This is a genomic window from Streptomyces sp. NPDC049813 (assembly GCF_044465085.1).
GTDB lineage: Bacteria > Actinomycetota > Actinomycetes > Streptomycetales > Streptomycetaceae > Streptomyces.
Genome location: NZ_JBITLI010000003.1, coordinates 494,936 through 552,606 on the forward strand (window position 1 = coordinate 494,936; position 57,671 = coordinate 552,606).

General features: G+C 71.0%; 48 protein-coding genes (2 of these 48 running past the window's edge). 12 read left to right on the forward strand and 36 right to left on the reverse strand.

Annotated features, from left to right (window positions below; all coding sequences use genetic code 11):
• From ACIBW6_RS09605 to ACIBW6_RS09615, 3 genes are all read left to right on the forward strand, one after another.
• Positions 1-695, forward strand: partial view of a creatininase family protein gene (locus ACIBW6_RS09605; protein ID WP_399058506.1) — the 3' portion only. 79 nt of this gene lie to the left of the window's left edge; 695 of the gene's 774 nt are visible here — the last part of the coding sequence; its start codon lies off the left edge, out of view; it ends in the stop codon at positions 693-695.
• A 73-nt stretch (positions 696-768) separates the two neighbouring features.
• Entirely contained in the window at positions 769-1,716 is a 948-nt protein-coding gene (locus ACIBW6_RS09610) for an alpha/beta hydrolase family esterase (protein ID WP_399058508.1), read from the forward strand.
• Between the two features lie 14 nt (positions 1,717-1,730).
• Complete coding sequence (locus ACIBW6_RS09615; RefSeq protein WP_399058510.1) at positions 1,731-3,284, forward strand: AbgT family transporter; 1,554 nt, start codon at positions 1,731-1,733, stop codon at positions 3,282-3,284.
• 58 nt (positions 3,285-3,342) lie between these two features.
• Here ACIBW6_RS09615 and ACIBW6_RS09620 read toward each other — a convergent pair whose 3' ends face one another.
• The 10 genes from ACIBW6_RS09620 to ACIBW6_RS09665 form a co-directional block, all read right to left on the reverse strand.
• Entirely contained in the window at positions 3,343-3,993 is a 651-nt protein-coding gene (locus ACIBW6_RS09620) for a potassium-transporting ATPase subunit C (RefSeq protein WP_399058804.1), read from the reverse strand.
• A gap of 24 nt (positions 3,994-4,017) precedes the next feature.
• Positions 4,018-6,123, reverse strand: a complete 2,106-nt coding sequence (kdpB, locus tag ACIBW6_RS09625) for a potassium-transporting ATPase subunit KdpB (RefSeq protein ID WP_399058512.1) — start codon at positions 6,121-6,123, stop codon at positions 4,018-4,020.
• A 41-nt stretch (positions 6,124-6,164) separates the two neighbouring features.
• Positions 6,165-7,826 (reverse strand): potassium-transporting ATPase subunit KdpA, encoded by a 1,662-nt coding sequence (kdpA, locus tag ACIBW6_RS09630; protein ID WP_399058514.1) that lies wholly within the window; start codon positions 7,824-7,826, stop codon positions 6,165-6,167.
• An 8-nt stretch (positions 7,827-7,834) separates the two neighbouring features.
• Positions 7,835-7,924 carry a K(+)-transporting ATPase subunit F gene (kdpF, locus tag ACIBW6_RS09635; RefSeq protein ID WP_399058516.1) on the reverse strand — a complete coding sequence of 30 codons (90 nt, stop codon included), beginning with the start codon at positions 7,922-7,924 and terminating at the stop codon, positions 7,835-7,837.
• Positions 7,921-8,097 carry a hypothetical protein gene (locus tag ACIBW6_RS09640; protein ID WP_399058518.1) on the reverse strand — a complete coding sequence of 59 codons (177 nt, stop codon included), beginning with the start codon at positions 8,095-8,097 and terminating at the stop codon, positions 7,921-7,923. Before ACIBW6_RS09640 ends, kdpF begins: the two co-directional genes overlap by 4 nt.
• 193 nt (positions 8,098-8,290) lie before the next feature.
• A complete protein-coding gene (locus ACIBW6_RS09645) occupies positions 8,291-10,678 on the reverse strand; it encodes an ATP-binding cassette domain-containing protein (RefSeq protein WP_399058520.1) in 2,388 nt (795 codons plus the stop codon).
• Between the two features lie 66 nt (positions 10,679-10,744).
• Entirely contained in the window at positions 10,745-11,155 is a 411-nt protein-coding gene (locus ACIBW6_RS09650; RefSeq protein WP_399058522.1) for a VOC family protein, read from the reverse strand.
• Positions 11,156-11,285: 130 nt separating this feature from the next.
• On the reverse strand, positions 11,286-11,627 hold the full coding sequence (locus tag ACIBW6_RS09655) for a DUF3140 domain-containing protein (protein WP_399058524.1): 342 nt from the start codon (positions 11,625-11,627) through the stop codon (positions 11,286-11,288).
• Complete coding sequence (locus ACIBW6_RS09660) at positions 11,624-11,854, reverse strand: DUF2945 domain-containing protein (protein WP_399058526.1); 231 nt, start codon at positions 11,852-11,854, stop codon at positions 11,624-11,626. The genes ACIBW6_RS09655 and ACIBW6_RS09660 overlap by 4 nt, the downstream gene beginning before the upstream one ends.
• A gap of 44 nt (positions 11,855-11,898) precedes the next feature.
• Positions 11,899-12,783, reverse strand: coding sequence for a LysR substrate-binding domain-containing protein (locus tag ACIBW6_RS09665; RefSeq protein WP_399058528.1), 885 nt, complete (start codon positions 12,781-12,783; stop codon positions 11,899-11,901).
• A gap of 106 nt (positions 12,784-12,889) precedes the next feature.
• On the opposite strand from ACIBW6_RS09665, the gene ACIBW6_RS09670 reads away from it, so the two are divergent.
• Positions 12,890-13,252, forward strand: coding sequence for a DoxX family protein (locus ACIBW6_RS09670; protein ID WP_399058530.1), 363 nt, complete (start codon positions 12,890-12,892; stop codon positions 13,250-13,252).
• Between the two features lie 21 nt (positions 13,253-13,273).
• Here the strand turns inward: ACIBW6_RS09670 and lysA are convergent, their stop codons facing one another.
• The 3 genes from lysA to ACIBW6_RS09685 form a co-directional block, all read right to left on the reverse strand.
• Complete coding sequence (lysA, locus tag ACIBW6_RS09675; RefSeq protein WP_399058532.1) at positions 13,274-14,620, reverse strand: diaminopimelate decarboxylase; 1,347 nt, start codon at positions 14,618-14,620, stop codon at positions 13,274-13,276.
• A gap of 17 nt (positions 14,621-14,637) precedes the next feature.
• Positions 14,638-15,045 carry an SAV_915 family protein gene (locus tag ACIBW6_RS09680; protein ID WP_399058534.1) on the reverse strand — a complete coding sequence of 136 codons (408 nt, stop codon included), beginning with the start codon at positions 15,043-15,045 and terminating at the stop codon, positions 14,638-14,640.
• A 317-nt stretch (positions 15,046-15,362) separates the two neighbouring features.
• A complete protein-coding gene (locus tag ACIBW6_RS09685; RefSeq protein ID WP_399058536.1) occupies positions 15,363-16,022 on the reverse strand; it encodes an MSMEG_1061 family FMN-dependent PPOX-type flavoprotein in 660 nt (219 codons plus the stop codon).
• 167 nt (positions 16,023-16,189) lie between these two features.
• On the opposite strand from ACIBW6_RS09685, the gene ACIBW6_RS09690 reads away from it, so the two are divergent.
• Positions 16,190-16,636 (forward strand): hypothetical protein, encoded by a 447-nt coding sequence (locus tag ACIBW6_RS09690; protein WP_399058538.1) that lies wholly within the window; start codon positions 16,190-16,192, stop codon positions 16,634-16,636.
• A 325-nt stretch (positions 16,637-16,961) separates the two neighbouring features.
• On the opposite strand, the gene ACIBW6_RS09695 is transcribed toward ACIBW6_RS09690, so the two are convergent.
• Positions 16,962-17,471 (reverse strand): DUF1772 domain-containing protein, encoded by a 510-nt coding sequence (locus ACIBW6_RS09695; protein ID WP_399058540.1) that lies wholly within the window; start codon positions 17,469-17,471, stop codon positions 16,962-16,964.
• A gap of 184 nt (positions 17,472-17,655) precedes the next feature.
• On the opposite strand from ACIBW6_RS09695, the gene ACIBW6_RS09700 reads away from it, so the two are divergent.
• The gene (locus ACIBW6_RS09700) at positions 17,656-18,570 is read left to right on the forward strand and encodes a LysR family transcriptional regulator (RefSeq protein ID WP_399058542.1); all 915 of its coding nucleotides are present in this window, start codon (positions 17,656-17,658) and stop codon (positions 18,568-18,570) included.
• Between the two features lie 40 nt (positions 18,571-18,610).
• Here the strand turns inward: ACIBW6_RS09700 and ACIBW6_RS09705 are convergent, their stop codons facing one another.
• The 6 genes from ACIBW6_RS09705 to ACIBW6_RS09730 all read right to left on the reverse strand — a co-directional run bounded on the left by ACIBW6_RS09705 (position 18,611) and on the right by ACIBW6_RS09730 (position 25,214).
• The gene (locus tag ACIBW6_RS09705; RefSeq protein ID WP_399058543.1) at positions 18,611-19,117 is read right to left on the reverse strand and encodes a DinB family protein; all 507 of its coding nucleotides are present in this window, start codon (positions 19,115-19,117) and stop codon (positions 18,611-18,613) included.
• Positions 19,114-19,515, reverse strand: a complete 402-nt coding sequence (locus ACIBW6_RS09710; protein ID WP_399058545.1) for a VOC family protein — start codon at positions 19,513-19,515, stop codon at positions 19,114-19,116. Before ACIBW6_RS09710 ends, ACIBW6_RS09705 begins: the two co-directional genes overlap by 4 nt.
• Entirely contained in the window at positions 19,499-21,085 is a 1,587-nt protein-coding gene (locus ACIBW6_RS09715) for a carboxylesterase/lipase family protein (RefSeq protein WP_399058547.1), read from the reverse strand. Before ACIBW6_RS09715 ends, ACIBW6_RS09710 begins: the two co-directional genes overlap by 17 nt.
• 63 nt (positions 21,086-21,148) lie before the next feature.
• Complete coding sequence (locus tag ACIBW6_RS09720; protein WP_399058549.1) at positions 21,149-22,240, reverse strand: 5'/3'-nucleotidase SurE; 1,092 nt, start codon at positions 22,238-22,240, stop codon at positions 21,149-21,151.
• Positions 22,241-22,409: 169 nt separating this feature from the next.
• Entirely contained in the window at positions 22,410-23,720 is a 1,311-nt protein-coding gene (locus ACIBW6_RS09725; protein WP_399058551.1) for an MFS transporter, read from the reverse strand.
• A gap of 462 nt (positions 23,721-24,182) precedes the next feature.
• On the reverse strand, positions 24,183-25,214 hold the full coding sequence (locus ACIBW6_RS09730) for a LacI family DNA-binding transcriptional regulator (RefSeq protein WP_399058553.1): 1,032 nt from the start codon (positions 25,212-25,214) through the stop codon (positions 24,183-24,185).
• 302 nt (positions 25,215-25,516) lie between these two features.
• On the opposite strand from ACIBW6_RS09730, the gene ACIBW6_RS09735 reads away from it, so the two are divergent.
• A complete protein-coding gene (locus tag ACIBW6_RS09735; protein ID WP_399058555.1) occupies positions 25,517-28,027 on the forward strand; it encodes a glycoside hydrolase family 3 protein in 2,511 nt (836 codons plus the stop codon).
• A gap of 281 nt (positions 28,028-28,308) precedes the next feature.
• On the opposite strand, the gene ACIBW6_RS09740 is transcribed toward ACIBW6_RS09735, so the two are convergent.
• From ACIBW6_RS09740 to ACIBW6_RS09755, 4 genes are read right to left on the reverse strand one after another with little or no spacing between them, the layout of a single operon-like run.
• The gene (locus ACIBW6_RS09740) at positions 28,309-31,077 is read right to left on the reverse strand and encodes a pPIWI_RE module domain-containing protein (RefSeq protein ID WP_399058557.1); all 2,769 of its coding nucleotides are present in this window, start codon (positions 31,075-31,077) and stop codon (positions 28,309-28,311) included.
• Positions 31,078-31,109: 32 nt separating this feature from the next.
• Positions 31,110-34,616 (reverse strand): hypothetical protein, encoded by a 3,507-nt coding sequence (locus ACIBW6_RS09745; protein WP_399058559.1) that lies wholly within the window; start codon positions 34,614-34,616, stop codon positions 31,110-31,112.
• Positions 34,609-35,694: a hypothetical protein gene (locus ACIBW6_RS09750; protein ID WP_399058561.1), complete on the reverse strand. Its 1,086-nt coding sequence runs from the start codon at positions 35,692-35,694 to the stop codon at positions 34,609-34,611. Before ACIBW6_RS09750 ends, ACIBW6_RS09745 begins: the two co-directional genes overlap by 8 nt.
• A 56-nt stretch (positions 35,695-35,750) precedes the next feature.
• The gene (locus ACIBW6_RS09755; RefSeq protein ID WP_399058806.1) at positions 35,751-37,016 is read right to left on the reverse strand and encodes a PD-(D/E)XK nuclease family protein; all 1,266 of its coding nucleotides are present in this window, start codon (positions 37,014-37,016) and stop codon (positions 35,751-35,753) included.
• Between the two features lie 335 nt (positions 37,017-37,351).
• Between ACIBW6_RS09755 and ACIBW6_RS09760 the strand changes: the two genes are divergently transcribed.
• The gene (locus ACIBW6_RS09760; protein WP_399058563.1) at positions 37,352-38,254 is read left to right on the forward strand and encodes a serine/threonine protein kinase; all 903 of its coding nucleotides are present in this window, start codon (positions 37,352-37,354) and stop codon (positions 38,252-38,254) included.
• A gap of 30 nt (positions 38,255-38,284) precedes the next feature.
• On the opposite strand, the gene ACIBW6_RS09765 is transcribed toward ACIBW6_RS09760, so the two are convergent.
• A complete protein-coding gene (locus ACIBW6_RS09765; protein WP_399058565.1) occupies positions 38,285-41,044 on the reverse strand; it encodes a tetratricopeptide repeat protein in 2,760 nt (919 codons plus the stop codon).
• A gap of 727 nt (positions 41,045-41,771) precedes the next feature.
• On the opposite strand from ACIBW6_RS09765, the gene ACIBW6_RS09770 reads away from it, so the two are divergent.
• Together ACIBW6_RS09770 and ACIBW6_RS09775 are read left to right on the forward strand one after the other, a co-directional pair.
• Positions 41,772-42,509, forward strand: coding sequence for a hypothetical protein (locus ACIBW6_RS09770; RefSeq protein ID WP_399058567.1), 738 nt, complete (start codon positions 41,772-41,774; stop codon positions 42,507-42,509).
• A gap of 35 nt (positions 42,510-42,544) precedes the next feature.
• Positions 42,545-42,787 carry a helix-turn-helix domain-containing protein gene (locus ACIBW6_RS09775; RefSeq protein WP_399058808.1) on the forward strand — a complete coding sequence of 81 codons (243 nt, stop codon included), beginning with the start codon at positions 42,545-42,547 and terminating at the stop codon, positions 42,785-42,787.
• A 1,115-nt stretch (positions 42,788-43,902) separates the two neighbouring features.
• On the opposite strand, the gene ACIBW6_RS09780 is transcribed toward ACIBW6_RS09775, so the two are convergent.
• The 4 genes from ACIBW6_RS09780 to ACIBW6_RS09795 form a co-directional block, all read right to left on the reverse strand.
• Positions 43,903-44,295 (reverse strand): type II toxin-antitoxin system death-on-curing family toxin, encoded by a 393-nt coding sequence (locus ACIBW6_RS09780; protein ID WP_399058569.1) that lies wholly within the window; start codon positions 44,293-44,295, stop codon positions 43,903-43,905.
• Positions 44,292-44,486 carry a ribbon-helix-helix protein, CopG family gene (locus tag ACIBW6_RS09785; RefSeq protein ID WP_272588068.1) on the reverse strand — a complete coding sequence of 65 codons (195 nt, stop codon included), beginning with the start codon at positions 44,484-44,486 and terminating at the stop codon, positions 44,292-44,294. Before ACIBW6_RS09785 ends, ACIBW6_RS09780 begins: the two co-directional genes overlap by 4 nt.
• A 291-nt stretch (positions 44,487-44,777) precedes the next feature.
• Entirely contained in the window at positions 44,778-46,106 is a 1,329-nt protein-coding gene (locus ACIBW6_RS09790; protein WP_399058571.1) for a class I SAM-dependent RNA methyltransferase, read from the reverse strand.
• 130 nt (positions 46,107-46,236) lie between these two features.
• Positions 46,237-48,282, reverse strand: coding sequence for an APC family permease (locus ACIBW6_RS09795; RefSeq protein ID WP_399058573.1), 2,046 nt, complete (start codon positions 48,280-48,282; stop codon positions 46,237-46,239).
• A 291-nt stretch (positions 48,283-48,573) separates the two neighbouring features.
• On the opposite strand from ACIBW6_RS09795, the gene ACIBW6_RS09800 reads away from it, so the two are divergent.
• Both ACIBW6_RS09800 and ACIBW6_RS09805 read left to right on the forward strand, forming a co-directional pair.
• A complete protein-coding gene (locus ACIBW6_RS09800) occupies positions 48,574-49,242 on the forward strand; it encodes a TrkA family potassium uptake protein (protein WP_324769180.1) in 669 nt (222 codons plus the stop codon).
• Positions 49,242-49,913 carry a TrkA family potassium uptake protein gene (locus ACIBW6_RS09805; protein WP_164558793.1) on the forward strand — a complete coding sequence of 224 codons (672 nt, stop codon included), beginning with the start codon at positions 49,242-49,244 and terminating at the stop codon, positions 49,911-49,913. Before ACIBW6_RS09800 ends, ACIBW6_RS09805 begins: the two co-directional genes overlap by 1 nt.
• Before the next feature lie 113 nt (positions 49,914-50,026).
• On the opposite strand, the gene ACIBW6_RS09810 is transcribed toward ACIBW6_RS09805, so the two are convergent.
• The 7 genes from ACIBW6_RS09810 to ACIBW6_RS09840 all read right to left on the reverse strand — a co-directional run.
• Positions 50,027-50,797, reverse strand: coding sequence for a DUF3159 domain-containing protein (locus tag ACIBW6_RS09810; RefSeq protein ID WP_399058575.1), 771 nt, complete (start codon positions 50,795-50,797; stop codon positions 50,027-50,029).
• Between the two features lie 3 nt (positions 50,798-50,800).
• Positions 50,801-51,211, reverse strand: coding sequence for an OB-fold nucleic acid binding domain-containing protein (locus ACIBW6_RS09815; RefSeq protein WP_324769177.1), 411 nt, complete (start codon positions 51,209-51,211; stop codon positions 50,801-50,803).
• A 65-nt stretch (positions 51,212-51,276) separates the two neighbouring features.
• Positions 51,277-51,960: a response regulator gene (locus tag ACIBW6_RS09820; RefSeq protein WP_399058577.1), complete on the reverse strand. Its 684-nt coding sequence runs from the start codon at positions 51,958-51,960 to the stop codon at positions 51,277-51,279.
• Entirely contained in the window at positions 51,957-54,620 is a 2,664-nt protein-coding gene (locus ACIBW6_RS09825; protein ID WP_399058579.1) for an ATP-binding protein, read from the reverse strand. The genes ACIBW6_RS09820 and ACIBW6_RS09825 overlap by 4 nt, the downstream gene beginning before the upstream one ends.
• Before the next feature lie 210 nt (positions 54,621-54,830).
• Entirely contained in the window at positions 54,831-55,556 is a 726-nt protein-coding gene (locus ACIBW6_RS09830) for an ABC transporter ATP-binding protein (protein WP_399058581.1), read from the reverse strand.
• Positions 55,557-55,638: 82 nt separating this feature from the next.
• Positions 55,639-56,859 (reverse strand): alginate lyase family protein, encoded by a 1,221-nt coding sequence (locus tag ACIBW6_RS09835; RefSeq protein ID WP_399058583.1) that lies wholly within the window; start codon positions 56,857-56,859, stop codon positions 55,639-55,641.
• 229 nt (positions 56,860-57,088) lie between these two features.
• Positions 57,089-57,671 carry the 3' portion of a DUF3710 domain-containing protein gene (locus ACIBW6_RS09840; RefSeq protein ID WP_399058585.1) on the reverse strand. The gene runs 200 nt beyond the window's last position, so only the last 583 of its 783 coding nucleotides appear in the window; its start codon lies beyond the right edge, outside the window; it ends in the stop codon at positions 57,089-57,091.

Sequence of the window (57,671 nt, forward strand, 5' to 3'; positions counted from 1 at the left end):
TCATCATCCCGGCGGGCGCGTACGAGCAGCACGGGCCCGCGCTGCCGATCGCCACCGACACCGTGCGGGCCGAGCGGATCGCGGCCCTGGTCGGGGCGCGGCTCGCCGGGCGGGTCGTCGTCGGGCCCTCGCTGCCCGTCGGGGTCTCGCCGCACCACATGGCGTTCGCCGGGACGGTGACACTCACGACGGCCACGTTCGCGGCCGTCGTGCGCGAGTACGTGGCGAGCCTGCGCCGGCACGGCTGGCGGCGGTTCCTGGTGATCACCGGGCACGGCGGGAACAACGCGGCGCTGACCACGGTCGCGCAGGACCTGCTGGTCGCCGACCCGGAGGTGCGGTTCGCCTGGACACCGGTCACCGCGCTGGCTGCCTCCGTGATCGCGGGGCTCGGCGTGAGCGAGGTGCACGGGCACAGCGGCGAGGCCGAGACCGCCCAGATGCTCGCCCTCGCGCCCGAGTCGGTGCGCCGGGACCGGCTCACCGCGGGCGCCGTCCGCCTCGACGCCCTCAAGCCGGAGGCCCGGCTCGCCCGCACCTTCCCCCAGCCGTCGCTGACCCTGCCCTATGACGAGCTGAGCGCGAACGGGGTCCTCGGCGACCCGACCACCGTGACCGCCGACGACGGACGGGCCATCGTGGACGCCGTCGTCGAGCGGCTGTGCGCCTTCGTCGAGGAATGGCTCGACCTGTAGCACCAGCCCGCAGAAGCCCGCTCCCCCGCGCACCTTCGTCCCCTTGCACACCCACCCCTCCAAGGAGCCGTACATGAAGGGTCTGCTCCGGCGTGCCTGCGTCCTGGCCGCCGCGCTCGTCGCTCTCCCGCTCGCCCCCGCCGTCGCGGCGGCGCCCGCCCCCGCCTCCGTCGGGTGCGGCGTCCCCGCTCCCCAGGCCCCCGGCTCCAGCGTCCTGCACACGCTGAGCAGCGGCGGCCGCGAGCGGACGTACCAGCTGCACCTGCCCGACGGCTACGACCCCGGGCGGAACTGGCCGCTCATCGTCGCCTACCACGGGCGGGGCAACACGGGCGCCGGGACCGAGGCGTTCTCCCGGCTGTCCACGCTGCCCGCCGTGGTCGCGTACCCGAACGGCGTGGTCGGGACCGGCGACGGCGAGCGCCAGGCGTGGCAGGGGGCGCCGTACGCGGCGGCCGGGGTGGACGACGTGCTCTTCACCGAGGACCTGCTCGACGAGATCGAGGCCCGGTTCTGCGTCGACACCACCCGCGTGTACGCGACGGGCAAGTCCAACGGGGCGGGGTTCACCGGGCTGCTGGCCTGCCGCTCGGCGAGCCGGTTCGCCGCCGTCGCACCGGTCGCCGGCGCCTTCTACCCGGACACCGGCAAGAATTGCAGGCCCTCGCGGCCCGTCCCGGTGCTCGACTTCCACGGCACCGGGGACACCACCATCCCCTACGCGGGCGACGCGGAGCGCGGCCTGCCGCCCGTCCAGAAGTGGGTCGGCGACTGGGCGCAGCGGGACCGCTGCACGACCCGGCGGCCCGACACGGTGACCGGGCCCGACATCACCACGCGGCGCTGGACCGGCTGCACGGGCGGCGCCGAGGTGACGCACGTCGCCGTGGCCGGCGGCGGGCACACCTGGCCGGGCGCCGACGGGTACAGCGGCGGCGGTCACACCACGCAGACCATCCAGGCCCACGCCGTGATGTGGGACTTCTTCCGGCACCACCACCTCACTCGTAGCGCGCGCTAGCGGGAGACGCCGACATGTCCGTACAGAGACAAGCACCGCCGCTCGACACGGCGCCGCGACTGCCCGTGGTGCTGCGCGCGCTCGCGGTCGTCGAGCGGGCGGGCAACGCCCTGCCGCACCCGTTCTGGCTGTTCTGGATCCTGTCCGCGGTGCTCGGCGTGGTCAGTGCCGTGCTGGCCGGGGCCGGCGTCTCGGTCGTCTCCCCCGCCGACCACGAGACGGTCGCCGTGCGGAACCTGTTCAGCGGGGACGGGCTCGCCATGGCGGTGTCGACGATGGTGTCGAACTTCGCCGCCTTCCCGCCGATGGCGACCATCGTCGTCGTCATCATGGGTGTCGCGGTCGCCGAGCGCAGCGGGTTCCTCGCCGCCGCGATGAAGGTCGGCGTGGCGCGGGTGCCCGCGTCCTGGGTGGTCTTCGCCGTCGCCTTCGCGGGGACGGTGTCGCACGTGGCGTCGGCCGCCGCGTACGTCATCCTGGTGCCCCTGGGCGGCCTCGCCTTCCGGGCCGTGGGGCGCTCGCCCGTCCTCGGCATCGTCGTGGCGTACACGTCGATCGCCTCCGGTTACGACGCGAGCCCGGTCCCGACTCCGAACGACGCGATCTTCGCGGGCATCACCACCGCGGCCGCGAAGATCACCGGCGGCGACGACGCGTACGTCTCGCCGCTGTCCAACTGGTTCTTCAACATCGCCTCCTCCCTGCTCCTGGCCGTGGTCATCACGCTCGTCACGCGGTACGTCCTCGCGCGCCGCCCCGGCCTCGACGCGGACGCCGACGCGGACCTGGAGGACCTGGCGTCGCTGCGGCTCAGCGACCGGGAGCGGGGCGCGCTGCACGCGGCGCTCGTCGCGCTCGGCGGCTGCCTGGTGCTCGTCGTGGCCGTGCTGCTGCCGGTCTCCTCGCCGCTGCGCGGGGATGGCGGCTCGATCGTCGACTCGCCGTTCCTGGACGGCATCGCGGCGGTCGTGGCCTGCCTGTTCGCGGTGACCGGCATCGTGTACGGGGTGCGTTCGGGGTCGATCGGCGGGCCCGGTGACGTGCCGAAGCTGATGGCCGAGGGCGTCAGGCAGATGGCGCCGGTGCTCGTGCTGTTCTTCGCCATCGCCCAGTTCCTCGCCTACTTCGACTGGACGCACATCGGGGACGTGCTCGCGGTGCGGGCGGCGGAGGCGCTGACGCACAGCGGCATGCCGATCGTCCTGGTCTTCCTGCTGATCCTGCTGCTGCTGACGCTCGTGAACGTGATGGTGACCAGCGGCAGCGCGATGTGGGCACTGGCGGCGCCGGTCCTGGTACCGATGCTCATGCTCGTGAAGGTGCCGGCCGAGACGACGCAGGCGCTGTTCCGGATCGCCGACTCGGGGTCCACGGCGATCACGCCGATGAGCCCGTACTTCGTGATGGCGCTCGGCTTCCTGCAGCGGTACCGCAAGAGCGCGGGCCTCGGGACGCTCGCCTCGTACACGCTGCCGCTGGCCGTCGCCATGACGGTGGCGTGGACGCTGCTGTTCCTGGCGTGGTGGGCGCTGGGGATCCCGCTCGGGCCGGGCGCGGCGGTGCGCTGAGCGGCGCCGCCGGGAGGGCGGACCGCGGCCCGCCCTCCCGTGCCCACCCCCGGGGCCGTCAGCTTGCGGAGGTCAACTGGCGCAGAGCGACGTCGAGTTCGAGCACGTTGACGGTCGGCTCGCCCATGAAGCCGAGGAGCCTGCCGTCCTTGTGGTCGTCGACGAGCCGCTGGACCCGGGCGGGCGACAAGTGGTTGCGCTGGGCGACGCGGTGCACCTGGAGGTCGGCGTAGCGCGGGGAGATCGCCGGGTCCAGGCCCGAGCCCGAGGAGGTGACGGCGTCGGCGGGGACGTCCGAGGGCCGCACGGTGTACGTCGCCGTGGAGTTGTCCTTGACCACGGCGGCCCGGGCGTCCCTGACCTGCTCGATCAGTTCCTTGTTGTCGCCGGAGAGGTTGGTGGCGCCGGAGAGGATCAGCCGGTACCGCGTGTTGACGCTGTTCTCGCCGAGGCCGTTCGACGGGCGGGGCTGGAACCACCGCAGGTCCGGCGCGCCGTCCTCGGTGAGGTAGGTCTGCCCGATGAGGGAGGAGCCGACGACCTTGCCGTCGGAGGTGAGTTCGGAGCCGTTCGCGTGGTGGGAGAAGGCCGCCTGGGCGACGCCGGTGACCGCGAGCGGGTAGAGGACACCGGTGACGACGGTCAGGACGATCAGGGCGCGCAGCCCCGCCCACAGCAGCCGGACCGTGGTTCCCGCGGAGGTGTTCATGGTGATCAGCACGCTTTCGAGGAGCTAGAGCCCGGGGACGAGGGAGAGGAGCAGGTCGATGGCCTTGATGCCGGCGAACGGGGCGATCAGGCCGCCGAGGCCGTAGATCCCGAGGTTGCGCCGCAGCAGCCGGTCCGCGCTCACCGGGCGGTAGCGGACGCCCTTGAGGGCGAGCGGGACCAGGGCGACGATGACGAGAGCGTTGAAGACGACGGCCGACAGGATCGCGGAGTCCGGCGAGGACAGCCGCATGATGTTGAGCTTGTCCAGGCCCGGGTAGACCGCCGCGAACAGCGCCGGGATGATGGCGAAGTACTTGGCGACGTCGTTGGCGATGGAGAACGTGGTCAACGCGCCCCGGGTGATGAGCAGTTGCTTGCCGATCTCGACGATCTCGATCAGCTTGGTCGGGTCCGAGTCGAGGTCGACCATGTTGCCGGCCTCCTTCGCGGCCGACGTGCCCGTGTTCATCGCGACGCCGACGTCCGCCTGGGCGAGGGCCGGGGCGTCGTTCGTGCCGTCCCCGGTCATCGCGACGAGCTTGCCGCCCGCCTGCTCGCGCTTGATGAGGGCCATCTTGTCCTCGGGCGTGGCCTCCGCGAGGAAGTCGTCGACGCCCGCCTCCTCGGCGATGGCCCGGGCCGTCAGCGGGTTGTCGCCCGTGATCATGACGGTCCTGATGCCCATCCGGCGCAGCTCGGTGAACCGCTCGCGCATGCCGTCCTTGACGACGTCCTTGAGGTGGATGACGCCCAGGACACGGGCGCCCCCGGTGTCCTCGGCGGCGACGAGCAGGGGTGTGCCGCCCGCCTCGGAGATCCGGTCCGTCAGCTCCCGCGTGTCGGGCGCGACGGCCCCGCCGCGCTCCTGGACCCAGGCGATCACCGAACCGGCGGCGCCCTTGCGGATCCTGCGCCCGTCGACGTCCACGCCCGACATGCGGGTCTGGGCGGTGAACTCGATCCAGGCGGCGCCGGTCAGCTCGCTCTGGTGCCGTTCGCGCAGGCCGTAGGCGTCCTTGGCGAGGACGACGACCGATCGGCCCTCGGGCGTCTCGTCCGCGAGCGAGGACAGCTGCGCCGCGTCGGCGAGCTGCGCCTCGGTGGTGCCGTGCACCGGTACGAAGGCGGCGGCCCGGCGGTTGCCGAGGGTGATGGTGCCGGTCTTGTCGAGCAGGAGCGTCGAGACGTCCCCGGCGGCCTCGACCGCCCGTCCCGACATGGCGAGGACGTTGCGCTGCACCAGGCGGTCCATGCCCGCGATGCCGATGGCGGACAGCAGGGCGCCGATGGTGGTCGGGATGAGGCAGACCAGCAGGGCGACCAGGACGACCATGCTCAGGTGCGTGCCCGCGTGGTCCGCGAACGGCGGCAGCGTGGCGACGGCGAGCAGGAAGACGATGGTGAGCGAGGCGAGCAGGATGTTGAGCGCCGTCTCGTTCGGTGTCTTCTGCCGGGCGGCGCCCTCGACCAGGTTGATCATGCGGTCGATGAACGTCTCGCCGGGCTTCGTCGTGATCTTGATGACGACGCGGTCGGAGAGCACCTTCGTGCCGCCGGTGACGGCGCTGCGGTCCCCGCCCGACTCGCGGATCACCGGGGCGGACTCGCCGGTGATGGCCGACTCGTCGACGGAGGCGACGCCCTCGACGACGTCGCCGTCGCCGGGGACGGTGTCGCCGGCCTCGCAGACGACGAGGTCGCCGACCTTCAGGTCGGTGCCGGGGACCCGCTCCTCGGCGGTGCCCGCGAGCCGGCGCGCGACGGTGTCGGTCTTCGCCTTGCGCAACGTGTCGGCCTGCGCCTTGCCGCGGCCCTCGGCGACGGCCTCCGCGAGGTTGGCGAAGACCACGGTCAGCCAGAGCCAGGCGCTGATCGTCCAGCCGAACCAGTCGGAGGGGTCCGCGAAGGAGAACACCGTCGTCAGGACGGAGCCGACGAGCACGACGAACATCACGGGCGACTTGACCATGACGCGCGGGTCGAGCTTGCGGCAGGCGTCCGGCAGCGACCGCAGGAGCTGGCGGGCGTCGAAGAGACCGGCGCCGACCCTGCCTTCGCCGTCCTGGCGGGCCTCGTGCCCGCTCGGCACGTCCGGGTGCGGCGCCCGCGTGGGAGTGGCTGTGGACATGGGGCCCTCTGGATTCTCGGTGTTCGTGGTGTCGGTGCGCATCACGCGAGGCCTTCCGCGAGCGGGCCCAGGGCGAGCGCCGGGAAATAGGTGAGGCCGGTGACGACGAGGACCGTGCCGGCCAGCAGGCCGGTGAAGAGCGGCTTGTTCGTGCGCAGCGTGCCCGCGGTGGCCGGGACCGGCCGCTGCCCGGCCAGCGAACCGGCCAGCGCGAGGACGAAGACCATCGGCAGGAACCGGCCGAGGAGCATCGCGAGGCCGACGGTGGTGTTGAACCACTGGGTGTCGGCGCTCAGGCCCGCGAAGGCGGACCCGTTGTTGTTGGCGCCGGAGGTGTACGCGTAGAGGATCTCGGAGAAGCCGTGCGCGCCGCCGTTGAGCATGGAGTCCTTCGGCGTCGGCAGGGCCATCGAGACGGACGTGAGGACGAGGACGAGGGCCGGGGTGATCAGGATGTAGCAGGCCGCGAAGGTGATCTCGCGGGTGCCGATCTTCTTGCCCAGGTACTCAGGGGTGCGGCCGACCATCAGACCGGCGAGGAACACCGCGATGACCGCCATGATCAGCATGCCGTAGAGGCCGGAGCCGGTGCCGCCGGGCGCGATCTCGCCGAGTTGCATGCCCAGCATCGTGATGCCGCCGCCGAGGCCGGTGTAGGAGGAGTGGAAGGAGTTCACCGCGCCGGTCGAGGTGAGCGTCGTGGCCACCGCGAAGATCGAGGAACCCGCGATGCCGAAACGATTCTCCTTGCCTTCCATGGCGCCGCCCGCCAGCTCGAACGCGGGCCCGTGGTGGGCGGACTCGGTCCACATCATCAGGCCGGTGAAGACGACCCAGATCGTCGCCATGGTGGCGAGGATCGCGTAGCCCTGCCGCAGCGAGCCGACCATGCGGCCGAAGGTGCGGGTCAGCGCGAACGGGATGACGAGGATCAGGAAGACCTCGAAGAGGTTGCTGAATCCGTTCGGGTTCTCGAAGGGGTGGGCCGAGTTGGCGTTGAAGTAGCCGCCGCCGTTGGTGCCCAGCTCCTTGATGGCTTCCTGGGAGGCGACCGCGCCGCCGTTCCACTGCTGCGTGCCGCCCGTGAACTGGCCGACGTCGTGGATGCCCGCGAAGTTCTGGATCGCGCCGCAGGCGACGAGGACCAGCGCGCCGAGCACCGCGATGGGCAGCAGGACGCGGACGACGCCGCGGACCAGGTCGGTCCAGAAGTTGCCCAGCTCACCGGTGCGGGACCGGGCGAAGCCGCGGACGAGCGCGACGGCCACGGCGATCCCGACGGCCGCCGAGACGAAGTTCTGCACGGCGAGGCCGCCGGTCTGCACGACGTGGCCCATGGCCTGTTCGCCGTAGTACGACTGCCAGTTGGTGTTGGCGACGAAGGACGCCGCCGTGTTGAACGCCTGGTCCGGGTCGATCGACCGGAAGCCGAGCGAGCCCGGCAGCGAGCCCTGGAGGCGTTGCAGCGCGTAGAGGAAGAGGACGCCGACGGCCGAGAAGGCGAGGACGCCGCGCAGGTAGGCGGGCCAGCGCATCGCGGTGTTCGGGTCGGCGCCGATGCCCCGGTAGATCCACTTCTCCACGCGCAGGTGCTTGTCGGAGGAGTAGACCCGGGCCATGTGGTCGCCGAGGGGACGGTAGGCCAGAGCCAGCGCCGCGCACAGGGCGAGGAACTGGAGCACTCCGGCGAGGACGGGGCTCATGTCAGCGCTCAGAACCTCTCCGGGTACAGGAGGGCGAGGACGAGATAACCCAGCAGGGCGACGGCCACGACGAGCCCGACGACGTGTTCGGCGGTCACAGCTTGGTCACCCCCTTGGCGACGAGGGCCACCAGCGCGAAGACCGCGATCGTGGTGGCGACGAAGGCCAGATCGGCCATCGTGAGCTCCCGGATGAGATGCGAAAGGGACAGGGACGGACGTGCGGCCCGCACACCGAGGCGTGCGAACCCTTCGAGGAAAACCCCGGTCACGACCGGTCCCGGTCCCTGTTGACGGCTCCCATACGGGGGCGTGTCCGCCTTTGACGCGTCTCTTACGGGCGGGGCTGGGGGGCGGGTGCGGTCCGGCCTCCGGCGGCCGGGGCCGTCACCCCGCGCGAAACGGCCCGCCCCCATGGGACGGGCCGCACGCGTGTGCCTGCTGCCGGGGCCGGGGCCGGCCGGCTCAGGCGCCGACGTACTGCGCGAGGTGCTCGCCGGTGAGGGTCTTGCGCTGGGCGACCAGCTCGGCCGGGGTGCCCTCGAAGACGACCTTGCCGCCGTCGTGGCCCGCGCCGGGACCGAGGTCGATGATCCAGTCGGCGTGCGCCATCACGGCCTGGTGGTGCTCGACGACGATCACCGACTTGCCGGCGTCGACGAGCCGGTCGAGCAGGCCGAGCAGCTGCTCGACGTCGGCGAGGTGCAGCCCGGCCGTCGGCTCGTCGAGGACGTACACGCCGCCCTTCTCCCCCATGTGCGTGGCCAGCTTCAGGCGCTGCCGCTCGCCGCCGGAGAGGGTGGTGAGCGGCTGGCCGAGGGTGAGGTAGCCGAGCCCGACGTCCTTGAGCCGTTCCAGGATCTTGTGCGCGGCCGGGGTGCGCGCGTCGCCCGCGCCGAAGAACTCCTCGGCCTCGGCCACCGACATGGCGAGCACCTCGCTGATGTCGCGGCCGCCGAGGCGGTACTCCAGCACCGAGGCGTCGAACCGCTTCCCGTCGCACTCCTCGCAGGTCGTCGCCACCCCCGCCATCATCGCCAGGTCGGTGTAGACGACGCCGACGCCCTTACAGGTGGGGCAGGCGCCCTCGGAGTTCGCACTGAACAGAGCGGGCTTCACACCGTTCGCCTTCGCGAACGCCTTGCGGACCGGTTCGAGCAGTCCTGTGTAGGTCGCCGGGTTGCTGCGCCGGGACCCGCGGATGCCCGTCTGGTCGACCGAGACGACACCCTCGCCGGCCGGGATCGACCCGTGCACCAGCGAGCTCTTGCCGGACCCGGCGACCCCGGTCACGACGGTCAGCACCCCGAGCGGAATGTCGACGTCGACGTCCTGGAGGTTGTGCGCCGAGGCGCCGCGGATCTCCAGCGCGCCGGTCGGCTCGCGCACCTCCTTCTTCAGCGAGGCCCGGTCGTCGAAGTGGCGCCCGGTGACGGTGTCGGCGGCCCGCAGCCCCTCGACGGTGCCCTCGAAGCAGACGCTGCCGCCGCCCGCTCCGGCTCCCGGGCCCAGGTCCACCACGTGGTCGGCGATCGCGATCATCTCGGGCTTGTGCTCGACGACGAGCACGGTGTTCCCCTTGTCCCGCAGCCGCAGCAGCAACTCGTTCATCCGCTGGATGTCGTGCGGGTGCAGGCCGGTGGTCGGCTCGTCGAAGACGTACGTGGTGTCGGTGAGGGACGATCCGAGGTGGCGGATCATCTTGACCCGCTGCGCCTCGCCGCCGGAGAGGGTGCCGGCCGGCCGGTCGAGCGAGAGGTAGCCGAGGCCGATCTCCACGAACGACTCCAGGGTCTGCCGCAGCGAGTCGAGCAGCGGCGCCACCGACGGCTCCGACAGCCCCCGCGCCCAGGCGGCCAGGTCCCGGATCTCCATCGCGCAGGCGTCCGCGATGGAGATCCGCCCGATCTTCGACGAGCGGGCGCCTTCGCTGAGCCGGGTGCCCGCGCACTCCGGGCAGACGCTGAAGGTGACGGCACGCTCCACGAACGCTCGGATGTGCGGCTGCAACGAGTCGACGTCCTTGGAGAGCATCGACTTCTGGAGCTTGGGGATCAGCCCCTCGTACGTGAGGTTGATGCCGTCGACCTTGATCTTCGTCGGCTCCTTGTACAGCAGGTCGTTCAGCTGCCGCTTGGTGAACCGGTTGATCGGTTTGTCCGGGTCGAAGAAGCCGCAGCCGCTGAAGATGCGCCCGTACCAGCCGTCCATGCTGTAGCCGGGGATGGTGAGCGCGCCCTCGTTGAGCGACTTGGAGTCGTCGTAGAGCGCGGTCAGGTCGATGTCGGTGACCGCGCCCCGGCCCTCGCAGCGGGGGCACATACCTCCGGTGATGCTGAAGCTGCGCCTCTCCTTCACGTCCTGGCCGCCGCGCTTGACGGTCACCGCGCCCGCGCCGCTGATCGAGGCGACGTTGAAGGAGAAGGCCTTGGGCGAGCCGATGTACGGCTTGCCGAGCCGGCTGAAGAGGATGCGCAGCATCGCGTTGGCGTCGGTCGCCGTGCCGACCGTGGAGCGCGGGTCGGAGCCGAGCCGCTGCTGGTCGACGGTGATCACGGTGGTCAGCCCGTCGAGCACGTCGACCTCGGGCCGGGCCAGCGTCGGCATGAAGCCCTGCACGAAGGCGCTGTACGTCTCGTTGATCAGCCGCTGCGACTCGGCGGCGATGGTGTGGAACACCAGGGAGCTCTTGCCCGACCCGGAGACCCCGGTGAAGACGGTGAGCCGCCGCTTGGGCAGCTCGACGCTCACGTCCTTGAGGTTGTTCTCGCGGGCGCCGTACACCCGGATCAGATCGTGGCTGTCGGCGATGTGCCGCTCCGCCGGTGTACCGGTCGTCCTGGCCTTGGTCATCATGTCTCCATACGTCGGGCACCCGGCTGCGAGCAGCAGTATCTCCGGCGGGACGGGCGTGCGGGGTCAGTTCAGCGCGGTGAAGCGGACCAGGTTGCCCGCGGGGTCGCGGAAGGCGCAGTCCCGCACGCCGTACGGCTGCTCGATCGGTTCCTGGACGACCTCGGCCCCGCCGGCCAGCACCCGCTCGAAGGTGGCGTCGAGGTCGGTGGTGCCGAGGGTGATCCGGGCGTAGGTGCCGTTGGCCATCATGCCGAGGACGGTGCGCCGCTCGTCCTCGCTCAGCCCGGGTTCCATGGCCGGCGGCTCCAGCACGACGGCCGTCTGCGGCTGCCCGGCCGGCCCGACGGTGAGCCAGCGCTTGCCGCCGTGGCCGACGTCGTCGCGCACCTCGAAGCCGAGGATGTCGCGGTAGAAGGCCAGGGAGGCCTCCGGGTCGTCGTGCGGGAGGAAGGTGAAGTGAATGGTGAGGTCCATGCCTTCACGCTAGGGCGGGGCGGGGCCGGACGGCTTCTCCGTTCCTGACCGGTCCGGGAGGAGGGGGCGGCCGGGTCGCTCCTGCCGGGTCACTCCCGCTGGGTCAGTCCCGCCACTCACTCCCGCCGGGTTACTTCTTCGGGTCGTGGCCCCAGTTCATCAGCGAGTACCGCCACGGGGTCTCCGTGACGTCGCCGGACGGCCGCTGCTTGAGGTGGCGGTGGACGTAGCCGACGACCTTGCGCATGTGGGCGACGTCGTCGTCGGTGAGTTCGCCCTTCTTCTTCTCCAGGAGGGTGACGATGCGGCGGCCGGACGCGTGGCCGACGCTCTCGCCGTCCCCGTCCGACTGGCCGACGCTCTTGGAGTCGTCCGTGGCCAGCCACTTCTTGAGGGCGGCGGGCGTCATGTTCACGACCTCGCCGAACTCGTCGACGGTCTCCTGCCGGTCCGCGTCGCTCCGCCCGCTCATGAGCCGCCGTTCTTCTTCTTGCGCAGGGACTCGGGCTTGTGCACGGCGTTGCGGCCGGACTTGTCGCTCTCGACCTCGTACTGCGGTTCGTCCTTCGAGGCGTCGACCGTGCGGCCCGCCACCTCGGCACGGCCCGTGATCTTCTTCTTCACGGTTCCGGGCACGGTCTGCCCGTGACTGCTCCAGGAGACCTTGTCACCCTTGCTGAGCTTCTTGCCCTTCGCCACGACCCGCACGCTCCTTCGCTTCCGACCCCCTGTTGGACGACGTCTCACTGTCCCGCCCTTCGGGCCGCGGCGCATTCCGACGATCCGTACGTCGCCACGGCTGCGGCGGCGAAGGAACGGACCAGCGGGTCGTTCTCCCCGCGCCGCCACGCGACCACCGCACGGCTGGGCTCCATGTCGGCCACCGGCACCACGGCCAGCCCGGACCCCGGAGCGTGGGTCAGGAGCGTCATGCCGACCGTCCCGTTCCAGAGCACGGCCTGCCGGCACTCCTGCACCGCGCGCACCACCGGCCCCTCCCGGCGCAGCCCGCCGCTCCAGTACGCCCGCCAGAGCGGATCGGTGCCTTCCGGGAAGACGAACCAGCGCCGCCCGGCCAGCTCCGCGAGGCGAACGGAGTCGCGGCCCGCCAACGGGTCGTCGGCGCGCAGCAGAGCCCCGACCCGGTCCGCGCGCACCTCCCGTACGACCAGGCCCGTCTCGTCGAAGGGCGCGCGGGTCAGCGCGACGTCGACGAGACCGGCGTGCAGTCCGCAGGTGGGATCGTCGAGGCCGGTCTCGCGGATGCGCACCTCGACGTGCGGATGCCGCGCCCGGTAGGCGTCGGCCACCCGGCGCACGTCGGCGTCCGTGCTGTCGCCCAGCAGGCCGGCCCTGAGGGATCCGGCACCGGCCGCGGCGGCGACCCGTCCGCGCAGCCGGCCGGCCCGGTCGAGCAGGCCGCGCGCCTCGTCGAGGAGCGCCTCCCCCGCAGCGGTGAGCGAGACGCCGGCGGGCGTCCGCTCGAACAGAACGGCGCCGAGGTCCGTCTCCAGCCGCCGGATCGCCCGGCTCAGCGGCGGCTGCGTCATGTGCAGCCGGGTGGCGGCCCGGCCGAAGTGCAGTTCCTCGGCGACGGCCACGAAGTAGCGCAGGGTCCGCAGCTCCATGCTGCGACGATACCCGTTCGGTATCGGCCTGCCGGGACGGGTCTTGGACACGGTGCCGGCCGAGGCCGTGCAATCGAGGCGAACCCCTCTCCCCCGAAGGAACCCCATGCACCTCGCCTACTGGGTCGTCGCCACCCTGCTCGCCCTCTTCTACTTCTACGGAGGCGCGCTGAAGCTGGCCCGCAGCCGGGATCAGCTGCGGCCGATGATGGCCTGGGTGGACGCCCTGCCGATGGCGGCCGTCAGGGCGATCGGCGCACTCGAAGTGCTCGGCGCCCTCGGCCTCCTCCTGCCTCCCCTGACCGGCACCGCCCCCTGGCTGGCCTGCGCGGCGGCGCTCGGCTTCACGCTCCTGCAATGCGGTGCGACCGCTGTCCACTTGCGCATGGGCGACCGCCAGGTCGCCCTGAACATCGCCCTTCTCGTGACCGCGGCCGTGTCCACCTGGCTGGCCGCCACCTGGTGGTGAGCGGCGACAGAAGAACCGTGCTCAGAGGCCCACATCACGGCTGCGCACATCGTCCAGGGACTCGCGGCGCACGAGGAGACGAGCGCCGCCGTCCCGAACCGCGACCACCGGCGGGCGGCCGACCAGGTTGTACCCGGACGCCATCGACAGGTGGTAGGCCCCCGCCACGGGAACGGCGAGCAGGTCACCCGCGCGGACGTCGTCCGGCAGCGGCACATCGGCCGCGACGACGTCCCCGGCCTCGCAGTGCCGGCCGACCACCGTGACCGGCGCGTGTGCCGCGCTGCCGCGCCGGCCGACCAGGCGGGGCGCGTACCGCACCCCGTACAGCGCGGGCCTCGGGTTGTCGCTCATGCCGCCGTCGACGGCGACGAACGTACGGCCTCCGGTGCGCTTCACGGACACCACGTGGTACAGCGCGATCCCGGCGGGCCCGGCGACGGCCCGGCCCGGCTCGATGACCAGACGCGGTACGGGGAGCCCGGCCGCGGCGCACGCACCGGTCAGTTCGGCGCGGACCTCGCGGGCCAGCCGGGGCACGTCCATGGCCGGCTCACCGGGCCGGTAGGCGACACCATGGCCACCGCCCAGGTCCAACTCCCGCAACGTGACGCCGTGTTGCTCGTGGAGCCGCGCCATCAGACCCACCAGCCGCCGCACGGCCGTCAGGTAGGGCTTGACGTCGGTTATCTGCGAGCCCAAGTGGCAGTGCAGGCCGGTCAGTTCGAGTTGCGGCTGGTCCAGGATGCGGGCGATGGCGTGCTGGGCGTAGCCGTCGGAGACGGACAGGCCGAACTTCTGGTCCTCGGTTCCGGTACGGATCTTCGCGTGGCCGCCCGCGCTGATGCCGGGCACCACGCGGACCATCACCCGCTGACGGCCACCGGTGCCGACCGCCGCGGCGATCCGGGCCGTCTCGGACGGGCTGTCGATGACGATCCGGCCGACGCCGTACCCCAGGGCCTTCCTCAGGTCGTCCGGCGTCTTGGCGTTGCCGTGCAGGACGATCCGCCCGGCCGGGAACCCGGCCGCGACCGCGAGTTCCAGTTCACCGGCCGAGCAGACGTCGAGCCCGAGCCCCTCCTCCTCGACCCAGCGGGCCACGGCCCGGCACAGGAACGCCTTGGCGGCATAGTGGACTTCGGCCTCCGGAAAGGCCTTCCGGTAGAGCCGGCACCGGCGGCGCACCTCGCCCTCGTCGAGGACGTACACCGGGGTGCCGTAGCGGCCCGCGATCTCGGCGAGCGCGACTCCGCCGACCTTCAGGTCACCCGGGCGGAGCTCGGCCGCGGAGGCGGGCCACACCGCCAACTCCTCGGTGACGTCGGGGGTGGCGGTGGTGGCAGCGGGTTCGTGAACGGTGGTCATGGTGACGTCGCCCCTTCTCAGCCGATCCAGTACGACAGGACGGAGACGAGCGCAGCAGCCCCGGTTACGTGCAGCGCACCGACCGCCCGCGGATCCCGGCCGCCGCGCCGCGCTGCCGGTGCGGGCGCACCGACCACGGTCACCGGCGCGGTCAGTTGCGGGTCCACCGTGACGGTGGTGACACCGAGGGGCCGGGTCATGGCCCGCAGAGCGGGCTCGGCGAGCCGGATCCACGGCTGCTCAGGGCCGAGGGTGGCGGCGAGCGCGCGCTCGGAGGTGAAGGCGGCGGCCGTGCGGCCGCCGAGGGGTGTGCGGAACAGGCGGGCGGTGTGCCAGAAAGGACCCGACCGGACCGGAACGTACAGGGGTCCGGCCGGGAACCGTTCGGAGGGTTCCGGGTCTTCACCGCTCAGAAGCTCTGCCATGGGGATGCCTCCTGGAGGAGCCGGGCCCGTGGGCACTGCCCGGACGACGCACCGCGCCGCCCGGCGAGCCCGGCCCGGGGTTCGGGATACCGGGCCCCGGCTGCGGACGGCCGACCGGGACCCACCGAGGACGCTAGACCCGCCCTCACCCGGTCGCGCCCGGCCCTGACGGGATGCTGACGGGGGAGGCGGTGATGCTGACGCGGGGGTGACGCGGGGGGGGCGCCGATGCGGGGGTGCCGCGGGCGGAGCTGTTGCGGGTGACGCGGGGGCGCCGATACGGCGGTGACGCGGGCGACGACAGGGGGCGGGGACGTCTACTCGTACCGGTACTTCAAAGACTCCGCCTCCGTCCGCTCGATGTCGGCGATCGTCAGCTCCGGCCGCCGCAGCTGGGCCAGCGTCACCTCGGCCGAGGTCGGCTGCGCGTCGGCGGGCAGCCACTGCTCCGGCTTCCACGCCCCGCTGCGCATCAGCGACTTGGGGCAGTGCGGGTAGACCTCCTCGATCCCCACCACGAGCGCGCTGGCCGGCGGCTTGCCCACCGCGGTCAGCTGGGACAGCAGCTCCGGGCGGGTGGAGACGCAGGCCCGGCCGTTCACGCGGAGCGTCGTCATGCGGCCCGGGACGATGAACAGCAGCCCGGCCCGCCCGGTGGCGATGACGTTCTGCAGGGTGTCCAGGCGCTTGTTGCCGGTGGCGTCCGGTATCGCCACGGTCCGGGAGTCCAGCACGGCGACGAACCCGGCGGGGCCGCCGCGCGGGGAGACGTCACAGTTGCCCTCGACGTCCGCGCTGGCGACGAGCACCAGCGAGGAACAGGCAATCAACTGCTGCGTCTGCTCCGTCAGTTCACTCATCTGCTTGCGCACGGCGGCGTCACCGGGCAGGGCGTAGGCCTGCCGCAGCTCCTCCTGATCGCGCACGGCGTCGACGGTCAGCGAGTCGAAGGCACTTCTGACAAGGGATGTGGTCATGGCAGCGACCCTAACGGGACGGTCCTGAGAGACACCCGGGCCCGCCCCGAACCGCCCCCGCCCCCTGCCGGGCAGAGGACGCAAGAACACGACCCGCGGCTGCGCGCGGCGGAGAACACCTGCCCCGGCGAGCCGCCGTCGCTGCGCAGGCGCGCGGCGAACTGCTGTTGACGCAGGGGACGGGGCTGCTGCGGGACGCCCGCTCGGTACGGATGCGGGCCTCGGACGGCCAGGCCGGGCGGACGGTGCGCAGTGACGTGCGGATCGACCGGACGGGAAACTGCGTCGGCACGTTCGACGGCGGGACCGGAAACCGGGGCGACATGATCGTGCTGGCGGCGGAGACCGACCAGGCCGAGGCGTACATACGGTTCAGCGACGCCTCCCTCGCCGAACTGCGTTCCCTGACCGCCCGGATGAGCCCGGAAGTGGCCGCGCGGATCCGGGAACGCACGCTGCTGGCCCAGGGCAAGTACGTGCGGATGCCCGCCGGACCGAAGGCCGCGGGGCCCTCGCGCGCCAGTGCGGGATCGGCCGTGAGCTGGGCTCGCAGACGGACGACGTGGCGGGGACCCGGGCGCTGCCCGCCGTACGGCGGGACGGCCACCGGCTGATCCCGCTCGTCCCCCCGGCCGGCGCGACGGAGGCGGGCGGCTCGACCACCTCGAAGACGCGGACGACTCAGGGGACCGTGTACGTCGAGGCCTCCGGGAAGCCGTACCTGCGGTCCTTGAATATGACTTCGGGCGGCATGAGCATCGACGTCGCGTTCTCCGAGTACGACGCCCCGCTCACGGTCCGTCGTCCGCCCTCCGCACAGATCACCGAACTACCGGCGCCCGACGGCTCACTCTTCGCGCTCTGACCGCCGCCGTCCGGCCCGGACCCGGGGCCCTGGTGACAGACGTGCACGAGACCTGGACGACGGTTCGGGCGCCGCTACATTTCGTGCGCCCGGTGGGCGCCGAAGACGACCAGCGCCCACAACAGGCAGCCGAAGGCGGCGGTGTGGAGCACGGCGCGGACGATGTTCCAGGCGACCCAGGTGCTCTCGAAGTCCGCGCGCAGGGCCGGGAGGTCCTTGACGCGGCCGGGGTCGCCCGCCTTGGCGAGTCGGTCGTTGAGCGGGACGTTGAGACCGCTGGTGACCATGAAGGCGAGCAGGTAGAGCACTGCCGCGGCGATCAGCCACGGCAGCGCGGCCCGTCCGTGGCCGCGCCAGGCCAGGACCACCGCGAGTCCGAGGAGGGGGATCGAGGCCATGAAGGGGACCATGAAGACCGGGTTGAGGATCGCTTTGTTGATGTTCTGCATCGCCTCGACGAAAGTACGGTCGGAGGAGCGTGCCAGGCCCGGCATGACGGAGTAGGCGAAGGCCGCGAAGAGGCCGGCCATCAGCCCGGTGGCCAGGGTGGTCAGTATCAGGGTGGCCTGCTGGAGACTTCTCACGGGTGTCGCCTCTCGTTCCGGATGCGCGGCGGCGGGCGCGGTCGGCGACGTCACGCGGGAGACGTGCCCGGGCCCGCTCCCAGCCTCGGGCCATTCCGGGCGCTGACCAACTCCCTTTCTGCGCACCATCGTTAAGCTGAGGGTTCACGAACGCGGCAGGTCCTCGCCGCGGAGGGGGCGGGGCATGGAGCGGCGCGACATCGAGATCTTCCTGACGGTCGCCGAAGAACTGCACTTCGGCCGCACCGCCGAACGGTTGCGCGTCTCCACCGCCCGGGTCAGTCAGTCCATCAGGCAACTGGAGCGCCGCCTGGGCGTGTCGCTGTTCGAGCGGACCAGTCGCAGGGTCGCCCTGACCCCGGTCGGACAGCGCCTGTACGAGGACGTCCGCCCCGGGTACGACCGGATCGTGGCGGGCGTACGTCGCGCCGAGACCGCCGGCCGCACCGTGGGCGGCGTCCTGCGCGCGGGGTTCGTCGGAGCGCCGGGCGGCCCGTTCATCCTGGCGGTGGCGCAGTTGCTGCGCGGCCGGCACCCCGAGGTCGAGGTCCGTATCCGCGAGGTGCAGTTCAGCGAGGCCCACACGCCGTTGCGCAGCGGCGAGATCGACGTCCTGCTGTGCTCCCGGCCCGTCGAGGAACCGGACCTGACCGCGGGACCGGTCCTCATCCGCGAGCCGCACGCCCTCGCCGTCTCGGCCCGCCATCCCTTCGCCCGCCGTCCGTCCGTCCGCCTCGACGACCTCGCCCGCGACACCGTGCTGCGCTCGCCCCGCTCGGTCCCCGCCTACTGGGACGAGCACCATGTACCGGCACGGACCCCCGCCGGCCGTCCGGTCGAACGCGGCGGAAGCGCCGAGACGATCCAGGAGCTGATCGCCCTCGTCGGTGCGGGCCGGGGCGTCTATCCCGTACCGGCCCACGCCGCCGCCTACTACGCACGCCCGGACGTGGCCTACGTCCCGGTCAGTGACGCGCCGCCCTACGAATGGGGCTTCGTCTGGCGTCCCGCGACGGAAACCGCCCGGCTCCGGGCCTTCCACCAGGCCGCACGCGCCTACGCCGACCGCGGAGCCGACGGCGGCTGGGGGATGACCTGACACCGCCGGGCCGCGCTCCTTGCCTGCGGCGCACCGCACCCTAGGTCAGCACCAACCACCGCTTACCGTCCAGGAGTTCACGCGCCGCATCGAGGTGACCGGCGTGGCAGGCCGTCTCGGTGATCACATGCAGCAGGACGTCCCGCAGGGTGTGCAGGTGCGGCTCGCCGAACAGGTGGTGGGGCCACCAGGCAAGGGGAGCGTCCGCAGGGGTGGCGCCGATGACGGCGTCCGCGTGGTCGCACTCCGTGCGGTACCGGTCGAGGACCTCGGCAACGGGGACCTCCGTCCCCACCTGCCATGCGTCACCGCCCTCCCCCAGGGACTCCACGACACCGTCATCGCCGTCGACGACCGCGCGGAACCAGAACCGCTCGACGTCCAGGGCGAGATGCTGGACGAGGCCGAGGCAGTTCCACCCCGAGGGCAGAACAGGCTGACGTAGGGCATCGGCGTCGAGGCCGTCGAGAATGCCGAGGACATGGCGGCGCTGGCCGTGCAGGAAGGACAGCAGGGCCTGGATCTCGGCGTCCGGGGCGACGGTCATTGAGCGATCTCCCAGACATGCCCGCCGGGATCGCGGAAGCTGGCGGTCCGGATCCCCCAGGGCCGGTCCACGGGGCCGTTGAGCAGCGTGACGCCGCGCGCCACCAGTTCTTTGCACATCGCGTCCACGTCCTCCACGGGCAGAGTGAACTGGAGCCGGGCGCCCGCGTCGGGCGGGGCGACGCGCCCGGGTGCGATGAGCTCCGGCGCCGCCGTGACGTCGAGCAGATTGATGAGGGTGTCGCCGAACTCGAAGACAGCCGAGTTGTCGTTCTCGAAGGCCACCGGCAACCCGAAGACCTCCCGGTAGAAGCGTTTCGTGGCGTCGAGATCCTCGGTGAAGAGGGTTATCGCGCTGATGCCCTTGGGCCATGAGGAGGTGCTAGCCGTCTCTGTCACATCGGAAGGATGTCCGAGAGCCGACGCCACGTACAGAGGCGGGAGCGACCGGCGGCAAGGATGACGCGGCCGGGGCCTCGGCCGCAGTCAAGAGGGCACGTACGTCGGCGTAGCCGTCGGGCTGGTTCGAGCAGGGGGCGTCGAAGACGCGGGTGGCCGGGGAGCCGGCGGTCCAGGGGGCCCAGCCCGGCTCGCCTGTACGGACGAAGGCGACGGCCGCGCCGTGGACCTCGGCGGCAAGCGCCGGCGGCGGCGCGGCCCCGGCGACGGCGGCGACCCCTGCACTGTCCAGGCAGTCGAAGTGGAACGGGACGTCGAGGCAGTGGGCGGCCAGGCCGAGCACGGGCGAGCGCCAGGCGAAGCGGTACAACCAGGTGGGTGCGGTGCCGCGCGCCTGCGCGACGCGCGCGACGGCGGTGCGGAACAGGTGGTCCGTGACGTACTGGCCGACGAGGTCTGCCGTGCTCAGCCCGGAGTGACCGGCGACGTAGGCGGCGGCGACGCTCGCGTCCACGCCGAGCCCGGTGAGGACCGGGACCGGCGCCGCGGCGTCGAGGCGGTCGCGCACGGGGTGCAGCACCATGTTGAACTCGTGGTCGGTGGCCCCGAGGACGAGTTCCTTGCCGGCGCCCACGCCCCGGGCAATCGCGTCCAGCGGGGCTTCCGGCACGAGGTCGCCGTCGATCACGGGGGCGAACGGGAGGCTGTGCGAAAGGAGGCCGGCGAGCGCGGCCAGGGCGTCGTCCGGGCCCGGATCCGCTCCGCCGGCCCCGGCCAGGGGGGCCACCTGATGCTGCAGCTGGAGGACCCGTTCCTCGCTGAGCCAGGACAGACCGGCGCGGGTCGGTGGCACACCGCCCCGTTCGGCCAGCGCCCGGCCCACGCGTTCCGCCTCCGCCATCGGCACCTGCGGAACCGGGCCGGACAAGCAGTGCACGCGGTGGAAGAGGTGCTGCGCGGCCGGCATGCCCAGCAGCGTCAGGACGGCGGCACCGCCTGCCGACTGACCGGCGACCGTGACCCTGCCGGGGTCGCCGCCGAACCGCCCGATGTTCTGTTGCACCCATTCCAGCGCCGTCAGCCAGTCACGGACGGCACGGTTGTGCGGGGCGTCGGAGATCCAGCCGAAGCCGTCGAAGCCGAGGCGGTAGCCGATCGAGACGACGACCACGCCGTCGCGGTTGAAGGCCGCGCCGTCGTACCAGGGGCTTGCCTGGCTCCCGGCCAGGAACCCTCCCCCGTGGATCCACACCATCACCGGCAGGCCGGCGTCCGGTGCGAGGTCGGGCGTGAAGACGTTGAGATTGAGCGTCGCCTCCCCCGGAATGCTCGGCTCGGGGATGAAGGTGACCTCGGCCAGTGCGCGGCGCTGCGCGGTCGGTCCGTGGGCGGTCGCGTCCAGCGGCTCGGACCACGGTACGGGCGGCACGGGGGCGGCGAAGCGCAGCTCGCCCACCGGGGCCTGTGCGTAGGGGATGCCGAGGAACCGCACGCCGGTGTCCCGGCGCTCACCACGGACCGGACCGTGGGTGGTGCGGACGGTGGGCCGGTCGGCGGGGCGGGTGGTCATGTCATCGCTCCTGATGTGTCGGAAGGGGCTGCCGTCGCGGGTGGCAGGCCGGGGGTGTGCGGCTCACGGGCGCGGTGCGGCCCGCTCGACGTAGTGCTTCAGCGCGCGCAGCTCCTTCCTGGCGTCGGCCGGTGCGCCGTAGGTGCGGTCCGCGGTGACGGGCGCGACGGCGATGTGGCCGCCGAGCAGGGCGGTGGAGTCGGCCGGCCGGACCGTCTCCGTGCAGGGGTCGCCGGGCCTGTTCGCGCAGATGCCGAAGGTGATGTCGAAGGTCTTGTCGCTGCCGGGGCGCGCGGCGTAGTCGTGCCGGACGACCTTGCCGTGGCCGATACCGGTCCAGCGCGGGACCTTGGCCGGACGGCCCGCGCTGACGTCGGGGTAGTCGACCTTGACGGCGAACTCGGCGGTGAACAAGGACCGTTCGCGCATCCCGGCGAGGAGGCGGGTGCCGAACTCCGCGTTGGCCCGGTAGTTGACGCGCGGGAAGTACGTCAGGGTGCGGTCGGCGGAGGACGAGAAGGCGACGGCGGGGACACCGTCCTCGATCGCGGCGACGGCGGCGCCCACCGTGCCGGAGTCGTTGACCTGGGCGCTGACGTTGGGCCCGGAGTTGATGCCGGTCACCACCAGGTCGGGCCGGCCGGACCAGCCGACCTTCGCGGCCAGGCCCGTACGGAGGGCGAACTTGACGGTGTCGGCGGGCGTGGCGCTCGCCGTGCCGGCTCCGCACGCGTCGCCGGAGAGGCAGACCCCGTACACGGGGGAACCGGACGGTGTGCCCGCGCAGTCGCCCTCGTAGCCTGCGGGCATCCGGACGCGGTGCGCCAGGGTGAGCGCGCCGCCGTTGGAGACGGCCGTGCCCTTCCCGGACTGCACCTGCCACGGTGCCATCACGACGACGTCGGCGCCCGCCGCGCACAGCGCCTTGCGCATCTCGTACAGGCCCAGCCCGTCGGAGTGGGACGCCTCGGCGGCCCGCATGGAGTCGTCGTTGGTCAGCAGGACCCGCAGCCCCGCCAGCGGCTTGGTGGGGTGCGAGGGGTGGGTGGTGGTGCGTTCGGTATCCGCGGGCAGAGCGTGGGCGGCCGTGGTGAGGCCGGCGATCACGGCTCCGACGGCGGTGGTGGCGACCAGGAAGCGGGTGGCGGTGGGCATGGTGGGGTCTCCTGTGTGAGTACGTCGGGGGGCGGCCGAGCCGGGTCGCCGACACTTTCTCGGGGCCGATGGGACTTTCTCGGGGCCGGTGGGGCCGGTGGGGCCGGTGGGGCCGATGGGGCCGATGGGGCCCCAGGCGGTGCTGCCGGGCGCGGTCAGGGCCGGAGGGTCAGCGGACGCCGCGGACCCGGAGCACCCCCAGCGCACCCACGAGCGAGACGACCGCGGCCACGGGGAACAGGGCCTCGTAGCCGCCGGCGGTGACGATCCAGCCGGCGACGGTCGGGGCGAGGATCTGCGGTCCGGCGTTGGCGATGTTGATGACGCCCATGTCCTTGCCCACGTCGGCCGCGCGGGGCAGGACCTTGGTGATCAGGGCCATGTCGACGGCCATGTAGGTGCCGAACGCCATGCCGCCCACGATGTTGTACGCGAGCATGCCGCTCTGGGTGGGCCACAGCATCGGGATCGACAGCGCCAGCGCGGCCACGACGCCGGAGGTGCACACGAACGGCTTCACCCTGCCGACGCGGTCGGCGAGGGGGCCGATGAGGACGGTGGCGGCGACCGTGCACAGCGCGTTGACGATCATCAGGAAGCCGACCGTCGGCAGCAGGTCCGCGGGCGCGACCTCGATGTAGTCGGCGAGCAGGTACAGGTTGTAGGTGAGGACGATGAAGTAGCCGAGCAGGACCCCGAGCCGGGAGACGAAGGCCCAGCCGAAGTCCGGGTGCCGGCGAGGGCTCACCCAGAAGCCGCCGAGGAACGCCCGCAGCGAGAACGGCTCACGTGGCAGCTCCCGCGCGTCACGGTCCGGGGAGACGGTGACGAAGAACAACGCGGCGACGACCACGACGGCCGCTATGAGGTAGTAGCCGTCCGCGCCGGCGAACCGTCCGCCGAAACCGCCGATGATGCCGTCGAGCCCGAACTTCGTGCCGGGCACCCCGCCGATGACCAGCGCGGCGGCGATCGTGCCGAGGGGAACTCCCACACCGACGAGCGCGGAGAAGGTCCCGTACCTGGAGGCGGGCACGCGGTCGGGCATCGCGGCGGTCAGGGCCGCCTGGTAGCCGTTCATGATGAACTGCACGACGCCCCAGCTCAGACCGAGCGTCGCGATGCTCGCCGCGTGGGCCTGGGCGACCAGGGCCACGGCTCCGAGCAGCGCGCACAGCAGGATCCACGGCGCCCGGCGGCCGAACCGGGACCGGGTGCGGTCGGACAACTGCCCGAACACCGGATTGCCGATCGTCGCGAGGACCGCCCCCGTGGTACTGGCCGTGGAGAGGGCGGAGGTGTCGTTCGTGCCGGTGATCTGCGCGACCTGGAGCGGCAGCAGGAAGCTGCCCACGCCGAGCCACAGCAGGTAGAGGGCGATGTTGGCAGCCGGCAGCGTGACGTAGAGCCGGGCGAGGCGCTGCGGAGCCGCCGGCACGGCGGTCCCGGTGACGGCACCCGCCGGAGTGGCTGCGGCCATTTTTTCAGGAAGTGAATGACTCATGCTGAGGGCCCCTTGGAGAGCGATGCCGAAGAAGCTGACGCGGTGGGGCGCGCGTTGGGAAGGAGAGTAGGTGACACGTGTCAGCATGAGAAGGGGGCGGGAGTCACGGGATGAATTCGTGACCTGCGTGGGGTCGCACCTGTGTTGAACCTTTGAAACCGCGGCGCCTGGGGGCGGGCAATCGCGGCTGCACCTTGAGGCGGGCTACCGCGCGACGCCCGTGCCGCCGGGCGGGCTTGGGGCGCCAGGCAGGCTCGGGGCGCCAGGCAGGCTTGAGGCGCCAGGCGGGCTTGGGGCGCCGGGCGGGCGTGGTGCGCCGGGCGGGCGTGGGGCGCCGGCCCGGCCGCCGGTTCAGGTGGTGGCCCGGACCACCAGACGCGTGGCGAGGAACGATCGGATCTCGGCGGGCGAGCCGGGGGCGCTGGCCCGGCCGCCGGTTCAGGTGGTGGCCCGGACCACCAGACGCGTGGCGAGGAACGATCGGATCTCGGCGGGCGAGCCGGGGGCTCCGATCAGCCGGTCCAGCATCGCCGCGATCTCGCGGGCGGGCGTGAAGTCCATGCGGACGGTGGTCAGTCGAGGACGCAGCAGCCTGCCGATGAGCACGTCGTCCGCGCCCACCACCGCCACGTCCCGCGGAACCCGCGCCCCCGCGTCGCGCAGCGCGCGGACCGCCAGGGACGCGTACTCGTCGTTGTACGCGAACAGCCCGTCGCAGCCCGCCTCGATGAACACCCCGGCCCACCGGGCGGCCGCCTCCTCGTCGAGAGCGAGTTCCTGCCGGACGACGGTGACCGACCCGTGCGCCCGAGCCGCCGCCCGAGCCGTCGCCCGAGCACCGTCGAACCTCGGCTCGGCGAACCCCTTCAGAGACGCGTCGGCGGGCACGAGCACGCCGATGGTCCTGCGCCCGGTGGCCACGAGATGCTCCACGGCCGTCCTGCCGACCTGTTCCTGGTCCGCCACCAGCGCGTGCGCGCCGGGCACCGGCGTCGGCCCGGCACCCACCACGACGCCCACCCCGGCCCGGTGCAGTACGGCGACGGCCTGTTCGTCCAGGGTGTCGTCCATCAGCGACAGCACCGCGTCGGGCCGCAACTCGGCCCACCGGCGAGCGGCCTCCGCGCCCCGGCGACCGGTCGGACCGTAGAGCACGGCCGTGTAGCCCAACTCCGATAGCGCCAAATGCAGTTCGCTGAAGTACTGCGCGAACAACGGCCCCGCGGCCACCGCCGGAGCGGTCAGCAGGACGATCCCGGTGCGCCCCGCGCGCAGGGCCCGGGCCACGGCGTGCGGGACGTACCCCAGCTGGCGGGCGGCTTCCCGCACCCGCTCCCTCGTCGCCTCGCTGACGCGTCCGCCCTGGGTGCCGTTCAGGACGTAGGAGACCGTCGCCCGCGACACTCCCGCGGCGCGCGCCACGTCTCCGCTGGTGGGCGGGGTGCCGGCGGCGCGGGGCGGAGGGCTCATGACCGCTCATGATCGCAGACGGGGCCGACCGGCATTTTCATAACGCATAGATAACGAAACCTACCGTTCAACAGGTAGGTGGAGCACGATGTCGGCGCGGCAGGAGCACCGCCCAGGACATCGGGCACCCACGCTCATGCAGTCATACAGCGGTGCGCCGGTACACAGGCGCGCCCATGCGGACGTACGGACGTACGGACGTATGGACGTACGGACGTACGGACGTACGGACGTACGGACCGCCGCGAACTGCCCCGAACTGCCGCGAACCGCCCACCGATCCGAACCCAGGAGGCACCGCCATGCCCGAACGTGAGACAACCGGGTCAGAGCCGACCGAGCTGTCCGAGCTGTCCGAAGACACCGCCGCCGCAGCGGACCGGGCGCGCGAAGCAGCCGTGGACGCGGCGCTCGGGAAGCTCGACCTGGACACCAAGACGCGGCTGCTCGCCGGTCAGGACATGTGGTCACTGCCGGAGGTCGCGCACATCGGACTGGGTTCGGTGGTGATGTCCGACGGCCCCATCGGCGTGCGCGGAGTCCGGTGGACCGCCGAGGACCCCTCCGTGGCCCTGCCCTCCCCGACCGCTCTGGCCGCCACCTGGGATCCGGGGCTGGCCCGCCGCGCGGGGGCCCTGCTCGCGCAGGAGGCGCGGCGCAAAGGCGTGCACGTGGTGCTCGCCCCGACGGTCAACCTCCACCGGTCGCCCCTGGGCGGCCGCCACTTCGAGGCCTACAGCGAGGACCCCTGCCTGACGGGTGAGATCGGCACCGGGTACGTGCGAGGCGTGCAGTCCGGCGGTGTCGGCACCACCGTCAAACACTTCGTCGCCAACGACGCCGAGACCGACCGCTTCACCGTCGACAACATCATCTCCGACCGCGCTCTGCGCGAGATCTATCTCGCCCCCTTCGAAGCGATCGTCACCAAGGCCCGCCCCTGGGGCATCATGACCGCCTACAACCGCGTCAACGGCGCCACCATGACCGAGCACCACCACCTCGTGAACGAGGTGCTGCGCGACGCGTGGGGCTTCGACGGCTGCAACGTCTCCGACTGGATGGCGGCCCGCTCCACGACCGGGGACATCCTGGGCGGCCTCGACGTGGCCATGCCCGGACCGGACACCGTCTACGGCCCCGCCCTCGCCGAGGCCGTCCGGGCGGGCGAGGTGGAGGAGGCCGTGGTCGACACGGCGGTGCGCAACGTCCTGCGCCTGGCCGCGCGCGTCGGCCTGCTGGAGGGCGCGCCACCGGTGGTGACGGACCCGGGCGCGCCGATCGACGGCGAAGCGCTGGCCCGGGAGATCGCCCGCCGCGGCTTCGTCCTCCTGCGCAACGAGACCGTCCGCGGCGCCGACCGCGCCCTGCCGCTGCACCCTGCGGTGCGCGGAGTCGCGCTGCTCGGCGCGGCCGCGCGGGACGCGCGGATCTCCGGCGGCGGTTCCGCCACCGTCTTCCCCGCGCACGTCGTCTCCCCGCTCGACGGGCTGACGGCCGCCCTGCCCGAGGGGGTCCTGCGTTACGCCGTCGGCGCCGACCCGAGCGACGAACTCCTGCCCGCCGGCCCGGGGTTCACGCTGCGGGCCGTGTGCCGCGACGCCGCCGGGAGGGTGCTCGGCGAAGGCAGCCTTCCCAACGGCCAGTTGCAGTGGATCGGCGACGACCTGCCCGAGGGCGTCACCCGGGACGCGTTGCACAGCATCGAGATCGTCGGGACCTTCCGGCCGCGGGAGAGCGGCGAGCACTCCTTCGGCACCCGCGGCATCGGCGGTCACCGGCTCACCGTCGACGGCCGGACGCTGTTCGACGGCGTCAAGCAGCTCGACCCGGACGCCGACCCTTTCGAGGCGTTCTTCGGCGCCCCGGTCGAGCGCGGCACGGTGGCGCTCACCGCGGGTGAGACGGTGGACGTCTCGCTGCTGCACACCCTGCCCGGGGGACCGGAGGCGCCGGTCTTCGGTGTGATGTTCTCCCTGATGCACCTGGGGCCCCGGAGCGACCCGGACGAGCTGATCGCCGAAGCGGTGGCAACGGCTCGGGACGCGGACACCGCGATCGTGGTCGTCTCCACCACCGAACGCGTGGAGTCGGAGGGCTTCGACCGGCAGGACCTGCGGCTGCCCGGCCGCCAGGACGACCTGGTCCGGGCGGTGGCCGCGGTGAACCCGCACACGATCGTGGTCGTCAACTCCGGTTCCCCCGTGGAACTGCCCTGGCGGCACGAGGTCGCGGCGGTCCTGCTGAGCTGGTTCCCCGGCCAGGAGGGCGGCGCCGCCCTCGCCGACGTACTCCTCGGCACCGAGGAACCCGGTGGACGGCTGCCCACCACCTGGGGCGACCTGGACCGGGCCCCGGTCACCGGGGTCACTCCCACCGACGGCGAACTGCACTACGAGGAGGGCGTCTTCGTCGGCTACAGTGCCTGGGAGCGGGCCGGACGGACACCGTCGTACCCCTTCGGTCACGGTCTCGGCTACACGGACTGGACGTACGAGACGATCGAGACCGACGGCACCTCGGCCACCGTCACCGTCCGCAACAGCGGCCCGCGGCCCGGCAGCGAGGTCGTCCAGGTCTACGTCTCCCCCGTCGCCGACAGCCACGACCGCCCCGCGCGATGGCTGGCGGGCTTCGCCCACGTGACAGCAGCGCTGGGCGAGACCGTGTCCGTCACCGTCGACCTGCCGGACCGCGCGTTCGAGATCTGGGACGACGACGGCTGGCTTCGCGTCACCGGCGACTACAAGATCAAGGCGGGCCGGTCGGTCACCGACCTCCGCCTGACAGCCCCGCTCACCATCGGCACCTGACGAGCGGCGGCCACGGCTCCGGAGCGACACCTGACGGCCGCTCCGGAGCCTTGCCGCGCCGCGGGTCCGGGCGAGTCAGGCGCCCTTCTCGGCAGGCTCGATGACATCGAGGTATTCAGTATGAAGGGTCGTAGGGAGCATGTGACCCGGGTGAAATCAGTGAAAGCTGCAGGTCAGGTCATTCTCTCGTTTCGTATTGGGGCCACCAAGCGTTGAGCGCGTCAGACGGCGTCACAGCGGGACTGCCAGTGAACCGACGCCCCACGCGGGCAACGCCTCGCTCAGGGAGCGGATGACGTACTCCCGGCTTGCTTCGATTCGGCTAGCGGAAGCACGTACTCACCGGCGAGACGCGCCCAGTGCAGCGGGAGAGGCCGAGCGAGCGGCGGGTAGTCGTCGTGGTAACGCAACTGGTGCGTGAGCGTCGCCCACTCCGCAGGCCGGTCGGGCGGATCACCCGCACGCCCCGAGTCCGTCAGCGCCTTCTCCGACAGACAGCCGAGCACGGTGATCTCCAGTTGCCCGGGGTTCCACGCGGTCTTCCCGGGCGCTGTCCGGCCCTGTGCCGTGGGCACCAGCTTCATGAGCCCCTTCGGCAGTTTCGCCACCGTGTGTGGCTTCGAGGCCGTGCTCGCGAAGACACGGCCCTCCGTATCCGGTGTCCCCCACACACCCTCGGCGAAGCCGACCCCGTCCCCGGTGTCGTGGGCGTACCACTCCGCCACTTCACCCCGGGCGTTGGCGTCCCGTACGAGCAGCACCCGCAAGTTGTGGCCGTAGAGCGTGTGCCGCTGGGCGGGTTCGACCCCGAAGCCGAGCATGTCGCGGTCCAGCGCGCCGTTGCGCAAGCCAGGCCAGCACTGACGCAGATTGGCGGCGTCCGCTAGCAGCAGCGTCGGGCGGTCGCGAAGCTGGAAGAGCAGTGCCCGGATCTGCCGCTCGGTCTCCCGCTGCCTGTCCTGCTCCACGCCTGGGCGGTCAGCGAACCGTGATGCTCCCGAAGCTGCCGAGCGATCAACGCGCTTCCCCGTGCCGGTCTTCTTCCTGCTGCTCGCCGCCGGTTCCCGTGCCTGCGAGAGCAGCAGCAACAGCTTCGCATACGGCACCCATTCGGCTCGTTCTGCGTCCCACCCCTCGATGACGCCCGGTCCGTCCGCGGGGCGCACCCGCACTGCCACGAGACGGTGGACGGGGCATCGCGTGGGCCCCTTCCTGGTGTGGCGTACGAGCCAGAGCGCCGCGTACTGCAGGTCGCCCGGAATGCCTGCTCCCACCCGATGGGCGGGCAGGATGATCGCACCCAGCTGCCGGAAAGCGTCCAGCCAGGTCCACCTGGCCCGGTGTTCCAGAGCACTGTCGGTGTCGTCGGGCGAGTTCAAGAACTGGGTCAGCCGTCCCTGCCGTGCCCAGGCGATGCGCAGCGCGTGCTTGGGGTCTGAGTCCGGGACGGCGGTGAAGCGCTCCTTGCCGGCGATCTCCATGATCACGACTCCGGCCCCGCCGAGAAGCGGGTACGCCCGGTCCGCCACGAGCCCGCAGCGCCCTTCGATGGCCTCGGCCAGCCGGACGGCCCTGAGGCGTCCGCGGGCTCGGGTGGTCGGCAGGGCGTCGGCCAAGGGTCCCGCGGGCCGGGCCCGAACGCGGATGTCGACCCCCTCGCACTGCCACTGCCAGGTCTCCCCGTCGGCCGACGGCACTTGCTGCCCGGTGGGAAGACCAATGAGCTTGGGCAGCTCGGCGAGCAGCGCCGCACGGGTTTCCGGGGACTGCCAGAAGACATCGATCTCCAGAGGCCGGCCGTTCAGCGCGCGTGTCAGTGCCGCCCGCCGTTGCAGAGCCAGCTGGGCGTCGCGAACACCTGGGACGCGTCCGGAGCCGGAACGGGGCAGTAGAGAGGGCGTGTTGCTCCGGGAGACGCGCGTGAGGTCGGGGACCCGGGTCAGCAGGGGGCGCAGCCCTTCCTCGACCCAGGCGTCCAGATCCGCCCGCTCCCGTGGCATCAGCCCGGGCCCGACCTCGTGCGGGCCGATCGACGGGTGGTAGACGATGCCAGCGGCCACGTCCCCGGAACCGATGATCCAGCGTTCGGGGTCGGAGAAGAGCGCTTCCGGACGGGGATAGTTCCGCACGATGTCCAGCTCGGGAAGGAGCGGTGCGGGGCTGTGCCGGCGCCAGGCCACTTCCTTCGACCGTCTGTCGTACCCCAGCGTGTTCACCATCAGCCGGTGGCTCCGATCCGGCCCTCCCGGCCACGGCAGTGGAACGTCCAGCAGGACGGTCGTCCCGCCGAGCTGGTGGGGCCGTACGTCCAGTCGGGTGGCCCACCGGCGTACCTGGGTGGACACGTGGACGCGGAATCGCTGGGCGAACGGCACGGTGTGGACGGTGATGGTGAGGCATGCAGAGTAGTACCAGGTCTGCCTTCGGCGCTCGTACCGCTGAGGCGGCCAGGAAATAAGTCGCGCGCCGTCACCCGAACTCTCGACGCGGAAGTGGAGTGTGGTGCCGCCCGTGCGAAACGTCCGGGCGGCCAGCCGGAAGGCGATCCACTCGGGAAGCAAGCTGTAGAGCCGCGCGACGGGTTCAGCGGTTCCGCCCGCCGAGAGCACGCTTTCGGTGAGATCGACCGATTCCGTCTCCCAGTGGGGCAGACGTACCGTCTCGGTCGGGTCTTCGGAGCGGAGCCTCTCCTCGAGATCGGCGCCCTCCGAGTCGTCGTCCTCCCGATGCGCGCTCGCCGCCCAAGCTCCTACCACTGGTGCCAGCACGTCCGGCGGGACGGCTTCCCGCGCGTAGAGCCACGGCAGACGGCCATCCGTCCCAGCGTTGCGGCCGGTCGCGATGACGCCTGGCGCCATCGCCTGGAGCAGGGAGTTGAGCCTGCGCACGGGGAGCCTGTGGGGGTGGACGGCGCTCTTGTCCGCCTCGGCATGCATCTGGGTGAGTTCGGCGTACAGGTCCTCGCCGAGCCGCAGCACCTTCATCTCCTCCCGCCAGGGCCCGTGAAGCGGGTCGGGTTCGTAGGCCGCGACGCGAATGTGGTGATACACGCGAATTACCTCCTGAGATAGTGTTTCGGCGCTTACGGGCGGGCGGGTACGGCGGCGAGCAGGCGGGTGAGCATGCTGCGCAGTGGCGCGTACAGGGCGCGGACGATGAATTGCTCCTCTGCAGTCGTCGTGCCGCCGTCGAAATACGGACCCAGGACGGCGAGGACGCTGTGCAGCAGACTGGATTCAGGGGTGTCCGGCCGCGCCGGCACGGCGCCGCGGTTGGGAGCGAAGGCGGCGTCGACGAAGACCACTCGGGCCGGTACCCCACCGCGTACCAGTCGCCCGATCACCTGCCACAACAGGACCAGCATGTCCCAGGTGACCTGTTCCCGTACATCGTCGTCGAGATGGCTCCACGCCATCGAACGGGCGAGTACCTGGTACCAGTACGAACGGGCGAGGCGGCGGAACTCCTCCGCTCCTTCCTCCACGGTGGGTTTCCCCTGTACCAGAGTGGCGAAGTCGCCGCCGGTGACGGCGCGGACGACCCAGTCATTGACGGCGTTGACAGCCAGGTGGAGGTCCTCTGGGTGCGGATGGGGCCGTGCCAGGAAGTAGACCGTGCCGATGGCCGCCTCATCGTCCTCGTTGAGGATGTTGTGGCCGCGTTCCAGCGCGAGCAGGGGCGCCACCAGGATGTCCGCCTCGAGGTCCTTCAGGTGCTCGACGTCGCCCCGGCGCAGTGATCGGGCGTGGTAGGCGGACGGTGCCTCGTCCTCCGCTGTGATCTCCTCGTCGTCCGATACCAGGCACAGCACCTTGTTGTGCCAGCGGACGTTGAGGTTGTGCAGTGTGTCGGCAACCACACGTGCCTCGGTGTAGCTGCCGACCAGCAGAAGGATCTGGTCGCGCCCTGGAGGAAGTGAGAGCAACTCCTGCTGGAGCGGACCGCCTTCAGTGACCTCGTACTCGTCTCCGCCCTCACCTAGATGGCGCGCGATGCGGCGCAACTTTTCCGGGCGGTCGTCCGGATGGGTTCCCGACATGCGCAGCTTCTCGTCGCCGTCGTCGATGAACTCGAAGCGCATGAAGCTCTCGTCGGCGATGCGCTCGGTCACTTCGGCCGGTGGTTCGATGACCACACCGACCGGGACGCAGACGTGGTAGCGGCTGGACGCGCCCGCCCAGCTGCTGCCCGACATGAGCAGCAAGTGGGCACCGGGCCTGCCGTCGACGGAGGTGAGATCGGGGATGGCGCGCAGCAGCTCACGTCCGACGCCACTGCACCGGAAGAAGGTCAGTTCGCCACTGCGGACTCCGCCCTCGTCCTCACCCGGGACCCGGAACTGGAAGCCGAGCACATTGCCCATCGGGGCTTCGGGCACCATCGGGCCGTAGTCGAGCGGCCGACGGTACATCGTGTTGAAGCCGAGGTTGAGGGCGGCCTCGACGCGAGGCCACATAGCGTTGATCATGGCGAGCCGTGGTTCAAGGGCGCTGAGCAACAATGTGAACTCGAAGCGCTCCGCGAGTTGCCTCCGCCATTCCTCGGGAGTCTGGGGCGGAGGCTTAAGCTTCTGGCGGCGTCCGCGTTTCTTCTCCTGCTCCTCCTCGCGCCGCCACTCGTCGTACGCCTCTTGGTACTTACGCTGCCGGGCAGCCATGTACGTCGGGTCGATGGCGAAGACCTCGTCCATGACCTCGGTGAGGCGGCGCCGGGTGTTCTCCGGGTTGCCAGTGTGGAGCAGTTCGTTGAGGAGGGCGGTCAGCCGGCTGAAGTCCTCTTCCGTCCTACGGTGACGGTCACCGAAAGGGTTGTCCCGGAACGCGTCGAGCAGTTTCCCGAGAGCCTCGCGGGGGGCGTGATGAGGGTGGTCCCGACTGCTGTCGCCGGGGAGTTCGTAGCGTTCGTCGAGAAGCCCCAGCTGGAGTGTCCAGGCGCTGAAGTAGCCCGTCCTCACCCACTTGCGCAGCTCGTACCCGGCGACGAGCATCGCGTACAGCCGGTCGGTGGCCGCGCCTGCGGTGTTGAGGGCGGCGGCGAAGGTCTCGACGTCTCGTTCGGATAGCTGGGTGCGTCCGCCGGCCGCGAGTTCCCGGATCTTGTGTCGGCTCAGCTGGTCGATGAGGCCCTTGTCCTCGTCGCTGGCGAGGACCACGGCGGGTGCGAAAGTCCGGTCGAGCTGCATCTGGACACGGTCGGCCTCGTCGATGATCACGAGGTCACTTCGGCGGCAGGCGAGTTCCAGGAAACGGATGCGCTCGCCGTTCTGAGGGCGGGGCGGCGAGGAGTCGATCAGCCCGGCCGGCGTGGCCACCCAGATCAGGGCGCCGACCAGGGTACGAGCTCCGTGGTGACGGGGACAGGCGGACCAGTACGGGCAACTCGTCACCCTCTTCTGCCACGCGGAGTGCGGTCCGTCGCTCGGGTCACGCCGCAGGGCCGACGGGGGCCGGAGCCGGGAACAGGGTGCCTCGCCGTAGGCGAGTGGTTCGGTCGTCGACGAAGCACCCTGCCGTCTGACGTTAAGCAGGCAGGACGTCCCGAGGTAGGCGAAGGCGGGGTCGTCGTGAGCGAGCAGTCGGTGCTCGCCCCGGCCCGCCAGCCGGCGGTGCAGCCGCTGGGCGTGCCGCTCGCGGCCCGAGGAGCCGAGTACGGGTGCGGAAGCGCCGTCGGTGTAGAGATCGTAGAGCCGGACGAGCTTCAGCACTTCCGCAACATCGGTGACGACGATGGTGGTGCGCTTGCCCAGCTTGGCGAGATGGACGGCGATGATGTCGCGCAGTGTGCTCTTGCCGGCGCCGACGATGCCGAGCAGGTGCTGGATGCCGTCGACCGTGAAGGCGAAGTCTTCGTCCTTCCTCGCCTTGCGGAAGGTTCCGTTCGCCTTGGTGGACAGGTCGAACGACCGTAGCCGCTCCAGCCACCGTGGTGCCCGGCCCTTGCCGGAGCGAGCGTGCTGGGCGTCCATCTCCGCCGCCGTGCGCTCCAGGTTCTCCCTGGTGAAGATCAGGGGCTTGCCGCCGCCGGCCGGTTCCAGGTCCATGTCGTGGGCGACGAGGGGAATGGGGGGCACGGGCGGCAGGTCGACGACGGCCAGGGTGCGACTGACGGGGAAGGTGTGCAGACCCTGACCCGCGACCGGCAGCCGCTTGCCCGCCAGCGGCGGTGCGGCACACAGCAGTTGTTCGTAGACGGAGAAGCGGTCGCCGGCGACGGAGAGGTCACGGCGGGCAGCAGGTGTCTCGGCGTCCGGTACATCGTAGGCGCGCACCCTGGCGTCGTACCTCTGGTAGGTGTCCAGCGCCTCGAGCCAGGTACGGCTCCGGCGCAGCGTCCACAGCGAGTACCTGGCGATACGCAGGGTCTTCGCCGCATCGGATGGCAGCGGTGCTCGGTGCGCCTCGGCGAACCCGTACCCGCTGAACAGCACCCAGGCGCTGCCCGCGGGGCTTCCCGGCATCATCTTCTGCTGGAGATACAGGCCGAGTTCGACCTGACAGAGGGCTTCCAGCGCAGGCTGGGGCACGGAGGACCCCAGAAATGCTTTGAGCGCGTTGAACACGTCGGTCAAGGGCGGGGTGATACTACGCATCGTCCTTCTCCTCTCGGCGGGCCTGTCCCAGGTCGGGCACGAGGTCCGTGGGGGTGGTGAGCACCAGCCGGCCCTGCAGGAGCGCGGGAAGGGCGTCGGTGAATGCCTGCCGGTAGCTGTCCCGTCCGGCGAGCGCGTCGGAAACCACGACGAGGGTGAGGTCCGCGAGGGGTGTGTGGTCGGTGAGATGAGCTGCGAGGAGCGCCGGCTGCTCGCGGTCATACACCTGGATGTCCACGATGCGAGGGCCGGCGTCCCGGATCCGGTAGGCGGGCAGAAGACCGGGCAGGGTCTCGTACGCGACGCCGGAGCGCTCCAGTGCCTCCCGGGCGGCTTCGTCGGTGCGGTGCGGCAGGACGAGGTACCACCGCAGCGAGCGTTGCAGGATCCACGCCTGGTCCGGCTCACGAATGCGCCGCGGAGGGGCGTCACGCGGGCAGTCCTCCCCCTCGCACCAGACTTCGGCGCCGGAGCCGGACGGTCCGGGTACGGGCACGGCACTGTCCCCGGGCAGCGCCGGGAGCCTGCACGAGGGGCAGTACAGGAAGTCTCCGTCGACGAGCAGGAACTCGGGCAACGGACCGTAGAGGCTCTTGACACGGCTCCAGACCGCCCGGTTCCAACCCGGCGCGAAGCGGTCCTGCTGGTGGACGACCGGGTGACGCGCCAGGAACGCCCGGCATTGCCGGTAACGCTCCTCCGATCCACTCCGCGCGTGCAGGTCCCCGAGGAGCGCACGGGCGTGTCCCGCCACGCCTTCGTCCGGCCCATGCGAGGCCACCTCGAGACACGACCGGGTCGGCATCCGGCCGACCCGGTGCACCAGCCTGGTGCCCGGCGCGACCAGGGCGGAGGGGACCGCGAGGAGTGGGTCGTCGGACGGCCTGGTCCGGCACCACTCCCACAGCTCCGGAAGACTCCTCGGCGGCGCCTCTCCCGCATCGAGGCAGCGCATCACCGTGTGATCCAGCGCCCGCTGGGCGAGACCGGGATAGGGCAGGGCGAAGGAGCGGAGCCCTTGGACCTCGGATAGAGCCGCCACCATGCGGGCGAGTTCGCCGAAAAGGTCGCTGCCCACGCCCTCGGGCGCCTCATTGGCGGCCAGCCGATCGGCCCGGCCGGCCGGGTGCGCCCTCATGCCGCGGTCTCGCTGACGGAGGACGCCGTGCACCAGCGGGCCACTTCGCATCGCTCGCAGGAACGGCCGGGCCGGGCCGCGTACTGGTCGTCCCCGTGCCAGTCGGCCACCATCGCCCGTAGTACCTTCTCGGCGATGACCCGATTGGCCGGGGCGAAGGGATCGATGATCTCCAGGTCGGCGCCGCCGGGGCGCAGCACCTCCAGCTCGACCCGCGCGCGGAACGGATCACCGCCCAGGTCACCGCGGGCGATGAGCACGACGGCCAGGGCCAACTGCGGATAACGCTCCAACAGGGGGCGGTCGGACCGCCAATCGGTGACGGAGGTCTTGGTCTCGCGCCACACCCACGACCCGGCATCTCGATAAAGCAGGTCGGGCGCGGCCAGGACCACCACGTCGGCGGCTGTGTCATGCCGCACCACCCGGGGCTCGGTCCGCACATCCGTACCGTCCCCGACGTACCGCAGCGGGCAGACCGCAGCGTGCCGTCGCAACAGCAGGGTGCCGAGTGCGCGTTCGTGTGGGGGCAACTCGAATCCTGCCGGTACCCACTCCTCGGGGACCTCGACCGTGCAGGGCCGAGGCGATCCGTGGGCGTGCCGTTCGGCGAGGTAGGCGTGCAGCGCCCGGCCGCGCTCGGCCGACGCCTCGCGTTCGACGGAATCCGCCGTGGGCAGGTGCAGTCGACGCATGTGGTCACGCGCCGGGCAGGCTCGGTAAGCCCGCCCGTTGGTGACAGACCAGGTGCGGCGGGGCCGGTCATGGGCCTCGGTGCCCAACAGTCCGGGCGCTCTGCGCAGGGCTGGGCACACCGACAGGTAGGGGCATCCGGCACAGGCGGATCCCGGGCGGTACTCTCGCCCGTCCAATACGCCGGCCAGGGCGGCGGGGCCGTGTGCTCGGTACCGGGCGCGCGCCTCGTCCCGGCTGCCTGCGAAGAGTTCCCGCGTACCACCGTCGAAGAGCGCGAACTCCACGATCCGTACGTGCTCCGGCGGGGGCCCGGGGGTTCCCTCGGCGAGCACCAGGGTGACGGCCGCGGTGAACCCCTCGGGCGGCAGGTCCCGCAGGCGGTGCACGGGCAGACGAAGTTCGCGGTAGGCACCGTCCGCGGAGGACAGGCAGCGGCCCCACACGGTGAGGCGGTACTCCTGGGCGTCGCGCGGGTCGGGACCGGACGGCCGGTAGCGATACGTCCACGGCTCGGACACCTCGTGCAGGGGGCGTTGCGGGTCGAGGGGGAAAGCCGCCTCGTACATCTTCACCCCGTGCTCCGACCAGGTCCGCAGACCGTCGTGCAGAGGCCCGGTACGTGTCCGGGGCGGGCGGTCGTCGGACCCCGAACGGTTGTCGCAGGCAGCCATGAAGGGACCCAGGGTGAAGTGCTCCAGCCGCTCGCGGCGGCGCGGTACGGGGTCGGTCGTGTGGTAACCGCGGGTCTTGAGAGCGTCAGCGGCGGGGCATCGGAACTCGCCCCCCTTGAACATTCCAGCGGATACCGTGATGACTTCGGATGTGCGGGTCACCCCGTCGGGGGGCAGCCATGGCTGTGACATTTCACGCTCCATTTCCGTACGGGGAAAGGTAGATGGCCGTGAGGGAGATCGAGGAAATCGGCGATGTGGAGAGGCGCTACGAAGTGCTGGACATGGTCGGCGACGGCGGCCAAGGCGATCTTTTCCTCGGGCGTGACCGCAAGAGCGGGCAGAAGGTGGCATTGAAGCTTCAGAAAGCCCGGGACCTCGGTCCCCAGAGCGATTTCCACTGGGCCGGCGATGAACTCCTCAAAGAGGGATCACGCATGATGATGCTGACGGGAATCCAGACAATTCCCGAAGTCATCGCCACGGGTACACACCGGCGACGCCGGTGCCTGATCATGGAATTTGTCGAAGGGCACCAACTGCAGAAGGTCCTGTCGGCGGCCCTGCCCGTCAAGGATCCTGGGACCGTTGCGGCCGTCATCGGCCAACTGTGCGAAATTCTGGCAGAAGTCCACGACCGAAATCTGGTGCACTGCGATCTCAAGCCCGAGAACGTCATCGTGCAGCCGGACGGCCGTCTCCGGCTCATTGACATGGGCCACGCGGTTCTGGCGGATCAGGAGACGAAATACGCACGCGGCACGCGCGGCTGGGCCTCCCCCGAGCAGTCCGACGCGTGCCCATCAGGTTTGACAAGGCAAACGGATATCTTCGCACTCGGCTGTATCCTGCTGGAGATGACCGTGATGCGGTTGCCCTACGGTGGACAGGACGAGCGGGCTGAAGAGGGAACCCCGGCCCTGCCTGTCGACAAACTCGCCGACCTGCCCCCGGAGTTCGCCTCCCTGGCGTTGTGGATGGTCCGGTGGGAGGCGGCGGAGCGCCCGACGGATGTCCGTGAGGTGTTCGACCGGCTCCGGCCGTATCTTCCCCAGCTCGGCTCGCGACGGCCACCGAAACGCCTGCGTCCGGACCCGACCGAGTACTACCGCACGCATCCGCCACAGCTCTGACGGTAAGCCGATGGCCACCGACCGGGCGGGTCACCTCAGCCCTTCCAGCCGCTCCCGGACCTCCCGCACCCCCTCACCGTCCATCAACTCACGCAGCACGATGACTCTCTCCAGCTCCCGCACCGCCGCGTCGGTGGCGCCGGCGGACACCAGAACATCAGCGAAGAGTATCCGTGCCTTGTCCTCGTTGGGCCAGTTCTCCTGTTCGCAGTAAATGTCGGAGGCCTGCCGGTACAGGGCGATGGCCTCGTCCCGTTCGGAACGGGCCAGGTGAACCTTGGCCAGGGTGAACAGCACATCGGCCAGGCCGCTGCGCTCCGTCGTGCGCTCCACCACGCCCAAGGCGTCGGCGCACCGACGGAGCGCCTGCTCGGGCTCCCCCCGGTCGAGGTCGATCGCCCCGAGGACATTCAGAACAGCCGCCTCCCCGACCCGGTCCGACACCTCCCGGCACAACTCCAGTGCTCGACCGAGCGCCTCCTCCGCTCCCGTCCGGTCGCCCTGCTTGCGCAGGGTGAGTCCGAGCCGGTGCAGCGTACGGCCCAGACTCAGCCGGCCTTCCGCGCTGCGGTCCTCCTCGCTGAACCGGACGGCCCTGCGAAGGGCGCCCACAGCTAAGTGATACTCACCGAGCCGCCAGTGGGTCCCTGCCAGCGACCGGTAGACCATGGCTCGATCGACCGGGTCGGCGACGGTATCCGCCGCCTCGGCGGCGTACAGAAGGTTCTGTCGCGCATCATCGAGCAGGCGACGGCGCCACTGGTAGATGACCAGGGCCATTGGAAGCAGCCACACGTACCGGTCGATATGTCGATTGATCGCTAAGCGAATGCCTCGCTGAACGGCAGGGTATTCCTCGTCCAGAAACGCCATCGCCTCCGTGATGTCCGCGGGGTCGGTGACCCTGACCGCTCCGGGCTCGCCCGTGGGCAGGGTGCGTTCGCGGTCGAGCACGCGGTCGCAGGCTCGGACGTTGTGCAACTGGTGTTCCAGCACCTGCCATACAGTCGCCCGCTCCATCTCCGCGTTCTCTCCGTCTGGCACCGGCCGCACGTGCCGAAGGGCGAAGGCACGCACGAGGTCGTGCAGCCCATAGCGGTCGCCGTGATGTTCCACGAGGTTCGCCGCCACGAGGTCCACCAGGGCCCGGTCGGTACGCGTCCCTTCGCCCACTACCCGTTCCAGATCCATCACCGCCTCCCAGGAAGCGCTGGGCCCAGGGTGGACGGCGAGCTGCCACAGCAGCAGTCGGGCTTCCTCATTCAACACGCGCACGGAGCAGTTGAGCGCGGCGCGGACCGACAGTTCGTGCTCGGGCAGGTCCAGAGTGTCCAGCTTCGCCCGCTCCAACTCCGCCTCCATCTCCCGCACCAGGGCAGGGAGGGTGTGCAACGGACGCGCTCCGACCTCCAGAAGCCGGGCCACCACCACGAGGGCCAACGGCAGCCGACCGCAGAGGTGGACCAGCTTGCTGAAGGGCACGGCGCGCTTGGCCCGGTCCTCGGCCGACACCTTCTCCGTGAGTACCTCCAAGGCGTCCGCTTCTTGCAGCGGCTCCATCTTGCGGAACAGCACCTTTCTCTCGGACTGCAGCTTCAAGAGGTCGTTACGACTGGTGACGATCACGGCGCAGGTCCCGTCTCCGGGAAGCAGCGGCAGCACCTGCTGGGCGCTGAGCGCGTCGTCGAGGACGATGAGCACCGTTCGGTGGGCCAGCGCCGACCGCAGCGCGTTGCTCTTGCTCTCCGTTCCGGTCACCGTGGTGTAGGGCGGCAGCTCGGCCAGAAAGCCGTCCAGGACCTCGTCCGGTTCGGCGGGCCGCACGTCTCCATCGGCGAATCCGTTCAGTTCACGGTGCAGCACCCCGTCGGGAAACCGCTCCCGCAGCCGACCGGCGAGATTCTCGGCCACCGTGGTCTTCCCGACGCCCGCCATGCCGCTGATCAGGACCAGCGCCAGATTGCCGGCGTCCTGTTCCTCGCACACGGCCTCGAAGAGGTCACCGATCAGCTCGTCCTGCCCGATCGGCTTGCGCCTGCCGCCGGGCAACTGGTCGGGAACGGGGGGCAGGAGCACCCCGCCCGGCCGACGGCCCTCTCCTCTGACCTGGTCAATGGCGCTCTGTACATCGATATCCGGTTTTCCGTTGCGCTTCTCCCACTTCTTGATGAGCCGCTCACGTTGGGACTCCTGCAGGTCTGCGTGGGCGAGCAGGTAGAACCGGAAGATCTTGGGCAAGTCCGGTGCGCGCTCGAACCATTTCTCCGTCTCCTCGCGCAGCCATTTGACCTCCCAGGACTTGTGAGCTGCGTCCAGCCGCGCGTACACGGCGGCCATCAACTCGGCCCGTAACTCCTCCCGACGCAAGTGGAAGCCGGTCTCGGACAGTCCGTGCAGCGGTTCGTCCTCGCCGTCCCACTCGTCCAAGGCCGCGCCGAGCAGCTCGAACTGCGCTTTGCAGTTCAGTCCCTCAGCCTGCTTCACCTTCTCGCGAAAACGGAGCAGATCGACGTCTCCCGCCGGCACGCGGAGCGTGCAGTAACCCGACTTGCCGCTATGGGGCACGGACTCCCGGCCCAGCCGCTTCCGCAGGTCGGCGACGACGCGGTCCACCAGATCGCCGACGTCTTCGACGCCCTCCCACAGGACTTCGGCGATGTCCTTCCTCTTACATCGACAGTCTGGCGAGGTCACCAGGAGCGCGAACAGGGCCGCCACTTTCGACCCTTCGACCACCCTCCTGCCGCCGTCCCCTTCGGCTCGCACCGGGCCCAGCACGTACCCCTCCATCGCCCTCCCCCTCACCGCGCCGCAGTCAGTGATCCGGCCCCTCTTCGGCGCTCCTTCATCTGTGCGCCGCGCCGCGCCGCTTCACACGCGCTTGCTTCTTCACGCCCCCAAGGACTCAGTTATCCCTCAGTTTTCGCCCTGCGGCACCACTTCACCGCCCGGCACGATGGCACCAGCCGCTCGCAGAAGCACGAAACGGCGGCTTGACCATCCATCGACTCATCAGAGAGGAACCGCGAACTCGATGAACAGCCGTCAGCGCAACCGCCGGACAGCCCGTCTGCGCCAGTCCCCCGACTGGCCGCCGAGCCGCCGCCGGCGGGCGGCCGTCCGGACCGAGGACACCACCCCGGCGACCCCGCCCATTGAGGCGCCGGACACCTCGTCCTCCGAGACTGCCTGAGCGCAACAGTTCGTGGGTGCCCGTTCTGTACGGGCACCCACCAGCCTCGCGAACTTCGTCACCGGCGAACTCGCGGCCTGCCGTGCTTGTTACACCTTCGTGGTCAAAGGCGGCGTTACCTGGTCGAGAAGACCACTACCGCATGCTCACGCATCTAAGTGAGGCTGGTGGGGCTGATATCCGTTTGGCGCTTATATGAGGCAGTACGCCCCCGCAAGGGACCCATCTCGCCCGGCATCTCCAGCACCTCCGGACCCAGGTTTTCGCAGTCCGAAGAGAGGATATTTCTTGATGTATCAACCGCACAGCAGTGCGTTCACCTCAGTGAGGCGACACTTCGATGATCCCCGGATCAGTGACACGGTCTTCGTGCTCGTCCCCACGGAGTCCGACGAGGCTGACCCGGTCCGGCTGACCGCTGCCGAGACGCACGAGGCCTTGTACGGCCCCGGCTCCGACCCGCAGTTCGCCACCGCGGTCTGGCAGGAGGTCATCCGCACGGCGCAGAGCGACCTGACTCCAGGCAGCACGGGGAAACTCCTGGCGATCTGGCTGACCCTGCCCCGGTTGACCGGGACGGTCCACCGGGTCTGCACACGTCTGCGGGCCGACCGGTCGGACGTGGAGGCCGAAATGGTCCTGGCTCTCCTGGAGAAGCTGGCGGAACGGGACGGCGCGAGCTGTCTCACTGACTCCTCTCTGCTGCACGCGGCGCGCGCCAGGGCGTGGCATCTCGCCCGGGAGGGGCTGCGGGAGCTTCCCTCCACCCAGGTCGAACGCATCACCGAGGAGCACGCTCTCACTGCGTTCGACGAGGAGGCGGACACTCCGGCGGCGGAGAGCCTGGACGTACGGGTCGACCGTCCGGACGGTCCCGACGGGCTGTGTGCACCGCTGCGTTTCCGGGTGCGCCCGGAGCATTTGCGTCGACAGGGAATCTTCATCGACACCGACGACGGGTCGCAGGACCGCTCGGCGAGTCACAGCCGCCCCGGGAAGAGGCGACGGCCCAGGCGGCGCGTGGACACCCGACCGGTCCGACCTGCGGGGAGGCGAGGGTGACGGACCCGGCGGAGGGCCGCCTCAGTTTCACGGAGATGTTCGACCTGCCCGTCGCAGTGGACCTGCGTACGGCGGCCCGAGCACTCGGAATCGGGCCGACGACCGCGTACCGGCTGATCCGCGAGCACGAGTTCCCTTGCCCCGTCCTCCGCATCGGACGTAGGTACAGGATTCCGACCAACGAGCTGATGCGCGCCCTGGGGATCGAGGACCGCCCGCTGTACAGCGTGGACCCGGAAGAGGACACGGACGATCCGAGAGTCGGCTTCCGACGGTGACCACCCGTGCGGCTCCGTGGCATCGGCCACGGAGCCGCACGGCCCTGCCTCCCACGACGGGCCGTGCTCCGCCGACGTGCACCGCACGGTTCTCCACAGCTCCTCAGCAATCGGAGGGCGAAGGGAGGTTCTCCTTCTCTGCCGAGCGGTTCGGCGGCCGACAGCCCGCGTGCGTCGGCCAGTTCGTGAAGCCGCCGGCAATTACCAACCCGAGCTACGGCGAGCAGGCCCCTCAACTCTTAACCTGCCGGTGAGCCACCGACGCAGGCTTCGGCGCCCGCATCGAAATCGCCCCCCGCGGCGCGGCTCTGAACGGCCCGGCGGCTCAGCCCTGCGCACCGCTCGCCACGACCGCCTCAAGGTTCTCGTCGCCGTGGGCACTGAGGACCGGCACCCACCCAATCATCTCCGACCGGCAGGACTGGGGCAGCGACACCTACACGGCGCCTCCCACACCGAAGACCAGGTTGGACAACTTCGACGACGCGAAGCACGGATTGGGCGGCATCCTGCCCTTCGACCCTGCCGAAGCCACCGACGAGAACCCCGACCGCGCACGAGCCCTCGTCCGGGCGCACCCGGGCTTCGGGCAAGGGATACTCAGGATGAAGGCAAGAACTCAGCTTCCAGCGCGCCCCGGATGGTTCCACCAACCTCGCCACAGACAGGCCTTTGGACGCCTCCCGTGTCATCTCCCTGCAGACGCTCCCTGTACTCGGATCCAAAGTCCGTCACGAGAGCCAGTATTCATTCCTTCGGCACCTCCTCTTCCCTAGGAGCTGTAAGCGTCGAATGCAACAAACGGAGCTTGTTGGGGGCGAGCGGACTGGCTCAGTGCGCACGGGAGCGCGCGAGGGGGGCGGACAGTGCGTTCCGTGACCGCTTGGAAAGCAGATGCGGGTGTTCGTTGGGAAGAGGCCGCCGCAGTCAATGTGGACCTTGCCTGTCACTCAGAGGCGAAGGCTCGCGGAATGCCATTCTCGCGGTCGAGCGGACCTCGTGAAAGCATACGAACCCACCCGCTGAACGAGCGGGGCAGCCCCACCGGCGGACTGCCAGGAGCCAGCACCGCTCCCAGAGCCTCATTCCGTCACAAACTCACGACACCGAACCCGTCAGGAAACGGGGAACCAGACCGACAGGCGCTTGGCGATGACTGGTACATCGATGTTGTCCTGCGCGACTTCCTCGACAAACGGGCCAGCGATGGCGACGGGCGGCGGGGTGATACCGGCGCTGACGCCGTTGAGCCGCAGAAAGACGCGCATGGTGAGCCAGGCGGTGCGCTTGTTGCCGTCGATCAGCGCGTGATTGCGGGCAACGGAGTGCAGCAGCGCCGCCGCCTTCTCGTGCAGCGTTGGATACAGCTCGGCCCCGAACACGTTCGTCCGGGGTCGCTCGATCGCGGACACCAGAAGGCCCATGTCACGCACGCTGTGCTCGGTGCCGTTGACCGTGCGGGCGACGGCCAAGATCTCGTCGATCTGGATGTAGCGCACGTCGGTCACTTCAGGTAGTCCAGGATCTCCGCATCGCTGTCCATCAGCTCGGCCAGGACGTCATCGACCTTCAGCTCGGCCCGGTTCTGGGCGTCACGGATGGCCTCGATGGCAAGTTCCTGCTTGCTACGACCTTCCCGACGAGCCCGCTCGGACAGCTTCGCGTCAAGGTCATCAGGGAGTCGGAGTGTCATCGCCATACACGCATGATACCTGGTCGGTATCACGGCTGAGGTGGTCGAGCCGTGTTCCCTAAACGTGGAGCCCAAAATGGCGGCGCACAACGCCTCGGGAGGTGCAGCAGAGGCTTCTGCTGCGAGCGTCGTCCGAGCGTCAAGACTCTCCGAGCGCCCCTCAAGGACGTCGCCCGTGCAGCACACCTCACTCACGAATCCTCAGGTCAACGAGCTACAGAGATCGATCCGCCCGCTCGAACCCCTGCACTGAGGGAAACAGGTCGAACAACCCACCCGGACCGTCAAAAGCACAGGTCAGGACCCCTTGCCCGCAGGCTCCAAAATCGCCACGCACTCCACATGATGCGTCATAGGAAACAGATCGAACGCCCGCAGCATCCGCACCCGGTACCCACCCTCCCGGAAGTACGCGATGTCCCGGGCCAGCGCCGCCGGGTCGCAGGCCACGTACGCGATCCGGCGGGCGCCGAGTGTCGTGAGGTGGGCGACCGTCTTCTTGCCCGCGCCCGCGCGCGGCGGGTCCAGGACGATGAGGTCGGCCTCGGTGATGCCGGTGCGGGGCAGGGCCACGTCGACCTTGCCCTGCTCGATGCGGACGCGGTCGAACGCGGCGAGGTTGTGCCGGGCGTCCTCCACCGCACGCTTGCCGGACTCGATGCCGAGCACCGCGCCCTTCTCGCCGACGCGGTCCGCGAGCGCGCCCGCGAAGAGGCCGACCCCGCAGTAGAGGTCGAGCGCCGTGTCGCCCTTGCGCGGCAGCAGGCCCTGCATCACCGCGCGCATCAGCGTCTGCGCCGCCTGCGGGTGGACCTGCCAGAAGCCGCCGCTGCCGACCCGGTACGTGCGGTCGTCGGCGCGCTCGCGGACGAAGGCGCGGCCGTGGACGCGGTGGACGCCGCCGTCCTTCTCCTCGACGCGCATCACGGAGACGGGCTTGTCGAGCTCGACGAGGGGCAGCCGGGCGCCGGGCTTCGGCTCCAGGATCACCATGCGGTCCTGGGAGCCGGTCGCGGCGATCGCGTCGACGGACTCCATGCCCGACCAGTCCCGCTTCTCGATCCCCAGCTCGGAGACGCCCTCCGCGGCGATCATGCAGAAGTCGATGGGCTCGACCTCGTGCGAGCGGTGGCGGCGCAGTCCCGCGTTGCCGTCCGCGTCGATCGCGTACTGGACGCGGGTGCGCCACTGCGGCACCTGGCCCGCGGGCAGCTTGTCGCCCTCGGCCGGCATCACCGTGCCGTCCCAGCCGGCCTCCTCCGGGGTGAGCCCGGCGAGCCGCTGGAGCTGCTCGGCGACGACGTCGCCCTTCAGGCGGCGCTGCGCGCCCGGCTTCGCGTGCTGCCAGTCGCAGCCGCCGCAGCGGCCGGGGCCCGCGTAGGGGCAGGGCGCCTCGACGCGGTCCTTGGACGCGTCGAGGATCTGCACGGCGTCCGCCCGCAGGAAGCGGTCGCCCTCCTCGCCGGACGTCACCCGCGCCACGACCCGCTCGCCGGGCAGCGTGTGCCGGACGAAGAGCACCTGACCCTCGGACGTACGTGCGATGCAGTGACCGCCGTGCGCGACGGGGCCGACCTCGACCTCGTACTCCTCCCCCACCAGTGACGTCTTCTCTTCTGCCTGCATGGCGGGGCTCCAGTACCTCAAGGGGAAACGGCCGGAAAGCGAGAAAAACGAGAGCGGCCGGACAACAGCCCACCAGTCTACGTGGCTGTCGCCCGGCCGCTCACCACGAGCCGACCTTCACGAGAAAGCGCTACCTGTGGCTCGGCTCCTTCGGGCGCTTCTCCACCGGGCCGCGGCGGACGGCGCCCGGCGCGCTCCACTCGGAGCGCCTGCGGGCCCGCTTCTTGGCGGCCTCGGAGGACTCCAGCTGGTAGGGGACGGAGGTCACCATGATGCCCGGGGTGAACAGCAGCCGGCCCTTGAGCCGCAGGGCGCTCTGGTTGTGCAGCAGGTGCTCGTACCAGTGGCCGACCACGTACTCGGGGATGATCACGCTGACGGCGTCGCGCGGCGATTCGCGGCGCAGGCTCTTCACGTACTCGATGACCGGCCGGGTGATCTCGCGGTAGGGCGAGTCGAGGACCTTCAGCGGTACGTCGATGCCGCGCCGCTCCCACTCCGCGCGCAGCGCCTTCGTCTCGGCCGGGTCGACGTTCACGCTCAGCGCCTCCAGGGAGTCCGAGCGCATGAGCCGGGCGTAGGCGAGGGCCCGCAGGGTGGGGCGGTGGATCTTGGAGACGAGGACGATGGAGTGGACCCGGGAGGGGCGCACGCTGTCGTCGGAGGGGGTCTCCGGCGCGGCGATCTCCTCGGCGACCCGGTCGTAGTGCTTACGGATCGCGGTCATCGTCGCGTAGAAGATGCACATGCCGAGCAGGGCGACCCAGGCGCCGTGGGTGAACTTCGTGACGAGGACGACCACGAGGACCAGGCCGGTGAAGAAGGCGCCGAACGCGTTGATCGCCCGGGAGCGGATCATGTGGCGCCGCTTGTCCGCGTCCCGCTCCGCGCGCAGGTGGCGGTTCCAGTGCCGGACCATGCCGGTCTGGCTGAGCGTGAAGGAGACGAACACGCCGACGATGTAGAGCTGGATCAGGCGGGTGGAGTCGGCGCCGTAGATGACGACCAGGAGCATGGCCGCGCCGGCCAGGAGCACGATGCCGTTGGAGAACGCGAGGCGGTCGCCGCGGGTGTGCAGCTGGCGGGGCAGGTAGCGGTCCTGGGCGAGGATCGAGCCGAGCAGCGGGAAGCCGTTGTAGGCCGTGTTCGCGGCGAGGAAGAGCACGAGCGCCGTGGCCGCCGCGAGGATGATGAACAGGAAGCTGCCCTTGCCGAAGACGGCCTCGGCGACCTGTGAGATCACCGGGTTCTGGACGTAGCCGGAGCCGACCGCGGCGCCGTCGTGGATCAGGTCGGACGCCGGGTGCTCGGCCATGCGGACCTTGGTCGCCATGGCGAGGGCGATGATGCCGCAGAACATCGTGACGGCGAGCGCGCCCATCAGGGCCAGCGTGGACGCGGCGTTCTTCGACTTGGGCTTGCGGAACGCCGGTACGCCGTTGGAGATCGCCTCGACGCCGGTGAGCGCCGCGCAACCGGAGGAGAAGGCGCGCAGCAGCAGGAAGACGAGCGCGAAGCCCGCGAGGCCCTGGTGTTCCGCCTTGATGTGGAAGTCGGAGGTCGGGGCCCGCATGGTGTCGTCGAGGACGAGACCGCGGAAGGCGCCCCAGGCGATCATGATGAAGACGCCCGCGACGAACACGTACGTCGGGATGGCGAAGAGCTTGCCGGACTCCTTGACGCCGCGCAGGTTCATCACGGTCAGCAGGACGATGACCGCGCAGGCGCAGAGCACCTTGTGCTCGACGACGAAGGGGACCGCGGAGCCGAGGTTCTCGATGCCGGAGGCGATGGAGACGGCGACGGTCAGGACGTAGTCGACGAGCAGGGCGCTGGCGACGGTGAGCCCGGCCTTCGGGCCGAGGTTGGTGTTGGCGACCTCGTAGTCGCCGCCGCCGCTGGGGTAGGCGTGCACGTTCTGCCGGTAGGAGGCGACGACCGTGAACATCAGCACGACGACCGCGACGGCGATCCAGGGGCTGAAGTGGTAGGCCGACACGCCCGCGATGGAGAGGACCAGCAGGACCTCGCCCGGCGCGTACGCCACGGAGGAGAGCGGGTCGGAAGCGAAAACGGGGAGTGCGATGCGCTTCGGCAGGAGCGTTTCTCCCAGCCGGTCACTGCGCAGTGCGCGCCCGATCAAGATCCGTTTGGGCACGTCGGTCAGTTTGGACACGCAGAGGATCGTAAGCGTTCGAACGCGGGACCGCCCACCCACCACCCCGAATCGGGGAAGGACCCGTCGTGGGAGCGGCCGGCGACGGCGCGCCCGGCCGCGCGATCCGGGCGCCGACGCGGGGGCGGACTTCGCGCGCATTGCCGATACGGTGGTCCCGGGCGCGCGCCGGGAACGTTCCGCACCGCGCCCCCAGAGCAGGCCGCACCGGCCGGACCGATCCGCGAGAGAGAGCCATGAGCAGGACGTTGACGCAGGTCAGTAGGCCTATGAGGAGTGCGGGGTAGGTCCGTGCATATCGTGATCATGGGCTGTGGCCGAGTGGGGTCCCAGCTCGCCCAGACCCTGGAACAGCAGGGCCACACGGTCGCCGTGGTCGACCAGGACCCCACGGCCTTCCGCCGTCTGGGCTCCGGGTTCGGCGGCCGGCGCGTCACCGGGGTCGGTTTCGACCAGGACACGCTGCGCGAGGCCGGTATCGAGGAGGCGGGCGCCTTCGCCGCCGTCTCCAGCGGTGACAACTCGAACATTATCGCCGCCCGGGTGGCCCGCGAGATGTTCGGCATCGAGAACGTGGCGGCGCGCATCTACGACCCCCGCCGCGCCGAGGTATACCAGCGCCTGGGCATCCCGACGGTCGCCACGGTCCGCTGGACCGCCGACCAGATGCTGCGCCGGCTGCTGCCGTCCGGCGCGGAGCCGCTGTGGCGCGACCCTACCGGGGGCGTCCAGCTGGCCGAGGTGCACACGTCGGACTCCTGGGTGGGCCACAAGATCAGCCGGCTCCAGGAGGAGACGGGGGTGCGCGTGGCGTTCCTCACCCGGCTCGGCGAGGCGATCCTGCCGACGTCGCAGACGGTGCTGCAGGAGGGTGACCTCGTGCACGTGATGATGCGCACGGACGAGGTCGAGAAGGTCGAGGCGGCGTTCGCCGAAGGCCCCGAGGAGGGCGGTCACTGATGAGGGTCGCCATTGCCGGAGCCGGAGCGGTCGGCCGTTCGATCGCGGGCGAGCTCCTGGAGAACGGTCACGAGGTCCTCCTCGTCGACAAGGCGCCGACGGCCATCTCGGTCGAGCGCGTCCCGCAGGCGGAGTGGCTGCTCGCCGACGCCTGCGAGATCACGTCCCTGGACGAGGCGGCGCTCCAGCGCTGCAACGTGGTCATCGCGGCGACCGGCGACGACAAGGTCAACCTCGTCGTCTCCCTGCTCGCGAAGACCGAGTACGGGGTGCCGCGGGTGGTCGCCCGCGTCAACAACCCGAAGAACGAGTGGCTGTTCAACGAGTCGTGGGGCGTCGACGTCGCCGTCTCCACCCCGCGCCTGATGTCGGCGCTGGTCGAGGAGGCGGTGAGCGTGGGCGACCTCGTCCGGCTGCTGCGCTTCAGCCACGGCGACGCGAACCTGGTCGAGCTGACGCTCCCGCCGGAGTCGGCCCTGGCCGGCACGCGCGTGGGCGACGTGCAGTGGCCGCAGGACACGTCCCTGGTCACGATCATCCGCGGCACCCGCGTCCTGGCCCCCAGCCAGGAGGACTCACTGGAGGCGGGCGACGAGCTGCTGTTCGTCGCGGCGCAGGCCCGCGAGGAGCAGCTGGAGGACCTTCTGTCGGTCCGCCGCGAGGACGCGTAGAGCAGCGGAAGGCGGGCCCGGCAAGCCGTTGCTTGCCGGGCCCGCCTTCCGCTGTTCAGGGGCGAGAGGAACTGCGCGCCCAGCCACCGACGGCCCGCGGCCGCGCGATGACCTCAGGCCTCACGGCGATGCCGCGCACCCTCACCGGAGGCGGCCTCGGCCTCCGCCTTCTCGGCCGCTTCCATCTCGGCGAACACGTCGATCGGCGCGGGCGCCTTCGCCAGGAAGACCCACGTCAGCCACACCGCCAGCAGGAACGGCGGGATCTTCAGCGCGATGAGCACCCAGCTGAACTGCGTGGTGGCCGAGTCCGTGTCCGCCCAGAAGTAGAGCGGGAAGAGGATCGCGCACTTGGCGAGCAGGATGAGCCCCCAGGCCCAACTCGCCTTGGCGTACGCCTTCTTACGCCCGGGGTTGCGCGTCCGCCACGACAGGTTCTCCTTGAACACCGGTCCGAGGATCAGCCCGATCAGGGGAACTCCGCAGAGCGTGGTCACGATGTAGGCGAGCGCGAGCCCCAACGTGTAGAGCATGCCCGGCAGATAGAAGTCCTTGGCGTTGCCGGTGAACATCGCGAAGACAACACCGAACGCGACACCGAAGACACCGCTGAAGGCGTGCTTGACGGTGTCCTTCATGACCAGCCGCACCACGACCAGGACCAGCGAGACCGCGAGGGCCGCGATGGCCGACACGTGCAGGTCCTTGTTGACAGTGAAGATGGTCACGAAGAGGAGGCCGGGGACGACGGTCTCCACCATGCCCCGCACGCCGCCGAAGGCCTCGAAGAGCGCGGCCTCGGTCACCGCCCTCGCGGCGGTGGAGCCCTGATCGGCCTGATCGGCTCCCTGTTCGCGGTCGGTCGGCTTGTCGAGGGACGTCACCGGCTACTCCCGTCCGAGCGGTCTGAGTTCGTACTTCGGGTTGAAGAGCACCCTACGGCCCCGGCTCATCGAGATCCGCCCCGAAGCGATCAACTTGCGGCCGGGTTCGATTCCCAGAATCGAACGCCGCCCGAGCCACACCACGTCCAGGGCGGCCGAGCCGTCGAACAACTCCGCCTCCAGGGCCGGAACTCCGGCGCGTGGTCGCAGGGTCACCGTGCGCAACGTACCAGTTACCTGGACCACCTGGCGGTCCTGGCAGTCACCGATGCGCGTACAGCCCGTGGTCTCCGAATCCTCGCGCAGCTCCTCCGACTCCAGGTCCTCCTGGGAGGTGGACAGTCGGTCGAGCATGCGCCGGAATCGGCCCGCCGGCTTCTCGGACGCCCTGTCGGAACGAGGAACAGCACTCATACAGGAAGCGTACCCGGGGCCGCTCTTACGGTCGTACTCGCTGGTGTACCCCGATTCCGGGGCGCTTACTTCTCGAACCGGTAGCCCATCCCGGGTTCCGTGACGAAGTGCCGCGGGTGCGAGGGGTCGGCCTCCAGTTTGCGCCGCAACTGCGCCATGTAGACACGCAGGTAGTTGGTCTCCGTCCCGTACGAGGGACCCCACACCTCCTGCAACAGCTGCTTCTGGCTGACCAGGCGACCCGTGTTGCGCACGAGCACCTCCAGCAGGTGCCACTCGGTCGGGGTGAGCCGTACGTCGCGTCCGGCCCGGTGGACCTTCTTCGCGGCCATGTCGACGGTGAAGCCCTCGGTCTCCACGATGCCCTCGTCCCCGCTGGGGCCGGTGGGCTCGGCGCGCCGCACGGCCGCCCGCAGCCGCGCGAGCAGTTCGTCCATGCCGAAGGGCTTGGTCACGTAGTCGTCGGCGCCCGCGTCGAGCGCCTCGACCTTCTCGTCCGAGGAGTGCCGGGCGGACAGCACGAGGATCGGAACACGGGTCCAGCCGCGCAGCCCCCTGATCACCTCGACGCCGTCCATGTCGGGCAGGCCCAGGTCCAGGACGACCACGTCGGGGTGGCGGGCGGCGGCGAGCTGGAGCGCGCCGGCCCCGTCGGCCGCGGCGTCCACCTCGTACTTGCGCGCCTTCAGGTTGATGACGAGGGCGCGGACGATCCCCGGCTCGTCGTCGACCACGAGCACCCTGGTCATGCGTGCCTGCCTCTCTTCGGTACGGCGGTGTCGGCCGCCGTGGTGTGCGTTGCTGGTACGTCTGTGGCTTCTGTGGCTGTCGTGCGCGGCGGGGCGGTGCCCCCGGCTTTCGTGCCCGGCCATGGCGTGTCCTCCGCTGTCGTGCGCGGGGTCGCGGGGTCCGCCGCCCGCAGGGTGAGCACCATCGTGAGCCCGCCCCCAGGAGTGTCCTCCGCGCCGAGCGTGCCGCCCATGGCTTCGACGAAGCCGCGTGCCACGGCGAGGCCGAGGCCGACGCCCGCTCCCCGCGGCGCGTCCCCGTAGCGCTGGAAGGGCGCGAAGATGCGCTCCTTGGCCTCGTCCGGGACTCCGGGGCCGCGGTCCACCACACGCAGCTCGACCCGGCGGCCGAGCGTGCTGGCGGAGACCAGGACGGGGGCGTCGGGCGGGCTGTACTTGACGGCGTTCTCGACGATGTTCGCGACGGCCCGCTCCAGGAGGCCCTTGTCGACGCTGACCATCGGCAGCGACTCCGGGATGTCCAGGTCGACGCTGAGCTCCGGGTCCTCCACGCCGACCAGCGCCATCGGCACCACCTCGTCGAGGTCGGTCTCGCGGACGAGCGGGGTGACGGTGCCGGTCTGGAGGCGGGACATGTCGAGCAGGTTCCCGACGAGGTGGTCCAGGCGGTCGGCGCCCGTCTCGATCCCGGCGAGCAGTTCGGCCTGGTCCTCGGGCGACCAGTCGACGTCCTCGGAGCGCAGGGAGGAGACAGCGGCCTTGATGCCCGCCAGCGGGGTGCGCAGATCGTGGCTGACCGCGGCGAGCAGGGCGGTGCGGATGCGGTTGCCCTCGGCGAGGGTGCGGGCCTGTTCGGCCTCCGACTGGAGGCGGCGCCGGTCCACGACGACGGCCGCCTGCGCGCCGAAGGCGGCGAGCACCCGCCGGTCCTCCGCGGGCAGGACGCGCCCGGTCAGGGCCAGCGCCATGTGGTCGCCGACCGGCACGTCGACGTCGGCGTCCTCGGGCCGGCCGTCGGGGCGCGGCCCGACGCTGCCCGCGCAGGTCCACGCGCCGGTCCCCGCCTCCCGCTCCAGGAGCGCCACGGACTCCATCGCGAAGGTCTCCCGGACCCGCTCCAGCAGCGCCTCCAGGCTGGTGTCGCCGCGCAGCACGCTGCCCGCGAGGAAGGAGAGGATCTCGGACTCGGCGCGCAGCCGGGCGGCCTGGTGGGTGCGCCGGGCGGCGAGGTCGACGACCGACGCGACCGAGACGGCGACGCCCACGAAGATCACGATGGCGACGATGTTCTTCGGGTCGGCGACCGTGAACAGGTGGAGCGGGGGCGTGAAGAAGTAGTTCAGGAGCAGCGAGCCGAACGCGGCGGAGGCGAGCGCCGGGAGCAGCCCGCCGACCAGCGCGGCGGCCACGGTCAGCGACAGGAAGAGCAGCATGTCGTTGGCGAGGCCGAGGTCGGAGTCGACGTGCGTGAGCAGGAGGGCGAGCAGCGCGGGTCCCGCGATGCCGACCAGCCAGCCGCCGAGGCTGCGGGTGCGGCCGAGCCGGGCGCTCCGGGCGACGGGCAGGCCGCGCCCCTTGGCCGCCTCCTCGTGGGTGACGATGTGGACGTCGAGGTCGGGGCCCGACTCCCGGGCGACGGTGGCGCCGACGCCGGGGCCGAAGACGTACTGCCAGGTCTTGCGGCGCGAAGAGCCGAGAACGATCTGCGTGGCGTTGACGCCGCGGGCGAACTCCAGGAGCGCGGCGGGGACGTCGTCGCCGATCACGTGGTGGAAGGTGCCGCCGAGGTCCTCGACGAGGGTGCGCTGCACGGCCAGTTCCTTGGGCGAGGCGGCGGTCAGTCCGTCGCTGCGCGCGATGTAGACCGCGAGGACCTCGCCGCCGGCGCCCTTCTCCGCGAGTCGCGCCGCGCGCCGGATCAGGGTGCGGCCCTCGGGGCCGCCGGTGAGGCCGACGAGGATGCGCTCGCGGGCCTGCCAGGTGGAGCGGATGTTGTGCTCGCCCCGGTACTGCTGGAGGTAGGCGTCGGCGCGGTCGGCGACCCAGAGCAGGGCCAGCTCGCGCAGGGCGGTGAGGTTGCCGGGCCGGAAGTAGTTGGAGAGGGCCGCGTCGACCTTGTCCGGCTTGTAGATGTTGCCGTGGGCCATCCGGCGGCGCAGGGCCTGGGGCGACATGTCGACGAGTTCGGTCTGCTCCGCGCGGCGCACGACCTCGTCGGGCACCGTCTCGCGCTGGCGGACGCCGGTGATCGCCTCGACCACGTCACCGAGTGATTCCAGGTGCTGGATGTTGACGGTCGAGACGACGTCGATGCCCGCGGCGAGCAGTTCCTCGACGTCCTGCCAGCGCTTGGCGTGGCGCGAGCCCGGCACGTTCGTGTGGGCGAGTTCGTCGACGAGGGCGACGGCCGGGGCCCGGGTGAGGACCGCGTCGACGTCCATCTCGGAGAAGACGGCACCGCGGTAGGTGATCCCTTTGCGCGGGACCTGTTCGAGGCCGTGCAGCATGACCTCGGTCCGGGGCCGCCCGTGGTGCTCGACGAAGGCCACGACGCAGTCGGTGCCGCGCTCGGTGCGACGGTGCGCCTCGGCCAGCATCGCGTACGTCTTGCCGACGCCCGGTGCGGAACCGAGGTAGATCCGTAGCTTGCCGCGTCCCATGGCGTCGACCTTACGGTCACCGGAGCGGCGGAGCGGACGGACAGCCTGGTGGGCGGCGGTCTTTGACATAACCCTGATGCCGCGCGGCCGCTCAGTGCCCGACGACGTGACCCTGATGCCGCGCAGGCCGCTCGGTGCTCGACGACGTGACCCGGACGCCGCGCGGCCGCTCAGTGCCCGACGACGTGACCCGGACGCCGCGCGGGCCGCTCAGTGCTCGACGATCTCGCCGTCGCTCAGCTCCAGGACCCGGTCGGCGAGGCCGAGCAGCGTCGGATCGTGCGTGGCGACCAGTGCCGTGACCTGTTCGCTGCGCACGACGGCGCGCAGCAGCTCCATCACGGCGAGGCCGGTCTCCGCGTCGAGCTGCCCGGTCGGCTCGTCGGCGATGAGCAGGGCCGGCCGGTTGGCCAGGGCCCGGGCGATGGCGACGCGCTGCTGCTGGCCGCCGGAGAGCTCGCCGGGCCGCTGCTTGGCGTGGCCCGCGAGGCCGACCAGGCCGAGGAGCAGGGCGACGCGCTCCTCGCGTTCGCGCACCGGGGTCCGGCGCAGCCGCAGTGGGACGCCGACGTTCTCGGCGGCGGAGAGGATCGGGATGAGCCCGAAGGACTGGAAGATGAAGCCGACGCGGTCCCGGCGCAGCGCCAGGAGGCCGTTCTCGCCGAGCGTCGCGAGGTCGAGCCCGTCGACCTCGATCCGCCCGCGGTCGGGTGCGTCGAGACCGCCGACGAGGTTCAGCAGGGTCGTCTTGCCGGAGCCGGAGCGTCCCTTCAGGGCGACGAGTTCGCCGCGCGGGACCTCGAAGGAGACGCCGCGCAGGGCGTGCACGGCGGCGGCTCCGGTGCCGTAGGAGCGGTGCAGGTCGCGCACGGCGACCATCGGCCCGCGGCCGTCCTGGCCGAGGACGGCGGTGCCCGCCCCGGTGCTCTCGGTCATGCGTCGCGCTCCCCCGTACGTACGTTCCCGGCCGGGCGTCAGTATGGCCACGTGGCGCCCGGCCGGGCAATGGCCGGGCGGGTCAGCTCGGGTTCTCGGCGTGGGTGAGGGTCTCCCAGGCGACGAACAGGTTGTTGGAGCCGGCCGGCCGCTGCTGCTCGGTCAGCTTCTGGGTGTTGGTCATCGCGGTGCCGAGGCGGGTGTGCAGGGCGTTGTAGCCGACCTCGGTGACGGGGCCGAGGCCGCGGGTGACGCTGCCGCCGCACAGCCAGCTCGGCGGGGCCTCGCCGAGCTGGTACTTGGCGTGGAAGCCGAGCGCCTGGCGCAGCCGCTCGCCGACGTCCGTGCCGTACAGGTCCTGGCCCTGGATGCGGCTGGTCTCGGCGATGTGCGAGATGGCGGAGATGCCGTACCCGGTGTGCGTGAAGTCCCGGCAGGTCTCCTGCGTCAGGCCGGTCACGAACGTCGACTGGCCCTGCCAGTAGCTGACGATCTTGGCCTTGGTGTCCAGGTTCTGGCTCGGCACGGTCCTGGGCAGCGCGCCGTCCGAGGCGAGGTAGACGTAGGCGGCGGTGCGGGTGCGGAACTTCGCCATCGCCTTGTCGTACGACGCCTTGTCCTCCAGGAAGACGGAGATGCCGACGGCGGCCTCCATCATCGACAGCTCCCAGTTCCCGTTGGAGTTGGAGCCGTTGATGATCTTCGGCAGGTACACCGAGCGCAGCATGGTGGCGAAGCGGGCCTCGTTGGCCCAGCCGCCGGTGTACGTGTACTTGATGATCTCGGCGGCCTTGGGCCAGGAGGAGCCGGCCCAGCCCGTCTGGAGGGGCCCGTTGCTGTTGGTGTGCTCCTTGATCGTCCCCGACCAGGCGTCCATGAGCGCGATCGCCTTCTTGGCGTACCGCTCGTCACGCGTGAGGTACCAGGCGAGCGCGTCGGCGTACGCGGCTATCGCGTCCTCGCGCTCGTCCGTGCAGCCGTAGTTGGGGTTGGAGTAGGAGCCGCACTCGACGGTGGCGCGCGGCTTGGGGGTGCGGTTCAGATCGGCGTACTTGCTCGCGATCATCTGGTCGAAGGCGCTCTTCCAGGGCTGTGCCCCGGCGTCCACCTTGGTCTTGACGAAGTCCAGCTGTCCCTTCGAGACGGTGACGCCGGGGTGGGCGAAGGCGGCGGGCGCCGCTTCGGCGCGGTCCGCGGCGGGCCAGGCGACGACGCCGGCGACGAGCGCGGTGACGGCGGTGGCGAGGGTGGCAAGCAGGGCGGGACGCGACCTTCTGTGACGAGCCTGCATGGTGGGGGCCATCCGTTCTCGTATGTGAACGTGGGGCGCCGATATGAACGTCGGCGTTGGCCGGTGACCCTAGGTACGGACCAGAGCTCCGTCAAGTACCCGGAGCAGAAACGCAGTTGGGGGCGCACCCCGGGCACGCACCCGCCCCGGGCACGCAGCCCCGCAGCCACGCACCCCGCACACGACGAAGGCCGGGGCCGCGCATCCCTCACGGATGCGCGGCCCCGGCCCTCGGACTGCGTCAGCGGACCTCGGTGATCTCCGGGCCGCGGGCCAGCTGCCCCATGCCGCCGGAGAAGCGCGAGCCGTCCCCAGCGTCCTGACCGGCGCCCTCGGCAACCATCTGCGCGTCGTCCGGAAGCTTCAGGACGATCGGGTCGCGCGGGGCCATCGGACCCTCGCCGCGGACCACGACCGTGTCCCGGAAGATCTGCTCGAGGAGCCCGGCGGCCTGCGGCTGCACCGCACCCTGGCCCGAGATGACACCGCGCAGGAACCAGCGCGGGCCGTCCACACCGATGAACCGCACGACCTGGAAGCCGCCCGTGCCGTCCGGCAGCTGCACCGGCACCTGGGCCCGCAGCTCCCAGCCGAGCGGGCCCTCGACCTCGTCGATCACACCACCCTGCTGGGTGATGCCGGTGGCGATCTCCTCGCGGACCTCGCCCCAGATGCCCTCCTTCTTGGGGGCGGCGAAGGCCTGGAGCTGGACCGCGCTGTCCTGGAGGACGACCGTGGCGGCGACGATCGCGTCGCCCGCGACCTCCACGCGCAGCTCCATGCCGTCCACACCGGGGACGAAGAGCCCGCCCAGGTCGACGCGG

Bases quoted from the DNA above. Each gene is read 5' to 3' on its own strand.
- ACIBW6_RS09765 (WP_399058565.1), bottom strand. From the start codon at position 41,044: ATGGAGGGGTACGTGCTGGGCCCGGTGCGAGCCGAAGGGGACGGCGGC.
- ACIBW6_RS09665 (WP_399058528.1), bottom strand. From the start codon at position 12,783: ATGGAGCTGCGGACCCTGCGCTACTTCGTGGCCGTCGCCGAGGAACTG.
- ACIBW6_RS09610 (WP_399058508.1), top strand. From the start codon at position 769: ATGAAGGGTCTGCTCCGGCGTGCCTGCGTCCTGGCCGCCGCGCTCGTC.
- ACIBW6_RS09830 (WP_399058581.1), bottom strand. From the start codon at position 55,556: ATGACCGAGAGCACCGGGGCGGGCACCGCCGTCCTCGGCCAGGACGGC.
- ACIBW6_RS09715 (WP_399058547.1), bottom strand. From the start codon at position 21,085: ATGACCACCCGCCCCGCCGACCGGCCCACCGTCCGCACCACCCACGGT.
- ACIBW6_RS09735 (WP_399058555.1), top strand. From the start codon at position 25,517: ATGCCCGAACGTGAGACAACCGGGTCAGAGCCGACCGAGCTGTCCGAG.
- ACIBW6_RS09815 (WP_324769177.1), bottom strand. From the start codon at position 51,211: ATGAGTGCTGTTCCTCGTTCCGACAGGGCGTCCGAGAAGCCGGCGGGC.
- ACIBW6_RS09650 (WP_399058522.1), bottom strand. From the start codon at position 11,155: ATGGACCTCACCATTCACTTCACCTTCCTCCCGCACGACGACCCGGAG.
- ACIBW6_RS09700 (WP_399058542.1), top strand. From the start codon at position 17,656: ATGGAGCGGCGCGACATCGAGATCTTCCTGACGGTCGCCGAAGAACTG.
- lysA (WP_399058532.1), bottom strand. From the start codon at position 14,620: ATGACCACCGTTCACGAACCCGCTGCCACCACCGCCACCCCCGACGTC.
- ACIBW6_RS09615 (WP_399058510.1), top strand. From the start codon at position 1,731: ATGTCCGTACAGAGACAAGCACCGCCGCTCGACACGGCGCCGCGACTG.
- ACIBW6_RS09785 (WP_272588068.1), bottom strand. From the start codon at position 44,486: ATGGCGATGACACTCCGACTCCCTGATGACCTTGACGCGAAGCTGTCC.
- ACIBW6_RS09705 (WP_399058543.1), bottom strand. From the start codon at position 19,117: ATGACCGTCGCCCCGGACGCCGAGATCCAGGCCCTGCTGTCCTTCCTG.
- ACIBW6_RS09670 (WP_399058530.1), top strand. From the start codon at position 12,890: ATGCACCTCGCCTACTGGGTCGTCGCCACCCTGCTCGCCCTCTTCTAC.
- ACIBW6_RS09835 (WP_399058583.1), bottom strand. From the start codon at position 56,859: ATGGCCCCCACCATGCAGGCTCGTCACAGAAGGTCGCGTCCCGCCCTG.
- ACIBW6_RS09645 (WP_399058520.1), bottom strand. From the start codon at position 10,678: ATGACCAAGGCCAGGACGACCGGTACACCGGCGGAGCGGCACATCGCC.
- ACIBW6_RS09805 (WP_164558793.1), top strand. From the start codon at position 49,242: ATGAGGGTCGCCATTGCCGGAGCCGGAGCGGTCGGCCGTTCGATCGCG.
- ACIBW6_RS09720 (WP_399058549.1), bottom strand. From the start codon at position 22,240: ATGCCCACCGCCACCCGCTTCCTGGTCGCCACCACCGCCGTCGGAGCC.
- ACIBW6_RS09755 (WP_399058806.1), bottom strand. From the start codon at position 37,016: ATGTACGAGGCGGCTTTCCCCCTCGACCCGCAACGCCCCCTGCACGAG.
- ACIBW6_RS09730 (WP_399058553.1), bottom strand. From the start codon at position 25,214: ATGAGCCCTCCGCCCCGCGCCGCCGGCACCCCGCCCACCAGCGGAGAC.
- ACIBW6_RS09655 (WP_399058524.1), bottom strand. From the start codon at position 11,627: ATGAGCGGGCGGAGCGACGCGGACCGGCAGGAGACCGTCGACGAGTTC.
- ACIBW6_RS09820 (WP_399058577.1), bottom strand. From the start codon at position 51,960: ATGACCAGGGTGCTCGTGGTCGACGACGAGCCGGGGATCGTCCGCGCC.
- ACIBW6_RS09725 (WP_399058551.1), bottom strand. From the start codon at position 23,720: ATGGCCGCAGCCACTCCGGCGGGTGCCGTCACCGGGACCGCCGTGCCG.
- ACIBW6_RS09790 (WP_399058571.1), bottom strand. From the start codon at position 46,106: ATGCAGGCAGAAGAGAAGACGTCACTGGTGGGGGAGGAGTACGAGGTC.
- ACIBW6_RS09685 (WP_399058536.1), bottom strand. From the start codon at position 16,022: ATGACCACATCCCTTGTCAGAAGTGCCTTCGACTCGCTGACCGTCGAC.
- kdpB (WP_399058512.1), bottom strand. From the start codon at position 6,123: ATGTCCACAGCCACTCCCACGCGGGCGCCGCACCCGGACGTGCCGAGC.
- kdpA (WP_399058514.1), bottom strand. From the start codon at position 7,826: ATGAGCCCCGTCCTCGCCGGAGTGCTCCAGTTCCTCGCCCTGTGCGCG.
- ACIBW6_RS09680 (WP_399058534.1), bottom strand. From the start codon at position 15,045: ATGGCAGAGCTTCTGAGCGGTGAAGACCCGGAACCCTCCGAACGGTTC.
- ACIBW6_RS09745 (WP_399058559.1), bottom strand. From the start codon at position 34,616: ATGCGTAGTATCACCCCGCCCTTGACCGACGTGTTCAACGCGCTCAAA.
- ACIBW6_RS09775 (WP_399058808.1), top strand. From the start codon at position 42,545: ATGTTCGACCTGCCCGTCGCAGTGGACCTGCGTACGGCGGCCCGAGCA.
- ACIBW6_RS09825 (WP_399058579.1), bottom strand. From the start codon at position 54,620: ATGGGACGCGGCAAGCTACGGATCTACCTCGGTTCCGCACCGGGCGTC.
- ACIBW6_RS09620 (WP_399058804.1), bottom strand. From the start codon at position 3,993: ATGAACACCTCCGCGGGAACCACGGTCCGGCTGCTGTGGGCGGGGCTG.